At 67.4% G+C, this 54,009-nt stretch carries 58 protein-coding genes (1 of these 58 only partly in view); 35 read left to right on the top strand and 23 right to left on the bottom strand.

What is annotated here, in order from left to right:
- Together ACFPOB_RS19595 and ACFPOB_RS19590 are read left to right on the top strand one after the other, a co-directional pair.
- Positions 1–1,510, top strand: partial view of a phosphoenolpyruvate carboxykinase gene (locus ACFPOB_RS19595; RefSeq protein ID WP_377800054.1) — the 3' portion only. Its footprint begins 101 nt before the window's first position; only the last 1,510 of its 1,611 coding nucleotides appear in the window; its start codon lies beyond the left edge, outside the window; its stop codon occupies positions 1,508–1,510.
- Positions 1,511–1,545: 35 nt separating this feature from the next.
- Entirely contained in the window at positions 1,546–2,562 is a 1,017-nt protein-coding gene (locus ACFPOB_RS19590) for an Lnb N-terminal periplasmic domain-containing protein (protein ID WP_377800053.1), read from the top strand.
- On the opposite strand, the gene ACFPOB_RS19585 is transcribed toward ACFPOB_RS19590, so the two are convergent.
- Entirely contained in the window at positions 2,553–3,293 is a 741-nt protein-coding gene (locus ACFPOB_RS19585; RefSeq protein WP_377800052.1) for a M48 family metallopeptidase, read from the bottom strand. The two genes, ACFPOB_RS19590 and ACFPOB_RS19585, sit on opposite strands and share 10 nt — an antisense overlap.
- A gap of 50 nt (positions 3,294–3,343) precedes the next feature.
- Positions 3,344–4,645 (bottom strand): polyhydroxyalkanoate depolymerase, encoded by a 1,302-nt coding sequence (locus ACFPOB_RS19580; protein ID WP_377800051.1) that lies wholly within the window; start codon positions 4,643–4,645, stop codon positions 3,344–3,346.
- Positions 4,646–4,829: 184 nt separating this feature from the next.
- Between ACFPOB_RS19580 and ACFPOB_RS19575 the strand changes: the two genes are divergently transcribed.
- The 3 genes from ACFPOB_RS19575 to ACFPOB_RS19565 all read left to right on the top strand — a co-directional run bounded on the left by ACFPOB_RS19575 (position 4,830) and on the right by ACFPOB_RS19565 (position 7,250).
- Complete coding sequence (locus ACFPOB_RS19575) at positions 4,830–6,179, top strand: ActS/PrrB/RegB family redox-sensitive histidine kinase (RefSeq protein WP_377800073.1); 1,350 nt, start codon at positions 4,830–4,832, stop codon at positions 6,177–6,179.
- Positions 6,180–6,258: 79 nt separating this feature from the next.
- The gene (locus ACFPOB_RS19570) at positions 6,259–6,834 is read left to right on the top strand and encodes an ActR/PrrA/RegA family redox response regulator transcription factor (protein ID WP_175506890.1); all 576 of its coding nucleotides are present in this window, start codon (positions 6,259–6,261) and stop codon (positions 6,832–6,834) included.
- Positions 6,831–7,250, top strand: a complete 420-nt coding sequence (locus ACFPOB_RS19565) for a group III truncated hemoglobin (RefSeq protein ID WP_377800050.1) — start codon at positions 6,831–6,833, stop codon at positions 7,248–7,250. Before ACFPOB_RS19570 ends, ACFPOB_RS19565 begins: the two co-directional genes overlap by 4 nt.
- Before the next feature lie 4 nt (positions 7,251–7,254).
- Here ACFPOB_RS19565 and ACFPOB_RS19560 read toward each other — a convergent pair whose 3' ends face one another.
- Together ACFPOB_RS19560 and ACFPOB_RS19555 are read right to left on the bottom strand one after the other, a co-directional pair.
- On the bottom strand, positions 7,255–7,623 hold the full coding sequence (locus ACFPOB_RS19560) for a YqhG/Tai3 family protein (RefSeq protein WP_377800049.1): 369 nt from the start codon (positions 7,621–7,623) through the stop codon (positions 7,255–7,257).
- Between the two features lie 191 nt (positions 7,624–7,814).
- Positions 7,815–8,288, bottom strand: a complete 474-nt coding sequence (locus tag ACFPOB_RS19555; RefSeq protein ID WP_377800048.1) for an MmcB family DNA repair protein — start codon at positions 8,286–8,288, stop codon at positions 7,815–7,817.
- Positions 8,289–8,359: 71 nt separating this feature from the next.
- Here ACFPOB_RS19555 and ACFPOB_RS19550 point away from each other — a divergent pair, with 71 nt between their 5' ends.
- Both ACFPOB_RS19550 and ACFPOB_RS19545 read left to right on the top strand, forming a co-directional pair.
- Complete coding sequence (locus ACFPOB_RS19550; protein ID WP_377800047.1) at positions 8,360–9,379, top strand: MraY family glycosyltransferase; 1,020 nt, start codon at positions 8,360–8,362, stop codon at positions 9,377–9,379.
- Complete coding sequence (locus tag ACFPOB_RS19545; RefSeq protein WP_377800046.1) at positions 9,376–10,308, top strand: NAD-dependent epimerase/dehydratase family protein; 933 nt, start codon at positions 9,376–9,378, stop codon at positions 10,306–10,308. The genes ACFPOB_RS19550 and ACFPOB_RS19545 overlap by 4 nt, the downstream gene beginning before the upstream one ends.
- Here ACFPOB_RS19545 and ACFPOB_RS19540 read toward each other — a convergent pair.
- From ACFPOB_RS19540 to ACFPOB_RS19530, 3 genes are all read right to left on the bottom strand, one after another.
- Entirely contained in the window at positions 10,229–12,196 is a 1,968-nt protein-coding gene (locus ACFPOB_RS19540; protein ID WP_377800045.1) for an SDR family NAD(P)-dependent oxidoreductase, read from the bottom strand. The two genes, ACFPOB_RS19545 and ACFPOB_RS19540, sit on opposite strands and share 80 nt — an antisense overlap.
- Before the next feature lie 54 nt (positions 12,197–12,250).
- On the bottom strand, positions 12,251–12,847 hold the full coding sequence (locus ACFPOB_RS19535; RefSeq protein ID WP_377800044.1) for a TetR/AcrR family transcriptional regulator: 597 nt from the start codon (positions 12,845–12,847) through the stop codon (positions 12,251–12,253).
- Positions 12,848–13,002: 155 nt separating this feature from the next.
- Positions 13,003–14,481, bottom strand: coding sequence for a cobyric acid synthase (locus ACFPOB_RS19530; protein ID WP_377800043.1), 1,479 nt, complete (start codon positions 14,479–14,481; stop codon positions 13,003–13,005).
- A gap of 248 nt (positions 14,482–14,729) precedes the next feature.
- Between ACFPOB_RS19530 and ACFPOB_RS19525 the strand changes: the two genes are divergently transcribed.
- Positions 14,730–15,881: an aminotransferase gene (locus ACFPOB_RS19525; RefSeq protein ID WP_377800042.1), complete on the top strand. Its 1,152-nt coding sequence runs from the start codon at positions 14,730–14,732 to the stop codon at positions 15,879–15,881.
- Here the strand turns inward: ACFPOB_RS19525 and ACFPOB_RS19520 are convergent, their stop codons facing one another.
- From ACFPOB_RS19520 to ACFPOB_RS19465, 12 genes are read right to left on the bottom strand one after another with little or no spacing between them, the layout of a single operon-like run.
- Complete coding sequence (locus ACFPOB_RS19520) at positions 15,882–17,270, bottom strand: tetratricopeptide repeat protein (RefSeq protein WP_377800041.1); 1,389 nt, start codon at positions 17,268–17,270, stop codon at positions 15,882–15,884.
- A 33-nt stretch (positions 17,271–17,303) separates the two neighbouring features.
- The gene (locus ACFPOB_RS19515; protein WP_091835733.1) at positions 17,304–17,654 is read right to left on the bottom strand and encodes a RidA family protein; all 351 of its coding nucleotides are present in this window, start codon (positions 17,652–17,654) and stop codon (positions 17,304–17,306) included.
- Positions 17,655–17,714: 60 nt separating this feature from the next.
- Positions 17,715–18,164: a YqaA family protein gene (locus ACFPOB_RS19510; protein WP_377800040.1), complete on the bottom strand. Its 450-nt coding sequence runs from the start codon at positions 18,162–18,164 to the stop codon at positions 17,715–17,717.
- Positions 18,164–18,691: a DUF1697 domain-containing protein gene (locus ACFPOB_RS19505; RefSeq protein ID WP_377800038.1), complete on the bottom strand. Its 528-nt coding sequence runs from the start codon at positions 18,689–18,691 to the stop codon at positions 18,164–18,166. The genes ACFPOB_RS19510 and ACFPOB_RS19505 overlap by 1 nt, the downstream gene beginning before the upstream one ends.
- A 33-nt stretch (positions 18,692–18,724) precedes the next feature.
- Positions 18,725–19,699, bottom strand: a complete 975-nt coding sequence (coaA, locus tag ACFPOB_RS19500) for a type I pantothenate kinase (RefSeq protein WP_377800037.1) — start codon at positions 19,697–19,699, stop codon at positions 18,725–18,727.
- Between the two features lie 53 nt (positions 19,700–19,752).
- On the bottom strand, positions 19,753–20,073 hold the full coding sequence (locus ACFPOB_RS19495) for a phosphoribosyl-ATP diphosphatase (RefSeq protein ID WP_377800035.1): 321 nt from the start codon (positions 20,071–20,073) through the stop codon (positions 19,753–19,755).
- Between the two features lie 3 nt (positions 20,074–20,076).
- Positions 20,077–20,841 (bottom strand): imidazole glycerol phosphate synthase subunit HisF, encoded by a 765-nt coding sequence (gene hisF / locus ACFPOB_RS19490; RefSeq protein WP_377800034.1) that lies wholly within the window; start codon positions 20,839–20,841, stop codon positions 20,077–20,079.
- Entirely contained in the window at positions 20,838–21,584 is a 747-nt protein-coding gene (gene hisA, locus ACFPOB_RS19485) for a 1-(5-phosphoribosyl)-5-[(5-phosphoribosylamino)methylideneamino]imidazole-4-carboxamide isomerase (protein WP_377800033.1), read from the bottom strand. Before hisA ends, hisF begins: the two co-directional genes overlap by 4 nt.
- Positions 21,581–22,237 (bottom strand): imidazole glycerol phosphate synthase subunit HisH, encoded by a 657-nt coding sequence (gene hisH / locus ACFPOB_RS19480; RefSeq protein ID WP_377800031.1) that lies wholly within the window; start codon positions 22,235–22,237, stop codon positions 21,581–21,583. Before hisH ends, hisA begins: the two co-directional genes overlap by 4 nt.
- Complete coding sequence (locus ACFPOB_RS19475; RefSeq protein WP_377800030.1) at positions 22,234–22,719, bottom strand: DUF2628 domain-containing protein; 486 nt, start codon at positions 22,717–22,719, stop codon at positions 22,234–22,236. The genes hisH and ACFPOB_RS19475 overlap by 4 nt, the downstream gene beginning before the upstream one ends.
- A 12-nt stretch (positions 22,720–22,731) precedes the next feature.
- Complete coding sequence (gene hisB / locus ACFPOB_RS19470; RefSeq protein ID WP_377800029.1) at positions 22,732–23,319, bottom strand: imidazoleglycerol-phosphate dehydratase HisB; 588 nt, start codon at positions 23,317–23,319, stop codon at positions 22,732–22,734.
- A 58-nt stretch (positions 23,320–23,377) separates the two neighbouring features.
- The gene (locus tag ACFPOB_RS19465) at positions 23,378–23,824 is read right to left on the bottom strand and encodes a hypothetical protein (protein ID WP_377800028.1); all 447 of its coding nucleotides are present in this window, start codon (positions 23,822–23,824) and stop codon (positions 23,378–23,380) included.
- Between the two features lie 42 nt (positions 23,825–23,866).
- Between ACFPOB_RS19465 and hslV the strand changes: the two genes are divergently transcribed.
- The 16 genes from hslV to ACFPOB_RS19385 all read left to right on the top strand — a co-directional run bounded on the left by hslV (position 23,867) and on the right by ACFPOB_RS19385 (position 38,853).
- Positions 23,867–24,436, top strand: coding sequence for an ATP-dependent protease subunit HslV (gene hslV, locus ACFPOB_RS19460; protein WP_377800027.1), 570 nt, complete (start codon positions 23,867–23,869; stop codon positions 24,434–24,436).
- Complete coding sequence (locus ACFPOB_RS19455; RefSeq protein ID WP_377800026.1) at positions 24,433–24,933, top strand: GNAT family N-acetyltransferase; 501 nt, start codon at positions 24,433–24,435, stop codon at positions 24,931–24,933. Before hslV ends, ACFPOB_RS19455 begins: the two co-directional genes overlap by 4 nt.
- Entirely contained in the window at positions 24,933–26,240 is a 1,308-nt protein-coding gene (gene hslU / locus ACFPOB_RS19450) for an ATP-dependent protease ATPase subunit HslU (protein ID WP_377800025.1), read from the top strand. The genes ACFPOB_RS19455 and hslU overlap by 1 nt, the downstream gene beginning before the upstream one ends.
- Positions 26,237–27,841 (top strand): murein biosynthesis integral membrane protein MurJ, encoded by a 1,605-nt coding sequence (gene murJ, locus ACFPOB_RS19445; protein WP_377800024.1) that lies wholly within the window; start codon positions 26,237–26,239, stop codon positions 27,839–27,841. Before hslU ends, murJ begins: the two co-directional genes overlap by 4 nt.
- 52 nt (positions 27,842–27,893) lie before the next feature.
- Positions 27,894–28,955, top strand: coding sequence for a tryptophan--tRNA ligase (gene trpS / locus ACFPOB_RS19440; protein WP_377800023.1), 1,062 nt, complete (start codon positions 27,894–27,896; stop codon positions 28,953–28,955).
- Positions 28,956–29,039: 84 nt separating this feature from the next.
- A complete protein-coding gene (locus ACFPOB_RS19435; RefSeq protein WP_377800022.1) occupies positions 29,040–29,534 on the top strand; it encodes a universal stress protein in 495 nt (164 codons plus the stop codon).
- Between the two features lie 93 nt (positions 29,535–29,627).
- Positions 29,628–30,194 (top strand): NifU family protein, encoded by a 567-nt coding sequence (locus ACFPOB_RS19430; protein WP_092159791.1) that lies wholly within the window; start codon positions 29,628–29,630, stop codon positions 30,192–30,194.
- Between the two features lie 35 nt (positions 30,195–30,229).
- Positions 30,230–30,913 (top strand): tRNA (adenosine(37)-N6)-threonylcarbamoyltransferase complex dimerization subunit type 1 TsaB, encoded by a 684-nt coding sequence (gene tsaB, locus ACFPOB_RS19425; protein ID WP_377800021.1) that lies wholly within the window; start codon positions 30,230–30,232, stop codon positions 30,911–30,913.
- A gap of 120 nt (positions 30,914–31,033) precedes the next feature.
- On the top strand, positions 31,034–31,531 hold the full coding sequence (locus tag ACFPOB_RS19420) for a GNAT family N-acetyltransferase (RefSeq protein ID WP_377800020.1): 498 nt from the start codon (positions 31,034–31,036) through the stop codon (positions 31,529–31,531).
- An 87-nt stretch (positions 31,532–31,618) separates the two neighbouring features.
- Positions 31,619–32,416, top strand: a complete 798-nt coding sequence (locus tag ACFPOB_RS19415; protein WP_377800018.1) for a lysophospholipid acyltransferase family protein — start codon at positions 31,619–31,621, stop codon at positions 32,414–32,416.
- Between the two features lie 126 nt (positions 32,417–32,542).
- Positions 32,543–33,898, top strand: a complete 1,356-nt coding sequence (miaB, locus tag ACFPOB_RS19410; protein ID WP_377800017.1) for a tRNA (N6-isopentenyl adenosine(37)-C2)-methylthiotransferase MiaB — start codon at positions 32,543–32,545, stop codon at positions 33,896–33,898.
- Positions 33,899–33,989: 91 nt separating this feature from the next.
- Entirely contained in the window at positions 33,990–35,147 is a 1,158-nt protein-coding gene (locus tag ACFPOB_RS19405) for a PhoH family protein (RefSeq protein ID WP_377800016.1), read from the top strand.
- Positions 35,148–35,263: 116 nt separating this feature from the next.
- Positions 35,264–35,743, top strand: a complete 480-nt coding sequence (ybeY, locus tag ACFPOB_RS19400; protein ID WP_377800015.1) for an rRNA maturation RNase YbeY — start codon at positions 35,264–35,266, stop codon at positions 35,741–35,743.
- Positions 35,740–36,735, top strand: coding sequence for a hemolysin family protein (locus tag ACFPOB_RS19395; RefSeq protein ID WP_377800014.1), 996 nt, complete (start codon positions 35,740–35,742; stop codon positions 36,733–36,735). The genes ybeY and ACFPOB_RS19395 overlap by 4 nt, the downstream gene beginning before the upstream one ends.
- Entirely contained in the window at positions 36,732–38,330 is a 1,599-nt protein-coding gene (gene lnt / locus ACFPOB_RS19390) for an apolipoprotein N-acyltransferase (RefSeq protein WP_377800012.1), read from the top strand. The genes ACFPOB_RS19395 and lnt overlap by 4 nt, the downstream gene beginning before the upstream one ends.
- Before the next feature lie 103 nt (positions 38,331–38,433).
- Positions 38,434–38,853 carry a helix-turn-helix domain-containing protein gene (locus ACFPOB_RS19385; protein WP_377800011.1) on the top strand — a complete coding sequence of 140 codons (420 nt, stop codon included), beginning with the start codon at positions 38,434–38,436 and terminating at the stop codon, positions 38,851–38,853.
- 100 nt (positions 38,854–38,953) lie between these two features.
- Here ACFPOB_RS19385 and ACFPOB_RS19380 read toward each other — a convergent pair whose 3' ends face one another.
- The 3 genes from ACFPOB_RS19380 to ACFPOB_RS19370 form a co-directional block, all read right to left on the bottom strand.
- Positions 38,954–39,241 (bottom strand): hypothetical protein, encoded by a 288-nt coding sequence (locus tag ACFPOB_RS19380; RefSeq protein ID WP_377800010.1) that lies wholly within the window; start codon positions 39,239–39,241, stop codon positions 38,954–38,956.
- Positions 39,234–39,878, bottom strand: coding sequence for an acyl-homoserine-lactone synthase (locus tag ACFPOB_RS19375; protein WP_377800009.1), 645 nt, complete (start codon positions 39,876–39,878; stop codon positions 39,234–39,236). The genes ACFPOB_RS19380 and ACFPOB_RS19375 overlap by 8 nt, the downstream gene beginning before the upstream one ends.
- Before the next feature lie 344 nt (positions 39,879–40,222).
- Positions 40,223–40,954 (bottom strand): autoinducer binding domain-containing protein, encoded by a 732-nt coding sequence (locus ACFPOB_RS19370; protein ID WP_377800008.1) that lies wholly within the window; start codon positions 40,952–40,954, stop codon positions 40,223–40,225.
- Between the two features lie 144 nt (positions 40,955–41,098).
- On the opposite strand from ACFPOB_RS19370, the gene ACFPOB_RS19365 reads away from it, so the two are divergent.
- The 3 genes from ACFPOB_RS19365 (at position 41,099) to trmB (ending at position 43,651) form a co-directional block, all read left to right on the top strand.
- Positions 41,099–41,512 (top strand): helix-turn-helix domain-containing protein, encoded by a 414-nt coding sequence (locus ACFPOB_RS19365; protein ID WP_377800007.1) that lies wholly within the window; start codon positions 41,099–41,101, stop codon positions 41,510–41,512.
- Between the two features lie 158 nt (positions 41,513–41,670).
- On the top strand, positions 41,671–42,876 hold the full coding sequence (gene metK, locus ACFPOB_RS19360; RefSeq protein WP_377800006.1) for a methionine adenosyltransferase: 1,206 nt from the start codon (positions 41,671–41,673) through the stop codon (positions 42,874–42,876).
- Positions 42,877–42,958: 82 nt separating this feature from the next.
- Entirely contained in the window at positions 42,959–43,651 is a 693-nt protein-coding gene (trmB, locus tag ACFPOB_RS19355) for a tRNA (guanine(46)-N(7))-methyltransferase TrmB (RefSeq protein ID WP_377800005.1), read from the top strand.
- Here trmB and ACFPOB_RS19350 read toward each other — a convergent pair.
- Complete coding sequence (locus tag ACFPOB_RS19350) at positions 43,599–44,714, bottom strand: DUF2336 domain-containing protein (protein WP_377800004.1); 1,116 nt, start codon at positions 44,712–44,714, stop codon at positions 43,599–43,601. The genes trmB and ACFPOB_RS19350 overlap by 53 nt on opposite strands.
- A 240-nt stretch (positions 44,715–44,954) precedes the next feature.
- Here ACFPOB_RS19350 and rimP point away from each other — a divergent pair, with 240 nt between their 5' ends.
- The 8 genes from rimP to ACFPOB_RS19310 all read left to right on the top strand — a co-directional run.
- A complete protein-coding gene (rimP, locus tag ACFPOB_RS19345; protein WP_377800003.1) occupies positions 44,955–45,665 on the top strand; it encodes a ribosome maturation factor RimP in 711 nt (236 codons plus the stop codon).
- Positions 45,666–45,670: 5 nt separating this feature from the next.
- The gene (gene nusA, locus ACFPOB_RS19340; RefSeq protein WP_377800002.1) at positions 45,671–47,266 is read left to right on the top strand and encodes a transcription termination factor NusA; all 1,596 of its coding nucleotides are present in this window, start codon (positions 45,671–45,673) and stop codon (positions 47,264–47,266) included.
- Positions 47,267–47,283: 17 nt separating this feature from the next.
- Complete coding sequence (locus tag ACFPOB_RS19335) at positions 47,284–47,973, top strand: RNA-binding protein (RefSeq protein WP_377800001.1); 690 nt, start codon at positions 47,284–47,286, stop codon at positions 47,971–47,973.
- Entirely contained in the window at positions 47,970–50,807 is a 2,838-nt protein-coding gene (infB, locus tag ACFPOB_RS19330; RefSeq protein WP_377800000.1) for a translation initiation factor IF-2, read from the top strand. The genes ACFPOB_RS19335 and infB overlap by 4 nt, the downstream gene beginning before the upstream one ends.
- 100 nt (positions 50,808–50,907) lie before the next feature.
- Positions 50,908–51,354: a hypothetical protein gene (locus tag ACFPOB_RS19325; protein ID WP_377799999.1), complete on the top strand. Its 447-nt coding sequence runs from the start codon at positions 50,908–50,910 to the stop codon at positions 51,352–51,354.
- On the top strand, positions 51,347–51,793 hold the full coding sequence (rbfA, locus tag ACFPOB_RS19320) for a 30S ribosome-binding factor RbfA (protein ID WP_377799998.1): 447 nt from the start codon (positions 51,347–51,349) through the stop codon (positions 51,791–51,793). The genes ACFPOB_RS19325 and rbfA overlap by 8 nt, the downstream gene beginning before the upstream one ends.
- Positions 51,780–52,721, top strand: coding sequence for a tRNA pseudouridine(55) synthase TruB (gene truB / locus ACFPOB_RS19315; protein ID WP_377799997.1), 942 nt, complete (start codon positions 51,780–51,782; stop codon positions 52,719–52,721). Before rbfA ends, truB begins: the two co-directional genes overlap by 14 nt.
- 161 nt (positions 52,722–52,882) lie before the next feature.
- The coding region (locus ACFPOB_RS19310; protein ID WP_377799996.1) for a methyl-accepting chemotaxis protein at positions 52,883–54,009 on the top strand (1,127 nt) is incomplete at its 3' end.

Genomic DNA, 54,009 nt, shown 5'->3' with positions numbered 1-54,009 from the left:
TGAAGAGTCTCTGCGGCGCGGCGAATCCCAGCTGGCTCGCGGCGGCGCGCTTTGCGCCGATACCGGCACGCATACCGGCCGCTCGCCCAAGGACAAGTTCGTCGTCAAGGACGCGCAGACCGAGAAGACGGTCTGGTGGGAGAACAACGGCGCGATCTCCTCGGAGCAGTTCGAGACCCTGCTCGGCGACTTCATCAAGCATGCCGAAGGCAAGGAGCTGTTCGCGCAAGACCTCTATGGCGGCGCCGACCCGGCCCACCGCGTGAAGGCGCGGGTCTTCACGGAGATGGCCTGGCACTCCTTGTTCATCCGCAACCTCTTGATCCGGCCTGAGGCCGGCGAGATCGCGGGTTATGTGCCCGAGCTGACGATCGTCGACCTGCCGAGCTTCCGGGCCGATCCGAAGCGCCATGGCTGCCGCAGCGAGACGGTGATCGCGATCGATTTCTCGCGCAAGATCGTGCTGATCGGCGGCTCCGCCTATGCCGGCGAGATGAAGAAATCGGTCTTCACCTATCTGAACTACACGCTGCCGGCCAAGGGCGTGGTGCCGATGCATTGCTCGGCCAATGTCGGCTCCAAGGACGATCCGGCGATCTTCTTCGGCCTCTCCGGCACCGGCAAGACCACGCTCTCGGCCGATCCCGACCGCACCCTGATCGGCGATGACGAGCATGGCTGGTCGAAGGAGGGCATCTTCAATTTCGAGGGCGGCTGCTACGCCAAGACGATCCGGCTCTCGGCCGAGGCCGAGCCGCAGATCTATGCGGCCTCGCAGCGCTTCGGCACGGTGCTCGAGAACATCGTGATGGATCCGATCTCGCGCGAGGTCGATTTCGACGATGAGAGCAAGACCGAGAATACCCGCTCGGCCTATCCGCTCGACTTCATCCCGAACGCCTCGCGCTCGGGCCGCGCCGGCACCCCGAAGAACATCGTAATGCTGACCGCCGACGCCTTCGGCGTGATGCCGCCGATCGCCAAGCTGACCCCGGCCGAGGCGATGTACCACTTCCTCTCCGGCTATACCGCCAAGGTCGCCGGTACCGAGCGCGGGCTGGTCGGCGTGCAGCCGGAGTTCTCGACCTGCTTCGGCTCGCCCTTCCTGCCGCGCCACCCGTCGGAATACGCCAATCTGCTGCGCGACTTCATCGCCAAGCACCATGTCGATTGCTGGCTGGTGAACACCGGCTGGACCGGCGGCGGCTACGGCACCGGCCGGCGCATGCCGATCCGCGTCACCCGGCGCCTGCTGACGGCGGCGCTGGACGGCTCGCTCAACCGCGCCGATTTCCGCCGGGATCCTTATTTTGGTTTCGCCGTACCTACTTCGGTGCCCGGCGTCGAGCCGCACATCCTCTATCCGGTGAAGACCTGGCAGGATAAGGCCGCCTTCGCCGACACCGCGAAGAAGCTGATCGGCATGTTCGCCGAGAATTTCGCGAAGTTCGAGCCGCATGTCGACGATGCGGTGAAAGCCGCTGCGCCGACGAGCTCACTCGCGGCTTGAACGCAACGCCTGTCCGCGTGCTATGAGAGGCGGCGATGAGCCGCCTCTGTTTCGTTCTCCTGCAGATTCTGCTGACGCTCGTGGTCCTCGGCACGGCCGCCTGGGGCGTCGGGCTTCTGATCTTCCGCCTGCCCGGTGGGATCGGCATCGCCGGTGCGATCGGTTTCGGTATCGCGGGCCTTGCGGGAGCCGTCGGGATCTGGTCCGGCGCGCCGCGACTGCCGCTGTCCTTCGCCGTGCTCTTCATCGGCCTCATCGGCTGGTGGGCCAGTCTGCAACCTTCCCACAGCCGCGACTGGATTCCCGAACTCGCCCGGCTGCCGCAGATCGCGCGCGACGGCGATCGTCTGACCGTGACCAATCTGCGCGATTTCCGCTGGCGCTCCGAAACCGACTACGACCAGCGCTGGGAGACGCGCAGCTACGATCTGAGCAGGATCGAGGGCGTCGACCTGTTTCTGTCCTACTGGTCGGGCGAAGCGATCGCCCATCTGCTCGTCAGCTTCACCTTCGCGGACTCAAGCCCACTCACCTTCTCGATCGAGGTGCGGCGCGAGAAGGGCGAGGAGTGGTCCTCGCTCGCCGGTTTCTTCCGTGTCTACGAGATGGCCTATGTCGCGGCTGACGAGCGCGACGTCGTCGGCCTGCGGACTCATGCGCGCGGCGAGGATGTGCGGATGTTCCGGCTGCGCATCTCACCGGAGCGGGCGGGCGAGGTGCTGCTCGCCTATGTCGCGGATGTGAACCGGCTGGCGCGCGAGCCGCGCTGGTACAATACGATCACCACGAATTGCACGACGGTGGTCTATCGGCTGGTTGGCTCGCTCGCGCCGGGCTGGCAATTTTCGCTGCCGCTCGACCCGCGAGTCGTGCTGTCAGGCTATCTGCCGGGCTATCTGCGCGATATCGGCGCGGTCCGGCAGGACCTGTCGCTGGACCAGCTCGTCCAGCAGGGCAAGATCAGCGCGAGGGCGCGAAGCGTGACGCTCGACAGCCCGGAGTTCTCGCGGGTCATCCGCGAGGGCGTGCCCACAGGCAGGTCTCAGCCATAGCCGTGCAGGCTCGCGCCATGGCGCTTGAGCCAGGCTTCTGCCTCTTCGGTGCGCGGGCAGAGCTTGTGCGTCAGCGCCCAGAAGCGGTGCGAATGGTTCATCTCCTTGAGATGCGCGACCTCATGGGCGGCGAGATAGTCGAGCACCAGCGCCGGCGCGAGGATCAGGCGCCAGGAGAAGCTGAGATGGCCTTTTGAGGAGCATGAACCCCAGCGGCTGGTGGTGTCACGCAAGGTGATCTTGCGGGCGGGAATGCCGAGCACGGCGGTATGGGTGCGTACCGCCTTCTCGAGATCGGCGAGCGCCTCGCGACGCAGGAAGTCGCTGACCCGGCGCGCGACATGGGCCGCCTCGCCGCAGACCGCGATGATCGGCTCGCCTTCGGCAGAGAGGGTGGCGCGGGTCAATCCACGCACCTTGGTCCAATGCACGATGCGGTGCGGGACACCGCGCAACGGCACGACGGCGCCGGGCTCGAAGGCAACGCCCTGCGGGCGCTTGGCGAGGCGCGCGGCGATCCAGCCGCCATGCTTCTCCGCGAAGATACGGCCGGTGGCGAAATCGACACGTTCTGGCAGCGTCAGCGTGATCTCGCCGGTCGCCTGCGAGACGCGCAAGGTCAGCCGGCGCGCCGTCGCGCGCCGCTTGACGGCGACCGGGTAGAGCGTGCCGGCATGGGCGACCTCGATCCGGTCGGGATCGGGCTGGCGCCTGAACAGGGAGAACCGCATCCCGGCGATTGTGCGGGATTCGCAGCGGAAGCGGAAGGGGCGGGTTTAACTCAGCCCGCGACCTTCAGCGCCCTGCGGGCCGTCTCCGCGGTCTCGTTGCGGCGCTCCTTGGCTGCCTTCATGTCGAGGGTCAGCATGAAGTCGGCGATGCGTGGCGCGATCTCCGAGCGGAAGCGCGAGCCGTTGAAGACGCCGTAATGGCCCACGCCCTTCTGCAGGTATTCGACCCGCATGTCGTCGGGGATGTTGACGCACAGATCATGCGCCGCCTTGGTCTGGCCGACACCGGAGATGTCGTCGTTCTCGCCCTCGACCGTCATCAGCGCGACGCTGCGGATCGCGGTGAGATCGACCGGCTTGTCGCGGTGCATCATCTCGCCCTTGGGCAGAGCGTGCTTGACGAAGACGGTGTCGACCGTCTGCAGGTAGAACTCGGCGGTCAGGTCCATGACGGCGAGGTACTCGTCATAGAAATCGCGATGCTTCTCGGCCGAATCGCCGTCGCCGGCGATCAGGTGCTTGTACATGTCGTAATGCGCGGTGAGATGGCGATCGAAGTTCATCGCCATGAAGCCCGAGAGCTGCATGAAGCCGGGATAGACCTCGCGGAAGGCGCCAAGATGCGGGAACGGCACGCGGGTGATGCAGTTGCGGCGGAACCAGTCGGTGCCGCGCTCCATGGCGAGCTGGTTGACTGCGGTCGGCGAGCGGCGCGTGTCGATCGGCCCGCCCATCAGCGTCATCGAGCGCGGCGAGGAGGGATCGCCCTCCGCTTCCATGCGCGCGATCGCCGCGAGCACCGGCACGGAAGGCTGGCACACCGCCATGACATGGGTGTCGGGGCCGAGCTTCTGCAGCATGGCGATGACGTAGTCGATATAGTCGTCGAGATCGAAGCGGCCGGCCGAAAGCGGCACCAGGCGGGCATCGATCCAGTCGGTGATGTAGACCTCATGATCGGGCAGCAATGTCTCGACCGTGCCGCGCAGCAGCGTGGCGTAGTGGCCCGACATCGGCGCGACCAGCAGCACCTTGGGCTGCGGCTTGCGGCGGCCTTCGATCTTCCGGTCGAAATAGACCAGATTGCAGAAGGGGCGCTGCCAGACGACGCGCTCCTCGACATCGACCTTGACGCCGTTCATCGTGGTGGTGTCGAGGCCGAAGGCCGGCTTGCCATAGCGGCGCGTGGTGCGCTCGAACAATTCGCAGGAGGCGGCGATCGTGCGGCCGAGCGGGGTGTAGGTCAGTGGGTTCGCCGGATTCTTGAAGGCGAGCTGCATGGCGTCGGACATGGCCCGCGCCGGGCTGACCATCATATGAACCGCCTCATAGGCGTGGTAGGCGAACGACATGGCGGCCCTTTCGCTCTTTCGCAGCGCCGCATCCCACGATGCAGCGCAACAGGGGAACGGAGCCTAAGTCGTATTTGTTCTGATTCAATCGTCCAAAGGGCTAAGATTTCCTTGTGATGCCGATTAGCCACAGTTTCGTACTCCTCATTCGCCAGGTGCTTTGCGAAGATTGCGCGCCGTGACGATCGCCGACCTCGTTCCATCCGCTCCCCGAGGCGCGCCGCGCCATCTGCGACTCGACACGCTGGTGCGCCTGCGCTGGCTGGCGATCGCCGGCCAGAGCGTCGCCGTCGCCGGCGTGCATTTCGGGCTCGGCTTCTCCTTGCCCTTCGGCTGGTGCTTCCTCGCCATCGCCGTCTCGGCCTGGCTCAACATCGCCCTGCGCATCCGCTTCCCGCTCAGCCACCGGCTGCGCGAGGGCGCCGCGACGGCGCTGCTCGGCTTCGACATCCTCCAGCTTGCGGCGCTGCTTTACCTCACAGGCGGCTTGCAGAACCCGTTCGCGATCCTGTTCCTGGCGCCGGTCATGATCTCGGCGACGGCACTGCCGCCGCGGCACACGCTGGCGCTCGGCCTGCTCGCCGCCGGGCTGGCGACATTGCTCGTCTTCGTCCACTGGCCCCTGCCCTGGGCGGGAGCGGAGCGGCCGGTGCTCCCGTGGCAGTATCAGGTCGGCAACTGGATCGCGCTGCTGCTCGGCCTCGGCTTCACCGCCATCTATGCCTGGCGCGTCGCCAAGGAAGCGCGCGACCTCTCGGAGGCGCTGGCCGCGACCGAGCTGGTGCTGGCACGCGAGCAGCACCTCTCGCAGCTCGACGGGCTCGCCGCCGCCGCCGCGCACGAGCTCGGCACGCCGCTCGCGACGATCGCGCTGGTCGCCCGCGAACTCTCGCGCCTCGCCCCGCCCGAGGGCGAGATGGCCGAGGACATCACGCTGCTGCGCGAGCAGGTCGAGCGCTGCCGCGGCATCCTCGGCAAGCTCGCCTCGCTGCAGGACGACGACGCCGGCCCGCTCGACCAGCTCTCGCTCAGCCTGCTGATCGAGGAGGCGGCCGGGCCGCAGCGGCCTTTCGGCGTGCCCTTCGAGATCGCCCTCACCGGAGAGAAGCCCGAGCCGATCTGCCGGCGCAATCCCGGCATGATCTACGGGCTCGGCAACATCGTCGACAACGCCGTCGATTTCGCCCGCTCAAAGGTGACGATCACGGCGCAATGGACCGATGGGGCCGTCATGCTCACCATCGCCGATGACGGACCGGGTTTTCCGGCGGAGGTGTTGATGCGGGCGGGCGACCCCTATCTCTCGCGCTCGCATGCCAAGGAATCGCGCGCCGGCGGCGGCCTCGGCCTTGGCCTGTTCATCGCCAAGACACTTCTGGAGCGCAGCGGCGCGACGCTGGACTTCTCCAATCTGCCGCTGCCGGCGACCGGGGCCAACATCCGAATCACCTGGCCGCGCGCGGTCTTCGAGCGCGATGATCGCCCCGCCGGGCCTTCAAACCCGGAGCTTTTGGCCCCATATGCGACAGAATGAGGCGTTGCGGCGTTTCAGCGCGTCGCGCAATCGGTAGAGTGGATAGTGAGCCGGGCAGCCACCCACCCGGCAGGAGATGATGGCGATGGACACGGCGCCGACGACAGGCGAGCTCACCGATACGGCTGGCAGGGACATGTCCCTCCTGCTGGTCGACGACGACAAGCCGTTCCTGACCCGCCTCGCCCGCGCCATGGAAGGCCGCGGCTATTCGGTGCGGACCGCCGAGTCCGTGCAGGCGGGGATCGCTGCGGTCGAGGAGGCGGCGCCGGCCTATGCGGTGATCGACCTGCGTCTCGGCGACGGCAACGGGCTCGACGTGATCGCCCGCCTCAAGGAGAAGCGCCCGGATGCGCGCGGCGTCGTCCTAACCGGCTACGGCAATATCGCGACCGCGGTCAGCGCCGTGAAGCTCGGCGCCTATGACTTCCTCGCCAAGCCAGCCGATGCCGACGAGATCCACTCGGCGCTGGCCGCCGGTCCGAACGCCCGGCCGGTGCCGCCGGAGAACCCGATGTCGGCCGATCGCGTCCGCTGGGAGCACATCCAGCGCGTCTACGAGCTGTGCAGCCGTAATGTCTCGGAGACGGCGCGCCGGCTCGGCATGCACCGGCGCACCCTGCAGCGCATCCTGGCCAAGCGCGCGCCGCGATGAGCGGAGCTGCGCTCCCCCAGCGCATCACCGAAGAGCTGATCGCCGAGCTGGTCGATAGCTTCTACGCCCGGGTGCGCGAGGATCCGCTGATCGGCCCGGTCTTCCTTGACAAGCTCGGCGAGGATTGGGGGCCGCATCTTTCCAAGCTGCGCGACTTTTGGTCGTCGGTGACGCTGATGAGCGCGCGGTATCGCGGCAAGCCGCATAAGGTCCATATGCCGCTTCCGCTCGAGATGCAGCATTTCGAGCGCTGGATTGCGTTGTTCGAGGCGACGGTCACCGAACTCTGCACGGGCCCGGCCCGATTCCTGTTCATCGATCGCGCTCATCGTATCGCCGACAGCCTGCAGATCAGCCTGAACATCGGCCCGAAGGCGCTCAAGCTGCCGGAACGCCGCACGCCGGCTGAAGCGTAGCCGCTCAGCAGCGCAGCTTCGACAGCCGCCAGCGATGGCTCAGCGAAGCGATGTCGGCGATCTTCCAGCGTTCGCCCGCGCGGACGAAATCGTAGCGGATGTGATTTGTCTCGCCGAGATTCCGGAAACGGACGTCGACCGCAGCACGGTTGCCGCCCTCCTTGGTCGCGATCTGCAGCGTGCGCGCGATTTCCGTCTCGTCGTAGTCCTGGCCGCTGCTGGTGATGGCGAAGTCGATGCAGAGGTTCTCGGTCCGATCATCGGCGGCAAACAGCTTCACCAGATTCGGCTGGAAATACTGCGCCCGATTGACCGGCGAGCGGAGCCGCGAGAACGATCCTTGCGCCAGACCACCCGCGTAGATTCCGCGCACGATCGTTTCCGGCGTTTCCGCGGAAGCGGCTCCCGCAGCGAAAAGGCTGACGACAACGGCTGATAACCCGAGCATGCGCATCATCTGGACACCCGCAGAACAGCCGATCGACCGGACGACGGTAGCCCGCCCCCCTTACCATGGGTCACGCGGTCAGGCGCGGTAATCCCATCGCACACCGAACGGGCTTCTCACCCCAGTTCGGGATCTTCGATGGCTGCCAGTCTCCCCGCCGCCAGCCTGGCGAAGGCGATGGTGAGCATCTTGCGGCGCGCCGGCGCCAGCGGATGGCGCGGGGGCTCGCGCAGCAATTCGCCGCCGAAGGCGTCCGCGACGATCAGGCCGACATCCTCCGGCAGGATCTCCAGCGGGAATTCCGGGGCGACCGCGAAGAGGAAGCCGTCACAGTAGTCGCGGTAATCCGGCCATTTGCCGTCGACCCGGTAGTCCTCGATGCCCGACTTGACCTCGACGACCAGCAATTCGCCCGACGGCGAGAGGGCGACGATGTCGCCGCGCCGGCCATTGGCGAAGGTCATCTCCTTGACGATGGCGTAGCCGCGCTCGCGCAGATGGCGCGAGGCGCCGCGGCAGACGGCACGGGTGATGTCCGGCCGCGCGGGCGGCGGATTGAGAACGGAATCGGCGATGGCCATACCCGGCATGTTCTCTTTTTGTGCTCGCCGATGCAAGAGCTGCTTGCGACGCGGCCCGGGTTGGCTATGGTCCGCCCGCCTTGGAACGTTTCGCGCCCCTCCTGCTGATCGCCCTCGCCGCCGGCCTTGCTTTCGCGCTGTGCCTGGCCCTGCGACCGCTGATGATGCGCTATGCGCTGGCGCGGCCGAACGCGCGCTCCAGCCACCGGATACCGACGCCGCAGGGCGGCGGCATCGCCGTGCTCGCCGGCACCTTCCTGGCGCTCGAGGTCGCGCTGACCTTCATCCCCATCGATGCAGGCGCCCGGCAAGGCCTCACCCTAGTCATGCTCGCGTCCGCCCTGCTGGCCGTCGTCGGCGCCTGGGACGATATCCGCCCGCTCTCGCCAGCCCTGCGCCTGCCGCTGCAATTCCTCTGCGTCGGCATCGTCGTCTTCTACGCCGCACCGGACATAAGGCTGCTGCCGGAGACATTGCCGCTCTGGGCCGAGCGCGGCCTTGCGCTGGTCGCCGGCGCCTGGTTCGTCAACCTCGTCAACTTCATGGATGGGATCGACTGGATCACCCTCGCCGGGTTGGTCCCGCTCTCCGGTGCCATTGCGCTCGCCGCCGGCTATGGCATCGTCGACCCTGCCACCGGCCTCCTCGCCGCGGCGCTGCTCGGCGGCCTCCTCGGTTTCGCGCCGCTCAACAGACCGGTGGCGCGTATTTTCCTGGGTGATGTCGGGGCACTGCCGCTCGGATTGCTCGGTGCCTATCTGCTCTATCGCCTCGCCGGCACCGGCGCTCTGACCGCAGCGCTGATCCTGCCGCTCTATCACGTCATGGATTCAACGATCACGCTCTTCCGCCGTCTCATGCGCGGCGAAAAAATCTGGCAGGCGCACCGCTCGCATTTCTACCAGCAGGCGACCGACAACGGCTTCAAGGTCATCGAGATCGTCACGCGGGTCGCTCTGCTCAATCTTTGCCTGATCGGGCTCGCGGCGATCAGCATCGCCGTGCCGGCACTTCCCGCGCAGCTTGGCTGCCTGCTGGCGGCGCTCGTGCTGACAGGGCTGCTGCTCCGTCGCTTCTCGCGCAAGCGGACGCAGTCGTGAAGGGCGAGCGCATTCTGCTGACAGGCGCGAGTGGCTTCGTCGGCAGACACCTGCTGCACGACCTTATCACGCGTGGCTACCAGGTGCGGACGGCAGGTCGTGGCACGGCGCCGGCGATCCCTGGCATCGAGCATGCCGCGATCGGCGACCTCGGCGCGCCGATCGACTGGCAGCCGCTGCTCGATGGCGTCAATCACGTCGTGCACAGCGCCGGATTGGCTCATGCCGATGGCGGCATTCCCGAAGAGCGCTACCAACAGGTGAACGCGCAGGCGACGCTGGCGTTGGCCCGAGCCGCGCAAGCGGCCGGAATCCGGCGCTTCGTCTTCCTGTCCTCGATCCGGGCACAGAGCGGGCCGATCAGTGGCAAACCGCTCAGCGAGGCCGACACGCCCGCCCCGACCGATGCCTATGGGCGCTCCAAGCTAGCAGCCGAACGGGGGCTGGCCGGGCTCGACCTCGACTGGGTGGCACTGCGGCCGGTGCTGGTCTACGGCCCCGGCGTGAAAGCCAATATGGCGGCGCTGCTGAAGCTGGCGCGGCTGCCCGTGCCTCTGCCGCTCGGCGGGCTCGCTGCCAAACGCTCGCTGCTCGCGATCGAGAATCTCACTGACGCGGTCGGCTTCGCCTTGACGCAAGCCTGCCCGACGCGGCGCAGCTATATCGTTTCGGACCCGGAACCCCTGTCGGTTGCCGACATGCTCGCCGCAATGCGCGCGGGCTTGGGGCGGGGGCCGGGGCTGATCCCGATCCCGTCAGCGCTGCTGGCGCTGGCGGCGCGACTCGCCGGGCGCAGCGCTGCCTATGAGCGATTGGCGAACGGGCTCGTCGCCTCGCCGGCTGCGCTGATCAAGGCTGGCTGGCGGCCGCCCGCGGAGACGAAGACTGCATTGGCGCGGCTGGCGGCAAGCCGGGCCGACGTCGGCTGAAATCGGGGATCGCCGCCTCCAGCACCGCCTCGGCGCCGAGCCTGTCCTGCGCCGCCAGCGCCCGCTCGAGATCGCCGAGCCAACCCTGCATGCGGGCGCGGCCGGCGAAGATCGGCTTGGCCGCCATGACGCCGTCGAGCCCGGTCTCGGCCATCGGCTCGTCCTTGGCGAAGAGGATCTCGTTGAGGCGCTCGCCCGGCCGGACGCCGGTCACGGCAATCTCGATGTCGACGCCGGGCTCGTAGCCGGCGAGGCGAATCATGCGCTCGGCGAGGTCGATGATCTTGAGCGGCTGGCCCATCTTCAACACGTAGACGGCGGCGCGCTCGTCCTGAGCCTCATGCTCGGGCGCATGAGAGGCAGCGGTCAGCACAAGGTCGCAGGCCTCGCGGATGGTCATGAAATAGCGGATCATCTCCGGGCTGGTCACGGTGACCGGGCCGCCACGCTCGATCTGCGCCTTGAATTTCGGCACCACCGAGCCGACCGAGCCGAGGACATTGCCAAAGCGCACCGCGACCAGGCGCGTACCGCGATTGCCATTGGCGAATTCGGCGTCGCGCGCCTGGGCGTACATCTCGGCGAAGCGCTTGGTCGCGCCGAGCATCGAGACCGGCTCGATCGCCTTGTCGGTCGAGATCATCACGAAAATGCCGGCGCCGGCGGCGATCGCTGCCTCCATGGCGACGACCGAGCCGAAGATGTTGGTCTTGATGCCTTCGCCCCAGTCGGCTTCGAGATAAGGCACGTGCTTCAGCGCGGCGGCATGGATGACGATATCCGGCGCGAAAGCCCTGAACAGCGGATCGAGGCGGGCTGCGTCGCGAACATCGGCGAGCGCGCCGGTAACGCGGATCGGCAGCTCCTGGGCTGCCAAGGCCTCGGTGACATGGAACAGTGCCGGCTCGGAATTCTCGACGACCAGCAGCTCAGCCGCGCCGAAGGCGGCGCAACGCAGGCAAATCTCCGAGCCTATCGAACCGCCGCCGCCGGTGACGATGACGCGCTTGCCCTTGAGGAAGCTTTCGAGCCGCTCGCGATCGATCTTGACCGAGGGCCGCACCAGCAGGTCCTCGATCTCGAGCGGGGCGAGTTCGCTGCCGCGCAGCCCCTCGCCGAGCGTGTCGAGACGTGAGATCGGAATGGCGAGCTTGCGCGTCAGGGCGAGCCATTTGTCGGGCTCGGCCTCGGCCGTCAGGGCGCTCGGCGTCGCGACAATGCGGCGGAATGGTTCACCCCGCTCGCCGGCATCGGTCGCGACCGTCTCGATCTGCGAGAGCAGGCCGAGCACCGGCACGCCTCTGATGGACTGGCCGAGATCGTCGGACCGCGGCGAGAGGATGCCCGCCGGCCGCATTTTGCCCATCGCGCCCGATTCCATGGCGCGAATCACCATCTCGATGTCGACCGCGCGGCCGAGCAGCAGGGCCGGCAAGGTCGCCTCACGCGCCGCATGGTGCTTGGAACGCGAGTATCTGAGATAGCGATAGGCCAGCCGCGGGCCGCCGAGCAGCGCGATCTGCACCAGCCAATAGAGAACGAGGGTGATCTTGCCGAAGAAGAAATAGCCGTAAAGATTCGGTGCAACGAGGACATAGTCCACGACCAGCAAGGTCATGGTCAGCACCGTTACCGCCCGGACGATGTTCGAGAGGTCCGGCAGCGAGGCGAAGCGCCATTTAGAGCGGTAGAGCTGGAAGAACCAGTAGACCACCCCGGCATAGGCGACGAGGAAGGGCAGGATCGACGGCAATTGCCGCATCCGCTCCTCGAACAGCCAGCCGTCGAAGCGGACGGCGAAGACGAACACGATCGCGAGCGCCGTCATCGCCAGATCGTGGACGATGATGGCGAGCTTCTTGGTGCTCTGTTTGGAGAGGTTCAGCATGCGCCGCGGGGTATCCCGCTCCGCCAGCGCCTTGTCAACGCGAACCGGAGAGACTCAGACCGCGGCGCGGCCGGCACCCAGGCCGGCCAGCACGAAGTCGATCATCTCCTCGACATTCGGGCCCGGCAATTCGGCGCATTGGCCGAGCAGGAGCGGGTGATGGAAGCGCATCATCGCCATGCGGACGCAATGGGTCGCGGTGATCGGATCGCGGGCGGTGAACTCGCCCTTGGCGATGCCGTCGGCGACGACGGAGCGCAGGATCGCGTCATAGCGCTCGATATGGCCGCGGACCACGTCCCAGCTCTCCTCCATCGCGCAGGCGACCATCTCGTGCAGGCGGTGATTGTCGAGATAGCGGGCCGAATTGATCCGGCAGGTCGCGGCGAGGATGTCGCGCAAGCGCTCGGCCGCAGGGCGCTTCTCGGCGGCGATGGCAGCGACCGTCGACTCAAGCTCGCTCATCGAGCGTTCGGCGACTGCCTCGTTAATCGCCTTCTTGGAGTCGAAGAACCGATAGACATTCGCCGGGCTCATGCGCAGCGACTTGGCGATATCCGCGACAGTGGTCTTCTGGTAGCCGATCTGGCGGAAGAACCGCTCGGCGACGTCGATGATCTCGTGCCGTGTATCGCGCTCTACTGTGCTCATGCCAGGGCAACTTCCCGGTCTGACAACTTGTTCCCATAGGCCGTCTGCGGACGCCGTCGTTGACTATGACGAATTTCGTCAGTCGTCAACAAATTGATCCACAAAGCTTTATTTGCGCCGTCCTGACAGTTTTTCGCGTGACGCGGGCTCGATTGTCAGGATCGCGATCGCGCCAGCTCCAGAAGCGTTCCGATATCGAGGTAGCGCTCCAGATGCCCGGCCAGCCGGTCGAGCGTCGCTTCGAGAACGGGCTCGTAGGCTTCGCCTTCCGCGAGCGGCCCCTCGGCGAGATCGGCCAGAAAGGCGCGGCGCAACGGGTCCGAAGTCAGGACGCCATGGAGATAGGTCCCGACGACCTTTCCGTCGGGGCTACGGGCGCCTTCGGCCTGTCCGTCGACGCGGAAAGGCGCGCGTGCCCGGTCGCGCCCCTCGCTGACGCCGAGATGGATCTCATAGGCGCGGCCGGTCGTGCCGCTGGCCGGATGCTCGACCGCAACCTCCCTGACGGTCTTGTCGGGCGTGAGCTCGGTCTCGATGTCGAGCAGCCCGAGACCGGGCGCCGCTGCGGGAGGCCCTTCGAGGCCGAGCGGATCGCGCACGGTCTTGCCGAGCATCTGGTAGCCGCCGCACAGGCCGAGGACATGGCCGCCCCGCCGGCGATGGGCGAGGATGTCGATGTCCCAGCCCTCTTCCCGCAGCCTGGCGAGATCGCGCAATGTCGTCTTCGAGCCCGGCAGGATCACCAGGGCGGCGTCGCCGGGAAGCGGCGTGCCCGGCCCGACGAAGACAAGCTCGACGCCGGGTTCGAGCTTGAGCGGGTCGAGATCGTCGAAATTGGCGATGCCCGGCAGGACGGGAACGACGATCTTCAGCGCACCGGGGCGGGCCGGCAGGCCATGCGCCAGATCGAGAGCGTCCTCCGCGGGCAGGCGCGCGGCATCGGCGAACCAAGGCACGACGCCCAGGCTCGGCCAGCCCGTCGCCCGGGTGATCGTGTCGAGCGCCGGCGTGAACAGGCCGACATCGCCGCGGAAACGGTTGATGGCGAAGCCACGGATCATCGCGCGATCCTCGGCATCCAGCACGGCATGGCTGCCGACCAAGCTGGCGATGACGCCGCCGCGATCGATGTCGCCGATCAGCACGGCCGGAACACCCGCAGCGCGGGAAAAGCCGAGATTGGCGATGTCGCGGGCGCGCAGATTGGTCTCGGCCGGCGAACCCGCGCCCTCGACCAGGATTAGGTCGGCGCCATCGCTGAGACGCTCGAAGCTTTCCAGCACTTTGGGAAGGAAGTCGCCGCGGCGGCTGAAATCGCCGGAGGAGAGATGGCCGGCGACACGACCCTGCAGGATGATCTGGCTGCCGCGCTCGCTCTCGGGCTTGAGCAGTACCGGGTTCATGTCGACATGCGCCGCGATCCGCGCGGCGCGCGCCTGCAGTGCCTGGGCCCGGCCGATCTCGCCCTGCGCGGTCGCAGCGGCGTTGTTCGACATGTTCTGCGGCTTGAACGGCCGCACCTTCAGGCCGCGATCGGCAAAGAGGCGGCAGAGGCCGGCGACGATGAGCGACTTGCCGACATTGGAGCCGGTGCCGAGCAGCATTAGAGCGGGAGTGCGATGGGAAGGGCGCATGGAGCCTGCCTAGCCCGCTTCCAGCCCCAGAAAAAGCTCACCGATCCACGTCAGCGTCCCACGGCTCCAAAGGGGCGAAGAAACCGTGGAGTGCTGGCGTGAACCGGCTGAGGCATAGAGAATACTGACTGCTGACGAATGTCAATATTTATCAGTCCGCATAATCTGCCGCTTTTTCCGGCCGATGCGCGCCGGCGTTGCGCGTGTTATTTCCGACACCCCCGCCTTCCAGAGCGAAGCAAGCCGCGATGAATCCGATCTTCTCCGCCCTTCCGACGACCATCTTCGAGACCATGTCGAGGCTCGCGCGCGAGCACCAGGCCGTCAATCTCGGCCAGGGCTTTCCCGACGATCCCGGCCCGGAGGATGTCCGCCGCAAAGCTGCGGAGGCGGTGGTCGCCGGCTGGAACCAGTACCCGCCGATGATGGGCCTGCCGGAGCTGCGCCAGGCGACGGCGACGCATTTCCGGCATTGGCAGGGCCTGGAGCTCGATCCGGAGGCCGAGGTGATGATCACCTCCGGCGCGACCGAGGCGATCGCCGGCGCGCTGATGGCGATCGTCTCGCCCGGCGACGAGGTCGTGCTGTTCGAGCCGATGTACGACGCCTATCTGCCGCTGGTGCGCCGCGCCGGCGGCATCCCTAAGTTCGTGACGCTGACGCCGCCGCATTTCGGGCTGAGCGAGGAAGCGCTGGCGAAGGCCTTCTCGCCGAAGACCAAGGCGGTGCTGTTCAACAACCCGCTCAACCCGACCGCGACCAATTTCAGCGCGGCCGACCTCGACCTGCTGGCCTCGTTCTGCATCCGGCACGATGCCGTCGCGATCTGCGACGACGTCTGGGAGCATGTCGTCTTCGACGGGCACCGCCATAAGCCGCTGATGAGCCGGCCGGGCATGCGCGAGCGCACGGTCAAGATCTCCTCGGCCGGCAAGATCTTCTCGCTGACCGGCTGGAAGGTCGGCATGGTCATGGCGGCGCCGGAGCTGATGCGCGTGCTCGCCAAGGCGCACCAGTACATCACCTTCACCACGCCGCCGAACCTGCAGGCGGCGGTCGCGTACGGCCTCGGCAAGGACGACGCATATTTCGAGGGGATGCGGACCGACTTCCAGCGCTCGCGCGACCGCTTCGCTGGCGGCCTCAGCGATCTCGGGTTCAGCGTGCTGCCGAGCGCCGGCACCTATTTCCTCAATGTCGACATCGCCCCGCTCGGGCAGGGCGACGACGTCGCCTTCTGCCAACGGCTCGTCGTCGAGCACGGCGTCGCCGCGATACCGGTCAGTGCCTTCTATGCCGAAGGAGCGGTGCGCAATGTCGTGCGCTTCTGCTTCGCCAAGCATGATGCGACGCTGGACAAGGCTCTGGAGCGGCTCGCCGCCTTGCGCGTGAAAGGCTGATCAAGCCTTCCGAAGAGCCTCGACCAAGGTTGCGGCCCGCCGCAGCCTCGGCTCTCGCCGCTTGGCGTCGGCCGCGCGGCCGAGCTCGCGCAGCGTCTCGATCGCCATGACGAGCTCGGTGGTCGCCTTCTCGGCCTCGGTGCGCTCACGGATGCGTTCGGCTAGCTCCAGCCGCGCCTCGGCTCGGTTCGCGGCGCTCTCAGCCCAGAGCGAGGGCACGATCTCACGACGCCTGACCTCCAGCGCCGCGTCGAAGGCGGCGATCGCCTCCTCCAGCACGACCGGCTCGTTGTAATAGCGGGCGAGGCCGACCAGCGCAGCGCCGATCCGGTCCTGCACCTCGGCCCAGTCGAGCGGGACGCTCTCCCGCGGCCGGTCTTCAAGCACCAGCTTGAAGCAGTTCACCGCGGCTTCGAAGGCGGAGACACCGCTGGCGCGCTGGCCGAGCGCGACATGGGTCTTGCCGAGCTCCCATTGCAGCCGGCCCCATTCGCGCGGCATGTCGGCCCGCGTCATCCCTGACAGCCCGGCGCGGAAAGCGGCGACGCCCTCCTCGAGCAGGCCGGCATCATCCTCGACCTCGCCGAGACGGGCGAGCGCCTCGCCGAGCCTGGTCTGCACCGCCGTCCAGAGGCGCGGCGCCTTGGCGCGAGTCAGATCCTCAAGGGTGGTGCGGTAGATTTCGACCGCCTGACGCAGGAGCGCGCCGCCGCCGTCGAAATGCGACAAACCGGTGAGCGAACGCGCCAGCCTGAGCTGCGTTTCGGCCCAGAGCACGGTCTGGTCGAAATTGTCGAGCTTGGCGAGCAGGCCCTGCAACTGGCCGATCGAGGCGACGAAGGCCGACTTGTCGGCGAAATCGGCACCGCGCCGGGCCAGCGCATCGGCCTGCATCCAGGCATAGGTGAGCCCGCTGCCAGCTGCGGCCGAATCGGCGATCAGCGCCGCTTCTGCATAGCGCTCGGCGGCATCGCGATAGGCTTGCGGATTGAGGTGCAGCATCGCCACCGCGCCACGATCGGCGCGGCCGGCGGCGGCGGCGAGCAAGCGGTCGCGCGACAACTTGTCAGGAGCGACCGCGCCATCGAGATTGCGCTGTTCGGCCAAGGCGAGCAGGCGGTCGGCTTCGGCGAGTTTGCCATCGGCCAGCGCCTGCACCGCCTGTCCCTGAAGCCGATCGCGCTCGGGATCCTCGCCGGACGGCTTGGAGAGCCGGGCCTTCAGGCTGCGGAAATCGCCCGCGCGGCGCGCCAGCTTGTTCTCGATGCGGGTGAAATCGGGCTTGCCGGAGGCTTCGCCCATCGAGGCGAGCACGCCGAGCAGCAGCGCGCGGGGAACACCCTCGCGCTGCGAGACACGGGCCAGGATGGTGGCGAGTTCCGGATTCACGTTTGTAAGCCCGCCACCCCTTAGTGAACGCGATCAGACCGCGGCGATGACCGCGATCTCGACAGTGTATTGTGGGCCGGCGAGCTTGGCCTCGACGGTGGCGCGGCCGGGCGTGTTGCCAGCCGAGACCCAGCCATCCCAGACAGCGTTCATCTCGGCGAAGGTCGACATGTCCGAGAGCCAGATGTTGACCATCAGCAACTTCGACTTGTCGGTGCCGGCCTCGGCCAGGAGCCCGTCGATGATCGAGAGGATGTCCTTGGTCTGCTCGGCAACGCTCTTGCCGGCCGCCTTGTCGGCCACCTGACCGGCGAGATAGACCGTGTTGCCATGCACGACGGCCTTGGACATGCGCGGGCCGGGGGCGATGCGCTTGATGCTCATGATCTGGTCTCCATCAGAAGGGCCTCGCTGGTAGCCCGAGACCAGAATCCGCGCAAATGCTTATGCAGCGACCGCCCAGCCCGCCCAGAGCAAGGCATAACGTGCCGTCTTGCCGATGAACACCAGCACAACGAAGCGCAAAAGGGGATAGTTCAGCGACCCTGCGACGAAAGTCAGGGGATCGCCGCCGATCGGCAGCCAGGCGAAGAGCAGCGAGGGCCAGCCGAATCGGGCGAACCAGCCCTTCGCCTTGGCGAAGCGCACGGGATCAGGCCGCAGCCGGGCCGGCAGCCGCTCGACGCCGCCGGTCGCGATCAAGCGGCCGAGCCACCAGTTGACCACCGAGCCTGCCGTGTTGGCGAGCGAGGCGACGATGAAGAGAATGGTCGGATCGACGGTCTTGGCCGCCAGCAAGCCGACGAAGACGGCCTCCGACTGGGCGGGCAGCAGCGTCGCGGCGACGAAGGCCGCGCCGGCCATCAGGCCGAGGGAGGCGAAATCGAGCGGCATCAGTCCAGCATCGCGGCGAGCGCCTTGACGGTGTTGGCGTTGCGTAGCGTGCCGATGCCGAGTTTTTTCGTCGTCAGATGCGAGAGCAGCCTCGTCTCGCTCGGCTCACCGCCGAAATCGATCCAGAGATCGCCATCAGCGAGGGCAAGCGCAATACCGGGCGCGGCGAGGGCGCGGAGCATGGCCAGGGCGTCCGGGCCAAGCGGCTTTCGCATGACACGGATGCCGACATCGGCGCCACCCCGTTTGGAGAAAGGGTTTTGGGCGGCAAGCCGCCGCCAGTCGCCAGCCTTGCGCGCGATGATATCGACATGCTTGCCGAAATGGGCGCGGAAGCCGGCTTCCAACCGCTCCTCGACTGCAGCGAGCGGCGCATCCTCGCCCTCGAAGACCAGATTGCCGGTGGCGACCCAGCTGCGGACCTCGCGAAAGCCCGCCTTCGCCGCCATCGCCTTCAGATCCGCCATCACCACGCGCTTGCCGGGGCCGAGCACGATCGAGTGCAGCAGGGCGACATAAGTCGTCATCGCGGTTGGCACCCGGCCCGCTTCAAGCCCGCGCTAGAGCCGCCGCAGCGAGACCTGCTGGATGCGGTGGCTGGCGCCCTTGGTCAGGATCAGGCTGGCGCGCTGGCGGGTCGGCACGATGTTCTCGCGCAGATTGGGCAGGTTGATGCCGGTCCAGAGCTTCTCGGCGATCGAGAGCGCCTCGTCTTCGCCGATCTCGGCGTATTTGCGGAAGAAGGAGCGCGGATCGCGGAAGGCGGTCTGGCGCAGCGTCATGAAGCGGTTGACGTACCAGCGGTGCAGGTCGTTCTCATCGGCGTCGAGATAGACCGAGAAGTCGAAGAAATCGGAGACGAAGGGAATGATCGTTCCGTCCCTGGGCAGGCGGCTCGCCTGCAGTACGTTCAAGCCTTCGAGGATCAGGATGTCCGGCCGCTCGACCGTGACCTGCTCGCCTGGCACGACGTCGTAGACCAGATGCGAATAGACGGGAGCGCTCACGGCGCGCTTGCCCGCCTTCACATCGGAGAGGAAGCGCAGGATCGCGGCGCTGTCATAGCTCTCCGGGAAGCCCTTGCGCTGCATCAGGCCGCGGCGTTCGAGCTCGGCGTTCGGCAACAGGAAGCCGTCGGTGGTGACGAGCTCGACCTTCGGCGTGTTCGGCCAGCGCGAGAGCAGGGCCTGGAGCACGCGCGCCGTGGTCGACTTGCCGACCGCGACCGAGCCGGCGACACCGATGACATAGGGGACCTTGACCTCTGCCTCAGCCATCAGGAAGCGCTGCGTCGCCTTGAACAGACCCTGCGTCGCCGCGACATACAGCGAGAGCAGGCGCGAGAGCGGCAGATAGATCGCGACGATCTCGTCGAGCGAGATCGGGTCGTTGATCGACTGCAGCCTGGTAAGGTCGTCGACCGACAGGGTCAGCGGCGTGTCGGCGCGCAGATGCGCCCACTCGTCACGCGAGAACGTGCGATAGGGCGAGACCAGATCGGGGGCGGATGGCGCCGCGATCGGACGCTGGTCCATGATGCCCCCCGTCTTCCAGGCTTCGAGGTTCAACGCGACACTCGCCTCGACTTCTAACGGGGCCGCGCTGCCTTCTCGGCCAGGCCGGAGCGCGCAGTACGGGCCTCAAGCTGGCTCAAGACGTCCCGCAATGCAACATCGCGGGACCTGAGCACGACCAAAAGATGATAAAGCAGATCGGCGCTCTCGGCGATCAGTTCGTCGCGATCGCCCTTCACCGCGGCGATCACGGCCTCGACCGCCTCCTCGCCCAACTTCTTGGCGGCGCGCCCGGGACCGGCGGCCAAAAGCTTGGCCGTCCAGGATTCCTCCGGCGGGGCACTCGCCCGCTCGGCGACGATGCGTTCGAGATCGGCGAGGGTGAAATCGGTCATCGCTCAGTCCAGCCGCATCGCCAGCCCGGCAGCGGCCATATGCGCCTTGGCCTGCGGGATGCTGTAGGTGCCGAAATGGAAGATCGAGGCGGCGAGCACCGCCGAGGCGTGGCCGTCACGCACGCCGGCGACGAGGTCGTCGAGATCGCCGACCCCGCCCGAGGCGATCACCGGCACCGAGACCGCGTCGGCGATGCGCTGGGTCAGGCCGATGTCGTAGCCCGACTTGGTGCCGTCGCGGTCCATCGAGGTCACCAGCAATTCGCCGGCGCCGAGCGAGACCACCTCGCGGGCGAAGGCGATGGCGTCGATGCCGGTGGCGTTGCGCCCGCCATGAGTGAAGATTTCCCAGCGGCCGGGCGTGACCTGCTTGGCGTCGATGGCGACGACGATGCACTGGTCGCCGAATTTTTCTGCCGCTTCCTTGACGAAGGGGCGGTTTGTCACCGCAGCGGTGTTGATCGCGACCTTGTCGGCGCCGGCCAGCAGCAGCGCCCGGATGTCCTCGACCTTGCGCACGCCGCCGCCGACGGTCAGCGGCATGAAGCAGGCCTCGGCCGTGCGGGTGACGACGTCGAGCAGGGTGCCGCGCGCCTCGTGGCTCGCGGTGATGTCGAGGAAGCAGAGTTCGTCGGCCCCCGCGGCGTCATAGGCCTTGGCCGCCTCGACGGGATCGCCGGCATCGACAAGATCGACGAACTGCACGCCCTTGACGACGCGGCCGTCCTTGACGTCGAGGCAGGGGATGATGCGCGTCTTCAGGGTCATGCCGCCGCTCCCTTGTCCGCCTCGGCCAAGCGCGCCAGCGCCGCAGCCGGATCGATCCGGCCATCATAGAGCGCGCGGCCGGTGATCGCGCCTTCGAGGATTGCAGCGTCGGGCGCGCAGAGCCGCTCGATATCGGCCATGGAGGCGAGGCCGCCGGAAGCGATCACCGGGATCGAGAGCGCATGGGCGAGCGCGATCGTGCCGTCCCAGTTGATACCCTGGAGCATGCCGTCGCGGGCGATGTCGGTGTAGACGATGGCGGCGACGCCGGCATCCTCGAAGCGGCGCCCGAGATCGTCGGCGGCCAGCGCCGAGGTCTCGGCCCAGCCCTCGACCGCGACGAAGCCGTCGCGTGCGTCGATGCCGACCGCGACCTTGCCCGGAAACGCCTTCGCGGCCTCGCGGACGAAACCGGGATCGCGCACCGCCGCCGTGCCGATGATGACGCGGGCAATGCCCTTGGCGAGCCAGCCCTCGACCGTCTTCATGTCGCGGATACCGCCGCCGAGCTGCACGGGGAAGCCGACACGCTCAAGGATCGCCTCGACGGCGGCCGCATTCATCGGCTTGCCGGCGAAAGCGCCGTCGAGATCGACGACGTGCAGCCACTGGAAGCCCTGGGACTCGAAGGTCGCGGCCTGGGCGGCGGGATCGTCGTTGAAGATCGTCGCCTGATCCATGTCGCCCTGCTTCAGGCGCACGCAGCGGCCCTCTTTCAGGTCGATGGCGGGATACAGGATCACGGCGCCCACCTCAGGAAATTGCCGATCAGCTTGAGGCCGAGCTTCTGGCTCTTCTCGGGATGGAACTGGGTGCCGGCGATGTTGTCCTTTGCCACGATCGCGGTGACCGGGCCACCGTAATCGGTCAGCGCCAGAACCTCCTGCGGCTTTGCGGCCGTCAGCGCGTAGGAATGGACGAAATAGGCATGCCAGCCGGAGGGGCCGGTCTCGATGCCGGCGAGCAGCGGGTGTTCGTCCTGCGGATGCAGCGTGTTCCAGCCCATATGCGGAATCTTCAGGGCATCATCCTGCGGGCGGATCAGCGCGACGTCGCCGGCGATCCAGCCAAGGCCCTCGGTGGTGACGTATTCGAGGCCGCGGCTCGCCATCAGCTGCATACCGACGCAGATGCCGAGGAAGGGCCGGCCCTTGCCGCGCACGGTCTCCTCCAGCGCCTCGACCATGCCGGAAACGGCGTCGAGCCCGCGCCGGCAATCGGCGAAGGCGCCGACGCCGGGCAGGACGATGCGATCGGCAGCACGGACCTCGGCGGGATCGCTGGTGACGCGGATGGTCGCTGGCGTGCCGGCCTCATTGGCGGCGCGCTCGAAGGCCTTGGCGGCCGAGTGCAGATTGCCCGAGCCGTAATCGACGATGGTGATTATCTGGCTCATCGCCCGTTCGCCTCGGGGAAGAGACCGATCACCGGCGCGGAACTCGGCGCAAAGCGCGTGGGAGCCGGCGTCGTCTCGACGACGCGCGGCGGCGCGCCGGCCGGCAGGGCCCGTTCGAAGAAGCGGCGCTCGGCGCTGGAGAGGTCGGGTGCCTCGACGACATCGACGAGCCGCCAGCCCTGCCGCAGCAGCTTGCGCGCGATCAGGTTCTGGCCCTCAAAGCCGAGGAAGACCGCAAGCGCGGTATGCGACAGCATCACCGCGAGGAAGGAGAAGCCGATCTGACGCTGCAGATAAACCAGCCCGCCCCAGACCAGCGCGTAGACGATGAAGGCGAGCCAAAGCCGTTTGAACAGCAGCCAGACGCCGCCGAAGACCAGCGCCGAAAAGGTGAAGCTCTCGGGCAGGAGCCTGGCCTGCTCGACCTCTTCGCGCAACCCGCCGGCGCCCGGCGGCGGGATCAGAGCCTGATAAAACGCCATGGCAGCGATCCCTTACAGAGCGCCCTTGGTCGAGGGCACGCGGCCGCCCTCGCGCGGATCGACTTCCAGCGCCTGGCGCAATGCCCGTGCCAGGCCCTTGAAGCAGCTTTCGGCGATATGATGGGCATTGTCGCCATAGAGCGTCTCGACATGCAGGGTCAGCCCGGCATTGATCGCGAAGGCCTGGAAGAACTCGCGCACCAGCTCTGTGTCGAAGCTGCCGATCTTCTCCGCCCTGAACTGCGTCCGGAAGACCAAGAAGGGCCGGCCGGAGACGTCGACCGCGACGCGGGTCAGCGTCTCGTCCATCGGCAGGTGGACATCGGCATAGCGGCGGATGCCCTTCTTGTCGCCGAGCGCCTGCTTCAGCGCCTCGCCGAGCGCGATGCCGGCATCCTCGACCGAGTGATGGTCGTCGATATGGGTGTCGCCCTTCACCTTGACCGTGGTGTCGATCAGGGAATGGCGGGCGAACAGGTCGAGCATATGGTCGAAAAAGCCGACGCCGGTCGAAATCTCGGCCTTGCCCGTGCCGTCGAGCACGAGCTTGACCGCAATGTCGGTCTCGTTGGTGCGGCGCTTCACTTCGCCCGAACGCATGCTGACCTCTGTGCCCTCGCAAAACCGTGCCCGCTTTAGCAGGCGCCGGAGCGGATCGCTATCCCGGCGGCGGACCAAAGCGGCGCAGGAAAGCCCGCGCCCGCGGCAAGGCATCGTGCAGGAACTGGCCGGGCTCGCGCAGCCAGAGGCCGTCATAGGCCTTCGATTTCGCTTCGCTGATCAGCACATCCTGGGGCAGGGACACGAGCGTTCCGTCCCAGCCCGGCCACCAGAGCCGGCCTTTGGCCCAGTGATGGGCGACCAGGGCCTCTTCGCAGCGATAGCCGTGAAAATCGAAGGCAACCCTGCCATCGCTGACAAAGACGTGGTTGCCGGTGAAGCCTTCGGCCGGTCTGATCCAAACGGCGTGGAAACCGTGCTCCGGATAGGTTTCCAGGAAGGCGTAGGCGAGGATGTGGCAGGCGCCGCAGGCGAAGAAGACCCGCTCGGGCAGATTCCAGCGTTTGGCCGGCTCGCTCTTGATACCGGGCTTCAGCCTGAACATCTTGGCGGTTCCCGTTGACCGTTTGCCCGAGACCGAATCGCAATGTCAGAGACTAGCAACGCCCCCGTCATGCACGCGACCACCATCCTGATGGTGCGCAAGGGCGGCCGGGTCGTGATCGGCGGCGACGGCCAGGTCTCGCTCGGCCAGACGATCATGAAGGGCAACGCCAAGAAGGTGCGCCGCCTCGCCAAGGGTGCGGTGATCGCGGGCTTCGCCGGCGCGACCGCCGACGCCTTCACCCTGTTCGAGCGGCTGGAGGCCAAGCTGGAGCAGTTTCCGACACAATTGCTGCGCGCCTGCGTCGAGCTCGCCAAGGACTGGCGCACCGATCGCTATCTGCGCCGGCTGGAAGCCATGCTGCTCGTCGCCGACAAGGAGGTCTCGCTGCTGATCTCGGGCACTGGCGACGTGCTGGAGCCGGAGCCCTCCGAGCATGGCTCGGTGATGGCGATCGGCTCCGGCGGCAATTATGCGCTTGCCGCAGCCCGCGCGCTGGTCGACGGCGAGGCCGATGCCGAGACGATCGTGCGCAAGGCGATGAAGATCGCCGGCGACATCTGCGTTTATACCAACCATTCCCTCGTCATCGAGAGCCTCGAGACCCCATGAACTTCGTCGCCGACGGCTACGCCTTCGCCCCCGCGACGCCTGACGATTTCCCGATGCTGGCGCGCTGGCTCGAACAGGACCATGTCCGACGCTGGTGGGGCGATCCCGACGAGGAACTCGCCGAGATCGCGCGCATCTTCGGCGATCCCAGCATGGAGGCACTGATCGTCAGCCATGACGGGCGGCCCTTTGCCCATCAGCAGAGCTGGGATCCGTCGCTCTGGCCGGATTACCCGCTGCAGGACCAGCCGGCCGGCACGCGCGGCATCGACCAGTTCATCGGCGAGGCCGACATGCTCGGCCAGGGCCATGGCACGCGCTTCATCGGCGCCTTCGCCCGGCATCTCTTGGCGAAGGGTGCGCCGCGGGTGGTGATCGACCCCGATCCGGCGAATCTCGCCGCGATCCGCGCCTATGAGAAGGCCGGCTTCACCGCCCTAGATGTTCGCGAGACCGGCGACGGCCCCGCGCTGATCATGTTCCAGGAACCTGTTTGATGACGTCGTTTTCCCCTCGCGAGATCGTCTCCGAGCTCGACCGCTATATCGTCGGCCAGAAGGACGCCAAGCGCGCCGTCGCGATCGCCCTGCGCAATCGCTGGCGCCGGCAGCAATTGGAAGGGCCGCTGCGCGAGGAGGTCGCGCCCAAGAACATCCTGATGATCGGGCCGACCGGCTGCGGCAAGACCGAGATCGCCCGCCGCCTCGCCAAGCTGGCGAACGCGCCCTTCCTCAAGGTCGAAGCGACCAAGTTCACCGAGGTCGGCTATGTCGGCCGCGACGTCGAATCGATCGTGCGCGACCTGGTCGAGGTCGCGATCGGCCTCGTCCGCGAGAGTCGGCGCAAGGATGTCGAGGCCAAGGCGCATGTCGCGGCCGAGGAGCGCGTCCTCGATGCCCTCGTCGGACCGACGGCGAGCGCGACCACGCGCGACAGCTTCCGCCGCAAGCTGCGCAACAACGAGCTCGACGACAAGGAAATCGAGGTCGAGATCGCCTCGGCGGCGTCTAGTGCGCCGATGTTCGAGGTGCCCGGCATGCCCGGCGCCTCGATCGGTGCGATCAACCTCTCCGACATGCTCGGCAAGGCCTTCGGGCAGCGCGGCAAGCCCAAGCGCGTGCTGGTCAAGGACGCCTACGCACCGCTGCTCGCCGAGGAGAGCGACAAGCTGATCGACCAGGACGCGATCGTCCAGGCGGCGATCCGCGAGGTCGAGAATAACGGCATCGTCTTCCTCGACGAGATCGACAAGATCTGCGCCCGCGAGGGCCGCGGCGGCGCCGATGTCTCGCGCGAGGGCGTGCAGCGCGACCTGCTGCCGCTGATCGAGGGCACCACCGTCGCGACCAAGCACGGGCCGGTGAAGAGCGACCACATCCTGTTCATCGCGTCCGGCGCCTTCCACGTCTCGAAGCCATCGGACCTCTTGCCGGAGCTGCAGGGGCGCCTGCCGATCCGGGTCGAGCTCTCGCCGCTCGACGTCGAGGACTTCAAGCGCATCCTGACCGAGACCGAGGCCAGCCTGATCAAGCAGTCGGTGGCGATGCTGGCGACCGAGCAGGTGACGATCGACTTCACGCCGGACGCGGTCGCAGCGATCGCGCGCATCGCGGTCGAGGTCAATTCGACGGTCGAGAACATCGGCGCCCGCCGGCTCCAGACGGTGATCGAGCGCATCCTCGACGAGATCTCCTTCACCGCGACCGACCGCGGCGGCGAGAGCGTGACGATCGACGCGGCCTATGTCGAAGCGCGCATCGGCGACCTCGCGAAGAATGCCGATCTGAGCCGGTTCATTCTGTGAACACTCCGGGCGAGGCAGAGCCCCCTTCCTCCCGCCTCGCCCGCGATTCCCTGATCGTCGGCGCGGCGACGATCCTGTCGCGCCTGCTCGGCTTCGCCCGGGACGTGCTGATCGCGCGCCTGCTCGGCGCCGGTCCGGTGGCGGACGCCTTCCTGGCGGCGCTGCGCCTGCCCAATCTGGTCCGGCGCGTGCTCGGTGAAGGCGGACTTAACGCACCCTTCGTGCCGCTCTACCTCGCGATCAAGGCCGAGCGCGGCGATGAGGCTGCCAAGCGCTTCGCCGGCGAAGCGGCGAGCCGGCTCGGGCTGTTGCTGCTCGGCTTCGTCGTTCTGGCCGAAATCTTCGCGGCTTGGGTCGTGCTCGGGCTGGCCGGCGGCTTCGCCGACGAACCGCAGACGCTAGCGCTCGCCGCCTTCTATACAAGGCTGATGCTGCCTTTCGTGCTGCTGACCACGCTCGCCGCTTTGCTGGCGGCGCTGCTCAATGCCGAGGGACGCTTCACCGTAGCGGCGTTGGCGCCGGCCCTGATGAACGCGATCCTGCTCGCGGCCTTGCTGTTCGCACTGTTCCGCGGCGGTGACAGCCATGCCAACGCGACATTGCTCGCCGCCTGCCTCAGCCTCACCGGCCTGGCGCATCTCGCCATGATCCTATGGCGGCTGCTTGGCATCGGCCTGCCGCGCCCCGGCCTGCGCTGGTCACCGGACATGAGCCGGCTGGTCAGGACAGGCGGGGCGACATTGCTCGCTGCCTCCGCCGCGCAACTCGTCCTCCTGATCTCGACGCAGATCGCCTCGACCGAGCCCGGCTCGGTCTCGGCGCTGTATTATGCCGACCGTGTCTTCCAGCTGCCGCTCTCCTTCTTCGGCGTCGCCATGGGCACGGTCGTGCTCTCAGCCATGGCTGGCGAACGCTCGCAGGCGGACCACGACGCCCTGCTCGGCCGGGCGCTGGCGCTCGGGCTGGCGCTTGCGATCCCAGCCGCGGCGGCCCTCTATGTGCTGGCCGAGCCGATCGTCTCGGTGCTGTTCGAGAACGGGCAGTTCAACGCCGCCGACCGCGAGCGTACCGCCGCCGCGCTGGCCGCCTTCGCCTGCGGCCTGCCCTTCGCACTCGCCGCCAAAGTCTTCGGACAGGTCTATTTCGTGCGCCGCCTGCCGCGCCTGCCGCTGATCGCCGGATTCGCCGCGGTCGCCGTGGCGGCGGTCGCGGGCTTTTTCCTGCTCGGCTGGCGTGATGCGGCGATGATCGGCGCGCTGGCGGCAAGCCTCGCCTTCATCGTTCAGGCGGCACTGCTCGGCCTCAATCTGCTGCAATCCGGCTTGTGGCGGCCGCGCTGGGCCGATGCCAGGACCATCCTCGCCATCGTCATCGCCGCGGTGCTCATGGTGGCTGCGCTCGAGGCCATGATCAGGCCACTCCTCTCTGCGCTGAACCCGAGCCAGCCGGGGCTGTGGCGCGCCGGCGCCCTGGCCTTGCTGTGCTGCACAGGTGCTGCTGTTTACGCCGTCGCGGGCTTCCTGCTCGGCGCCTTCGATGCGGTTCTGCCGCCGCGGCTCTTGCGCCTTCGCGGCGCTTCCGTCAGAACGCCGCGTTCCTGAGCGGATCGACCCCCGACTCACGACTTTTTTCGCCCTGACGACGGAGCGCCCCATGGCCGCTTTCTCTCCCCGCGTCTTCTCCGGCATGCAGCCGACCTCGACGCTCCATCTCGGCAATTATCTCGGCGCGCTGGTGAACTGGGTCGCGATGCAGAAGACCCATGACTGCATCTATTGCGTCGTCGACATGCACGCGATCACGCAGGGGCTCGACGTCTGGGGCGGGCCGGCGGAGCTGACCCGCGCCACGCGCGAGGTCGCGGCCGCCTATATCGCCGCCGGCGTCGATCCCAAGAAGAGCATCATCTTCAACCAGAGCCAGGTCTCCGGCCATGCCGAGCTCGCCTGGGTGTTCAACACGATCGCCCGGCTCGGCTGGCTCAACCGCATGACCCAGTTCAAGGAGAAGGCCGGCAAGGACCGCGAGAACGCCTCGGTCGGGCTCTACGACTATCCCGTGCTGATGGCGGCCGACATCCTGCTCTACAAGGCGACGCATGTCCCGGTCGGCGAGGACCAGAAGCAGCATCTCGAATTGACCCGCGACATCGCCCAGAAGTTCAACAACGATTTCGCCGAACGCATCGCCGAGCTTAACCTCGGCACTGGCGATCTCGGCTATTTCCCGCTGCCCGAGCCGATGATCCAGGGCCCGGCGCCGCGGGTGATGAGCCTGCGCGACGGCACCAAGAAGATGTCGAAGTCGGATCCGTCGGATTATTCGCGCATCAACCTGACCGACGATGCCGACATGATCGCGCAGAAAATCCGCAAGGCGAAGACCGACCCGGAGGCGCTGCCCTCCGAAGAGAAGGGTCTGGAGGGCCGGCCGGAGGCCGAGAACCTGGTCGGGATCTATGCCGGGCTCTCCGGCGAGAGCAAGGCGCAGGTGCTCGGCCAGTTCGGCGGCAGCCAGTTCTCCGGCTTCAAGGCGGCGCTGGTCGAGCTCGCGGTCGGCAAGCTCGCGCCGATTGCCGACGAGATGCGCCGCCTGCTCGCCGACCCCAGCCATATCGACGCCATCCTCAGCGACGGCGCCGACCGCGCCGCCGCGATCGCTGCGCCGATCATGCTGGATGTCAAGGACATCACCGGCTTCGTGCGCCGGCGCTGATCCAACGGCCGTCGCGAGAGAGGCTTGCGCTGACCTTGCGACGCCTGTCACCATGACACGTCCTCGAAGCGGCGAGAGGCAGCAATGGTCAAGAGACGGCGGTCCTATGAGACGGGCCATCGCCCGAAATTCCTCGCTGTCGTCGATGATAGCGAGGAGTGCGCGAAGGCGGTGCGCTTCGCGGCGCGGCGCTGCGCCCGCCTCGGCGCCTCGATCGTGCTGCTCGGCGTGGTCACTCCGCCCCCCGACGAGACCTGGCTCGGCGTCGGCGACATGGTGCAGGCCGATGCCGAGGCCGAGGCGCAGGAGCTGATCGACGCGGCGGCCGCCGCCGTTCGCTCGCTCGCCGGGCTCGAACCCGAGAAGGTTGTGCGCACCGGCGTCAAGGCCGACGAGATGGTCAAATTGATCGAAGCCGACGAGGACATCTCCTTGCTGGTCCTCGCCGCCGGCACCGGCCGCGACGGGCCGGGTCCGCTGGTCAGCGCGCTCGCCGGCAAGGGGGCCGGCAGCTTCCCGATCCCGGTCGCGATCGTGCCCGGCCACCTCGACGACGAGGAAATCGACGCGCTGGCCTGATCGCGCATAGCTGCGGCTGGAATGATTCCAGCGTCCGGCCTATATCGGGACCAGGAACGGCGGCCTTGACCCGCCGGCGCCGGAGACAAAGCCATGTTCATCCAGACCGAAGCCACGCCCAACCCCGCCACCCTGAAGTTCCTGCCCGGACGCAGCGTCTCGCCGCAAGGACCGATCGAATTGCGCGACCCCGCTCTGGCCGAGCGCTCGCCGCTCGCCACCCGCCTGTTCGGCGTCAAGGGCGTCTCGGCCGTGTTCTTCGGCTCGGACTTCATCACCGTGACCAAGGCCGAGGGCGAATGGCCGCACCTCAAGCCCGCCATCCTCGGCGCGATCATGGAACATTACATGTCGGGTGCGCCGCTGATGAGCGATGGCGCCCCGGTCGACGAGCTCGCCGAGAGCGAGGACGAGTTCTTCGCTGAGGAAGACGCCGCGACGGTCGACACGATCAAGGAGCTGCTCGAGACCCGCATCCGCCCGGCGGTGGCCGGCGATGGCGGCGACATCACCTTCCGCGGCTACAAGGACGGCACGGTCTATCTCGCGATGAAGGGTTCCTGCTCGGGCTGCCCGTCCTCGACCGCGACGCTGAAGCACGGCATCCAGAACCTTCTGCGCCATTTCCTGCCGCAGGTGCGCGAGGTCGAGGCGGTTTGATCGCCGCCCGCATCGCAGACCGGACCTAAGCCCCGATGCGCATTCTCGCGATAGACACCGCGCTCGGCGCCTGCTCGGCTTGCGTGCTCGACAGCAGCGAGCCCATTCCCTTCGCGATCGAGCAGACCGCGATGGAGCGCGGCCATGCCGAGGCGCTGATGCCGATGATCGAGCGCGTCATGGCCAAGGTCGAGGGCGGCTTCTCCTCGCTTGACCGCGTCGCCGTGACCATCGGCCCCGGCAGCTATACCGGCCTGCGCGTCGGCATCAGCGCGGCCCGGGCGATCGCGCTCGCCGCCGGCATTCCCGCCATCGGCGTCTCGACGCTGGCCGCCAGCGCCGCGCCCTTCATCGGCCGCGAGGGCGGGCGCGTCGTCGCCGCCGCGGTCGATGCCAAGCATGGCCAGGTCTGGTTCCAGGCCCTGAACGCGCAGGGCAAGCAGCTCGTCTCGGTCCGCCAGGTCAACCATCGCGACGCTGCCCGCGCCATCGGCGCCGGCCCGGTCTCGCTGGTTGGTTCGGCCGCGCTCGCCGTCGCCAACGAGGCCTGGTCGATCGGCCTCGACGCGCTCGTCGTCGACGACGCCAAGGCGCCGGACGTGGTCTGGGTGGCGCGGCTCGGCATGATCGCCGACCCCGACAGCGCGCCGCCGCGCCCGCTCTATCTCAAGGCGCCGGAAACGACGCCGCAGGACCGCGCCCGGCTGCCGCGCCGCTAGAGCAGGATGCGAAAAGTGGGAACCGGTTTTTCGCAGATATCCTGCTCTAAACTCTTAGAAGCGATCACGTTTTATGATTTTGGATCGAACCGATCCAAAATCATCGTGATCTAACCGGCGATGGACTGGTTCCGATCCCTGTTCCAGCGCCGGCCGAAGACGGGCCGCGCCGGCCCGCTCGACGTCCGCCATGCCCGCCAGGTCGCGGCCCTGCATCACCAGGGCGGCTTCGCGCGGCTATGGGAGCCCGGCGAATGCGCGGCCCTACTCGCCGACCGGGCCGTCGTGGCCGAGGGTGTGTTCATCGGCAGCGCCAGCGAGCCCTGCGGCTTCGTGATGTCGCGACTGGCTGCCGACGAGGCGGAAATCCTGAGCATCGTTGTCGCCGGCGGGAAGCGCCGGTCCGGGCTCGGGCAGACGCTGCTGTCAGCCCATCTCGCGCAATTGGCGGCGCGCGGCACGGCACGGCTCTTCCTCGAGGTCGAGGAGGGCAATGCGCCGGCAATCGCGCTCTACCGGCGGCTCGGCTTCGAGACCGTCGGGCGGCGCGAGGGCTACTATCCGAAGCCCGACGGAACCCGAGCCGCAGCGCTGGTGATGCGGCGCGATCTCGCTTGAACCGAGCGACGTAGACGCCTGCGACAAGCCCGATTATAGCCGGGATCGCAAAACCGGGGCGCCAACTCAGAGAATGAACGGCCCAGCATGAAAGGCCTCCGTCCCGGCGCCATGGCGCGGCTCGCGCTGCTCGTCCTCGGCACGCTCGTCCTGATCCCGCCTCAGCTCGTCGCGATGCGTTTCGGGCGGCCGTTCTATTTCACACGGCTGTTCCAGAAGCTGGTCTGCCGCAGCTTCGGCGTGCGAATCACCGCTCGGGGCGAGGCTCCCCGGCGGGGAGAGGGCGGGCTGATCGTCGCCAACCACATCTCCTGGCTCGACATCCCCGTCATCGGCACGACGGGGCCGCTCTCCTTCGTCGCCAAGGCCGAGGTCGCGACCTGGCCAGTGATCGGCTGGCTCTCGACGCTGCAGCGCACCGTCTTCATCGATCGGATGCGGCGCGGCGCCACCGCGGGCGTCGCCAGCGAGATGGGCAAGCGTCTGCAGAACGGGCAATCGGTGGTGCTCTTCGCCGAAGGCACGACCGGCGACGGCACGCGTATCGTGCCGCTGCGCTCTTCCTTGCTCGGCGCCGCTCACGAAGCCGTGCGCGGCGCGGACGAGTCCGAGACAACGGTCTATCCGCTCTGCATCACCTATACCGGCTTCCACGGCCTGCGCGGCGGGCGGGCCGAGCGCTCGGCGCTGGCCTGGTATGGCGACACCGAACTCGCGCCGCATTTGCAGGCGATGATCAATTCCGGCGCCATCGACGTCGAGCTCGCCTGGGGCGAGCCGATCCGGATGGGCCGCAAACTCTCGCGCAAGGAGGCGACGCGCCTCGCCGAGATCTCGATCCGGCGCGCAAGGCAGGAGGCCGTCACCGGCCGGTCACGCGGCTGAGCCAGATTCGCGTCGGCTGCGGAGTGTTGCGGCCCGGATATTGCGTGGCGACTGCTGGCGGCGATATGATTCCCATCCATGGGGCGTTTGGGATAAGGAGACGCGGTTGAGGCCGGATCAGCGTTGATGAAGAAAGTCCACATCAAGTCCTATGGCTGCCAGATGAACGTCTATGACGGCCAGCGCATGGCCGACGTCCTCGGCCAGCAGGGCTATGTCGAGACTGCGACGCCTGACGACGCCGACCTCATCCTGCTCAACACCTGCCATATCCGCGAGCGTGCAGCGCACAAGGTCTATACCGAGCTCGGCAAGCTGCGGGACCTGAAGCGCGAGCGCCAGGCGGACGGGCGCGAGACCACGCTGGTCGTCGCCGGCTGCGTCGCTCAGGCGGAGGGCGCCGAGATCCAGCGGCGCCAGCCGGCCGTCGACCTCGTCATCGGCCCGCAGACCTATCACCGCCTGCCGGAACTGCTCGCCCAGACGAAGCGCGGCCGCGTCGTCGACACCGAATTGCCGCCCGAGGACAAGTTCGGCCATCTGCCGGCACCGAAGCCCGCGGCGATCCTCGCCCGCGGCGTCTCGGCCTTCGTTACCGTGCAGGAGGGCTGCGACAAGTTCTGCGCCTTCTGCGTCGTGCCCTATACGCGCGGCGCCGAATTCTCGCGCTCGGTCGCGCAGGTGATCGCCGAGGTCGAGCGGCTGGCCGAAGCCGGCGTGCAGGACGTCTCGCTGCTCGGCCAGAACGTCAACGCCTATCACGGCGAGGGGCCGGATGGCCGGGTCTGGACCCTGGCGCAATTGATGCACCGGATCGCCGAGGTGCCGGGCATAGCCCGCATCCGCTACACCACGAGTCACCCGCGCGACATGGACGATGAGCTGATCGCAGCCCATCGCGACCTGCCGCAGGTGATGCCGTTCCTGCATCTGCCGGTGCAGGCCGGATCGGATCGCATCCTCTCGGCGATGAACCGCAAGCACACTGGCGACGAATATCGCCGGCTGATCGACCGGATCCGCGCCGCGCGACCCGACATCGCGTTGTCCTCGGACTTCATCGTCGGCTTCCCAGGCGAGAGCGATGCCGATTTCGAGGAGACGCTGCGGCTGATCGCCGATATCCGCTTCGCCTCGGCCTATTCGTTCAAATATTCGCCGCGCCCCGGCACGCCGGCCGCCGAGCTCTCCGAGCAGGTCCCGCTCGCGGTGATGGACGAGCGGCTCCATCGGCTGCAGGCCCTGGTCGAGCAGCACCGGCAGGAGTTCAATCACGCCATGGTGGGGCGCACCGTCGAGGTGCTGCTCGAGCGGACCGGCCGGCATCCCGGCCAGCTCGCCGGCAAGACGCCCTATATGCAGGCGGTCCAGATCGAGAGCGCGACGCACCGGATCGGCGATCGCGTCCTGGCCCTGATCGAGCGCGCCGGCTCGAATTCGCTGTTCGGCCGCGCGGTGGAGCAGCCGGATCTGGCCGCCTGAAGGCGGTTGGGGTGCGTAGCGTCAAGATGGCGTCGGCGTTGTGGTGAAGGTTTTTTGACTGCGCCTGTCCGACTCATTCCCAGTGGAGACAATGGCATTGGCCCAGGCCGATCAATTCAATCCGAGAGCCGAGCGCGGCGGCCGCCGCGACGAGGCGCTGACGCGCGACGGCCTGCCCGGCGCGGAAGTCGAACTCACCTTCGACAACAACCAGACCGCCAGCCTGGTCTTCGGTCATTACGACCAGAACCTGGCGCATCTGGAGCGGCGTCTCGGCGTCGTCGTCGCCCCGAACGGCAACCATGTCACCATCAAGGGCCCGCGCGAGACCGCCGAGCAGGCGAGCCGCGTCTTGCGCACGCTCTATGCCCGCGCCAAGACCGGCGCCGCCGTCAATCTCGGCGAGGTCGACGGCGCGATCGAAGAGAGCAATGCGCAGCGCTCGCTCTTCCCCTCCGACAATGCCGGCAAGGCCGCCTTCGACGCGATCGTCACACGCAAGCGCGGCCCGGTCCGGGCCCGCAATGCAGCGCAGGACGCATACCTCCGCCAGCTCAAGCGCCATGAACTCGTCCTTGCCGAAGGCCCGGCCGGCACCGGCAAGACCTGGCTCGCGGTCGGCCATGCCGTCTCGCTGATCGAGCAGGGCGTGGTCGAGCGCATGGTGCTGTCGCGCCCGGCGGTCGAGGCCGGCGAGCGCCTGGGCTTCCTGCCCGGCGACATGCGCGAGAAGGTCGATCCGTATCTGCGGCCGATCTACGACGCGCTCAACGACTTCATGGAGGCGCGCCATGTCGAGCGCGCTTTGCAGACCGGCATGATCGAGATCGCGCCGCTCGCCTTCATGCGCGGGCGAACGCTGAGCAATGCCGTGGTCCTGCTCGACGAAGCGCAGAACGCCACCTCCGTGCAGATGAAGATGTTCCTCACTCGCCTGGGCGAGGGCTCGCGCATGATCATTACCGGCGACCCCTCGCAGATCGACCTGCCGCCGGGCCAGCGCTCCGGCCTAGTCGAGGCGGTCCGGCTGCTCTCGGGCGTCGAGGGCGTCGGCCATGCCCGCTTCGAGGAGGGCGACGTCGTCCGCCACGCGCTCGTGCGCCGCATCGTCATGGCCTATGAGGACGCCTCGCGAAAGGAGCGCGACGAGCGCGAGGCGCGGCTTGCCGCCCTGCCGGCGCCGGATCAGCCGGTCGAGGGCGATGCCGACGGGCTAAAGCGCATGCTGTCGCGGGAGCGGCCGCGATGACCGACCGACCTCGTTCGCGGCGCCCAGCGCCGCGAACCGAAACTCCGGAGCCCGACCCAAGCGGGCCCACGCTCGATATCCGCATACAATCGCGGAAATGGCGCGAGATCGAGGATTTGCGACCGCGCATCCTCGCCGCCGTCGACGCCGGACTGGCGCTGGCGCCTGTCAAGCCGCTGCCCGGCGCCGAGCTCAGCCTGCTGCTCACCGACGACAAGCGCATTCGCATCGTCAACCGCGACTGGCGCGGCTTCGACAAGGCGACCAATGTCCTGTCCTTCCCGGCCGCGCCGCCCGAGAAGATCGGCTTGAGCCCGGTCGTCGGCGATATCGTGCTCGCCTTCGAGACAATCGTCCGGGAGGCGCAGGCCGAAGAGAAATCCGTCGGCGATCATCTCAGCCATCTCGTGATCCACGGCCTGCTGCACCTCGTCGGCGAGGATCACGAGACCGAGGACCAGGCGCAGCGCATGGAAGCGCTGGAGACCGCGGCGCTCGCCCGGCTCGGCATCGCCGATCCCTATGCCGGCTCGGAGCCGGAACCCATGCAGCCCCGCCCCGCGGCCAAGACCAAGAAGCCCCAGCCAGCGTCATGAGCGACGACACACGAGCTACCTCATCGTCGGAACCATCAGGCCGCGGCCTGTCGCACTGGCTCGGCCAGTTCCTCGACCGGCTCGGCCTGCGCCATGGCGGCTCGATCCGCGAGGACATCACCGAGGCGCTGGCGCAGGATGGCGGCGGGGTCACCGACCTTTCCCCGCAAGAGCGGGCGATGCTCTCAAACGTATTGAGCCTGCGCGAGCGCCGCGTCGCCGACGTGATGGTGCCGCGCGCCGACGTCATCGCGGTCTCCTCGGAGGCGACGCTCGGCGACCTGCTCGCCCTGTTTCGCACCGCCGGCCATTCGCGCCTGCCTGTTTATGGCGAATCGCTCGACGATCCCCGCGGCATGATCCACATCCGCGACTTCCTCGACTTCATCGCCGCCCGGGCCAAGCCGGGCCGGAAGCTGCGCGGCGAAAGCGAGGCTGGTGCCGGGCCGAGCCTTGGCGCCATCGACCTCTCGATGACGCTGGCCCAATCCAAGATTCTGCGGCCGGTGCTCTATGTGCCGCCCTCCATGCCGGCGGTCGACCTTCTCGTCCGGATGCAGGCGACGCGCACCCATATCGCCCTGGTGATCGACGAATATGGCGGCACCGATGGGCTGATCTCAATCGAGGACCTGGTCGAGATCGTCGTCGGCGACATCGAGGACGAGCATGATCTCGACGAAGCCCCTGCGATCGCTCCAGCCGGCGAGAACCGCTATATCGCCGATGCCCGCGCCACGCTCGACGAGTTGAAGGAAGCCACGGGAATCGACCTGTCGAGCGCCGAGGTCGCCGAGGAGGTCGATACGCTCGGCGGGCTGATCGTGACGCTGGCCGGCCGGGTGCCGGTGCGCGGCGAATTGATCAAGGGGCCGGAGGACCTCGAATTCGAGGTGCTCGACGCCGATCCGCGCCGGGTGAAGCGCCTGCGCATCCATCGCCGCGTTCCCGCAGTGGCCGAGCAGCCGCCAGCCGCGCCGGACGCCGCATGACCAAGCTGTCGGTGCTGGCCGACCGCGTCATCCTCGCTTGGGGCTGGCCGCGCCGGCTGATCGCTCTCTTGTGTGGCGCGAGCGGGGCGCTGGCGCTGGCGCCGCTCGACCTGTGGCCTCTGATGATCGTGCCGATGACCGTCGCGGTCTGGCTGATCGACGGCTCGGTCGCGGAAACCCGGCGCGGGCGCCTCTGGGCGGCTGCGAGCGCCGGCTGGTGGTGGGGCTTCGGCTATCATCTCGCCGGTTTGTGGTGGCTCGGCGCCGCCTTCCTGGTCGAGGCCGACAAGTTCGCCTGGGCGATGCCGCTCGGCGTCGTCGCGCTGCCCGCCTTCCTCGCCGTTTTCCCGGCCGCAGGCTTTGCCCTGGCGCGGGCGATCTGGCCCATGGGAGCAGGGCGCATTCTCGTCCTGGCCGCGGCGCTGGCACTGAGCGAATGGCTGCGCGGCCATGTCCTCACCGGCTTTCCCTGGAACATCTACGGCATGATGCTGGCCGCACCGAGCTGGCTGGCCCAGAGCGCCAGCCTGATCGGGCTCTATGGGCTGACCGCACTCGCGGTCGCGATCGGCGCCGCACCGGCCGTGCTATGCACTGGCGAAACCGATGCGGAACGCTGGCGGACACCCGTGTTCGCCGCCCTTCTGCTGGCGGGCATGGCCGGCTTCGGCGCCTGGCGCGTGCCGGCCGATCCGGTTCCGGCGGTGAATGGGGTCAAATTGCGGCTGATGCAGCCGAACCTGCCGCAGGACGCCAAGTTCAGCCCACGCAACAGCGAGATGATCCTGTCGCACTACCTGACGCTGAGCGATCGGGCGACCGGCCCGGCGACCTCAGGCGTGCAGGATGTGACCCATCTGATCTGGCCGGAATCAGCCTTCCCCTTCCTGCTCGGGCGCACGCCGCAGGCGCTGGCGCGGATCGCCGCCCTGCTGCCGCCAAACACGACGCTGATCACCGGCGCCGCACGCGCCGGCGAGACGCTGCCCGGCGAGAGCCGGCCGCCGATCTACAATTCGGTCCAAGTCGTCAACGACGAGGGCGTGATCACCGGCAGCTACGACAAGGTCCATCTCGTTCCCTTCGGCGAATACCTGCCGCCCTTTCTCGATCGGCTGATCCGCGCCGTCGGCCTGTCGGAGTTCGTCTCGGTTCCCGGCGGTTTCGATTCGGGCAATCGACGTACCCCCCTGCCGATCCGCGGCCTGCCGCCCGCGGCGGCGCTGATCTGCTACGAGGTGATCTTCCCGGGTGCGGCGATCCCGAGCGGCCCTCGGCCGGGCTTCATGCTGAACCTCACCAATGACGGCTGGTTCGGCCAGACCAGCGGTCCCTACCAGCACCTCGCCCAAGCGCGCCTGCGTGCGATCGAGGAAGGCCTGCCGCTGGTGCGCGTCGCCAATACCGGCATCTCGGGGGTCGTCGACCATTACGGTCGAATCCGTGCGGCGCTGCCGCTCGGCGAAACGGGCGTGCTCGACACGACGCTCCCCCGCGCCGGTGCGGAGACGCCCTATTCCCGCTTCGGCGACCTTTTCTTTGCGGGTGTAGTTGCCAGCCTATTGCTCGCTGGAGTAATGATGCGACAACGGTGATCCCATTTGGAACTTTCTTACGGGGCGACCGCCAAACAGCCGGTTGGACCGGGCCTTCGGGCCGTCGACGGTCTGAACGGAAAGAAAAAGGGGACCGGCCAACATGCTGAAAAAAGTACCAAACCCGATAGATCGTCATGTCGGCAGCCGTGTCCGCATGCGCCGCATGCTCGCCGGCGTCAGCCAGGAGAAACTGGGCGAGGCACTCGGCCTCACCTTCCAGCAGGTCCAGAAATACGAGAAGGGCACCAATCGGATCAGCGCGAGCCGCCTGCAGCAGATTTCCAAGATGCTGGGCGTGCCCGTCGCCTTCTTCTTCGACGGCGCCCCGACCGACGACACGCTCGGGAACGGCTTCGCCGAAGCACCGGCCACGACCTATGTCGCCGACTTCCTCGCCACGAGCGAAGGCGTGCAACTGACCAAGGCATTCGTCCGGATCAAGAGCCCGCGCGTGCGCCGCCGCATCGTCGATCTCGTCGAGTCGCTCGGCGACGCCCCGATCGATACCATCGAGCAGTGATTTACTGAATCGCCGGCCTCGCGCGCGGGCCATCGTCTTTCCGGGACTTCGCGCGGCGAAGGGTCCGGAAAGACAGTGCGATTCCCTGGATGGCGTTGGCTCAGTGCAGAGCCGGCGCCACGTCCTGGGTCAGCACGAGCGTGCTCCGGTTGAGCCGCTGCAACTGCGGGCTGGGATTCACCAACAGGAAGTCCCTGAGCTTCACCTGGTCAGGCTCCGACATGGAGAGAATCTGGATCGCGAGCCAGAGTTCATCCGGCAGGTCCATGCGATAGGCGACATCCACCAATTCCTGGTGCACCGGCTGGTTGCGCAAGAGGTTGGTGAGCAGGCCCAGCGCATATTCGATCTTGTCCCGGCTGCTGCCGGTATCATGCTGGCTAGCCATGCGAGATCCTCCGCTCGCCCGGGGCCCTGCTTGCAGCGCGGCGCGGCAGGATGACGGGCCCTTCGATATCCTTGAAGGCGAGAGTGCGGCGATAAGCTCTCTCACTCACGGTGATGATCGTGCCAACGCAGTTCATGCCGTCGATCATCGTCGGCAGGCCGAGCGGACGGACCTCCCAGCCCAGCTCCAGAAAGCGCGGCATCCACCAGGTTTCCATCACGACGGTGATCGCCGCGATGTTCTGGGCCAGACAATGCTCGAACATGCCGGCCAGGACCGTATGCAGGACTTTGCTGTCGCTGCCACGCCGCTCCGGAACGACGAAGATCCGCGTCCATTCGACAATGTCGCTGCCGCGCTGGATGCCGCGAACATCGGCCAGGAACGGGAAAACGTCCGACATCAAATGGGGAGATGTCGTCGGAACAAGCCGCGTGCCGCCGATCACACGCCCGTTTTCGAGCGCCAGCAGATAGCTTGCATCCTCATTGTCGAACTGATCGACCTCGCGACCATCGGGTCGCTCGAGTGCCATCCATTTTCGCTCGCCGACATAGATCTGGTGCCGGATCCGGAAATGCTGCTCCAGTTCGGCGCCGTAGAGGTGCCGGTTTTCGGCATCGATAACATGAATCATCGCCGCTTCCCCCCTCGCTCAACGGAGGAAAGCTGGCTCCTTTCGGGTTTCATGGATATTCCGGAATTCCGGAAGATGCGGTCGATTTCGGTCGCCTTCGAACGGCTGTTCCTAGCGCAGAAGGATCCGGCCTCGACGGGACACGCACGGAGAGGTTGGCACGCGATGCGATGCCGCAGTCGGTGGTTTCACTCACCGCAACCGGCATGGCGGCCCTTGTTCCAAGGCCGCTGACATCTCTTCTAGAGCCATTTCGCAATTCCTCGAATCGCGTAAATGTCCTAGGTCCTTGTTTTATCGGATTCGCTCCAAGCGAACCGGCATCCACTTCGCTCGAAAATGCTCTAGATGCTGATCTCGCCGCGGCGATAGGCCTCGATGACCGTCCGCGTGCGGCCTCTGACGCCGAGCTTCCTGGCGGCGTTCTCGAAATGCGCCTCCGCCGTCCCAGCCGCTACGCCCAGGCGCTCCGCCACGCCTTCGGTCGTCTTGCCGATCGCGAACCAGGTCAGAACTTCGCGCTCGCGCACAGTGAGGACATGTTCACGGCGAACCGGCCGCAAACAATCGGCCGCCTTGCCATGGGCATAGATCGACATGAGGTGGATGGCCGAGCGGGCCTGGCGCGACAGGTCCGGCCGGTCGCCGGCCATGGTGACCACCGCCTGGAAACCCGACTCGCCATGAATCGGCACGCAGAAGCCGTCGATCATGGCGAAATCGCGGGCCCGGTGCATCACCTCGCGCTGTCGGGCGGAGGCATTGTCGTCGCTGTAGACATCGGCCCAGGCGAAAGGATCGATCGTCGTCTTGCAGTGAGCCGCGATCGGATCCCAGTCCGAGAACGACTTCTCCAGATAAAGTTCGAACCAGCCCGGCGGCCAGCCGTTCAGGAGCACGAGCGGGTCGATCCGATCACCGATCTCCGGCAGCCCGGTAACCAGGAAGGCATGGAAGCCGTAACTCGCGAGCTGGTCGCGCAGGGCAGTGATAATGGCGGTCGGATCGGAGAGCGCGCTCAGCCGATCGATGAACTCGAGCGCGTCGCGTCCCGCATTGAAATGTCGTCCCGACATGTCGCCTTCCCTGACCGCGCCAGTTTCGACGCGGAGCGGTCAAGAATCAACGCATACCAATGCACACTAATCCATTCTTCCTTGCCGCCGCAGGTAGACGAAAGACTCGAAGTGCGGTTCAGTGCGACGCGAGGTGAGCGGCCCATGCTGAAGAAACTCCCGAATCCGATCGATCGCCACGTCGGCAGCCGCGTACGAATGCAGCGCATGCTGGCTGGTATCAGTCAGGAGAAACTCGGCGAAGCGCTCGGACTGACCTTCCAGCAGGTTCAGAAATACGAGAAGGGCACCAATAGAATCAGTGCCAGCCGCCTGCAGCAGATCGCCAAGATGCTGGGCGTCCCCGTTGCCTTCTTCTTCGAAGGCGCGCCGGCTGGCGAAGCCGTCACCGGCGGCTTCACCGACGCGACAGCGACGGCCTATGTCGCCGACTTTCTCGCAACCAGCGAGGGTGTGCAGTTATCGAAGGCATTCGTGCGGATCAAGAGCTCGCGGGTGCGTCGACGGGTCATCGATCTCGTTGAAGCCCTAGCCGACGAACCCAGCGAAACCGCCTGATTTCCGCTCGCAAACGTTCGAATTAACGAACGATCTATCGGCGGAACGGATTTCTGGCCTTGACGGCGAACGTTTCCGCTGCAAAAGACGCTGCGCTTTTTTCCGCGCGCAGGCGACCTGCCCGCGCCGCTTTCGCAGCCTGGGAAGGATCCCCGACCGTGTCCCGCCAGAACTATCTCTTCACCAGCGAATCCGTTTCCGAAGGCCATCCCGACAAGGTCTGCGACCGGATTTCGGACGAGATCGTCGATCTGTTCTTCAAGGAGGCGATCAAGGCCGGCCATGACCCGGCGCAGGTGCGCGTCGCCGCCGAGACGCTCGCGACCACCAACCGCATCGTCGTCGCCGGCGAGGTCCGCACCCATCTCGACGAGAAGCAGATCAAGTCGAAGGTGAAGTCGGCGGCGCGCAAGGCGGTCCGCGCCATCGGCTACGAGCAGGACGGCTTCCACTGGAAGAAGGCCAAGATCGACGTGCTGCTGCATCCGCAGTCGGCCGACATCGCGATGGGCGTCGACGAAGGCAGCAACAAGGATGTCGGCGCAGGCGATCAGGGCATCATGTTCGGCTATGCCTGCCGCGAGACGCCGGAGCTGATGGCGGCGCCGATCTATTATGCCCACAAGATCCTGGAAGTCCTGGCCAAGGCCCGCCATGCCGGCGAAGGCGCCGCCGCCAAGCTCGGCCCCGACGCCAAGAGCCAGGTCACGGTCAAGTACGAGAACGGCAAGCCGGTCGGCGTCACCCAGATCGTGCTCTCGACCCAGCATCTCGACGAGACGCTGTCTTCGGCCGATGTCCGCAAGATCGTCGAGCCTTATATCCGTCAGACCCTGCCCGATGGCTGGATCTCGAAGGACACCGTCTGGCACGTCAACCCGACCGGCAAGTTCGTGATCGGCGGCCCCGATGGCGACGCCGGCCTGACCGGCCGCAAGATCATCGTCGACACCTATGGCGGCGCGGCGCCCCATGGCGGCGGCGCCTTCTCGGGCAAGGACCCGACCAAGGTCGACCGCTCGGCCGCCTATGCGGCGCGCTATCTCGCGAAGAACGTCGTCGCCGCCAAGCTGGCCGACCGCTGCACGATCCAGCTCTCCTACGCCATCGGCGTCGCCAAGCCGCTGTCGATCTATGTCGATCTGCACGGCACCGGCAAGGTCGACGAGGCCAAGCTCGAGGGCGTGCTCGGCGAGGTCATGGACCTGACGCCGCGCGGCATCCGCACGCATCTGGGCCTTAACAAGCCGATCTACGCCAAGTCGGCGGCCTATGGCCATTTCGGCCGCAAGGCCGGCCGGGACGGCAGCTTCTCCTGGGAGAAGACCGATCTGGTCGATGCCCTGAAGAAGGCGGTCGCCTGATCAGCGTCATGATCATCTGAACGAAGGCCGGGGCGCTGCCCCGGCCTTTTTCTTTTCGGGCGCGCGCCGTAAAGGCATCCCCATGACCGACCAGCACGATTCCGAACGGGCCTTCTTCGGCCGCCGCAAGGGCAAGGGCCTGCGCCAGGGCCAGGCCGAGCGCATCGCCGAGACCTTGCCGGCGCTGCGCCTGCCCGAGGGCGCGATCGCGGATCTGAAAACGCTTTTCCCCATCCCGGTCGAGGCGGTCAGGCTCGAAATCGGCTTCGGCGGCGGCGAGCATCTGCTGGCGCGCATGCGCGAGAGCCCGCAGATCGGCTTCATCGGCGTCGAGCCCTTCATCAACGGCATGGCCAAGTTCCTGGCCGTGATCGAGCAGGAAGGCCTGCGCAATATCAGGCTCTGGGACGGCGATGCCGCGCTGCTCCTGCCACAGCTCCCCGCGGGCAGCATCGACGCGGCCGATCTGCTCTATCCGGATCCGTGGCCAAAACGCCGCCAGCGCAAGCGCCGCTTCGTCTCGGAACGGACGCTCGCCCTGCTCGCCAGGGTGCTGCGGCCGGGCGGGCGCTTCCGCTTCGCCAGCGATATCGACGACTATGTCGGCTGGACGTTGGCGCGCCTTCTCGCCTCGCCCGATTTCGACTGGGTCGACGAGAACGCGGACGACTGGCGCCAGCCCTATCCGGGTTGGGTCCGCACCCGCTACGAGGCCAAGGCCGTCAAAGCCGGGCGGGTGCCGAGCTATCTGACTGCGCGCCGTCGCGCATCCTGAGGAAGCCGAGCACGCGCTGCGCCGTCATCGGCGTCAGGTTGCGGAAGCTCTGCTTCGCCCGCTCCAGCACCGGTGCCGACTTGCCATCGCCCTTGCGCAGGCCGATCAGCGCCCTCGCCGTCTCCCACGACCAGCCCATGCCGCGCGCGACCAGCAGGACCGCATCGCGATCGGGCCCGAAGACGATCTGCTCGGTCGCCGGCAGGGTCAGGCGCGCCAAAGTGGCGACGCCGCAGATGGCATGCTCGACCGCGCCGGAGACCGCGTATTGCGCGACCACGGATTCGTCGAGCTTGCCGGCCTCGTCCAGGGCCTTGACGTCCGCCAGCGCCTTGCCGAACCGGCCGAGCTCGTCGCCGATGGTCGTCTGGGCCGAGACGGCTTCGGCACCCCGCTCGACCGCGCCGGCGACGGCACCCATCAGGGACGGCTCCAGCGAGGCTTCGAGCCGGCGGCGAGCCGAGCTCTTGGCGGCGGCGAGCAATTGCTCGGCGAGATCGGCCGGAATGTCGGCGCGGGTGCCGAGCGTCGCCTGCAGGGCGTCGTCCTGGGCGGCACGCATGACGAGCACGCCCATGCCATGGCGGGAGAAGCGCGCGGTCTGGTTGGCCGCGACGGCATGGGTCACGACGCGCCCGCCGCGCAGGATCAGGAAATCGGTGACCGGCTCGCCGAGGCCCGGCCGCTCGGTGATGGCGAGCATGTGATCGCGCCCCTTGGCGGCGGCGATGGCGACGAGGTCATGATCGCCGAGACGGGGCGAAGCGATGAGGACCGGCCGCGCGACCGCGATCTCGTCGAGGGCGAGCTGGCGGACGACGCCGCTCGGCGCATTCGGGACGGGGGCGAGCCGCTCGGCCAGCTCGATGCGCGCCCGCATCTCGATCGCACGAGCCAGGCGCCCGATCACCACGTCGAAAACGCCGACCTGGTCCTCGCCCATATCGTTTGCCGTGGCGAGGAAGAGATCGGTCAGCCGCGACAGGATGACGGCGCGTTCGTCGATCGAGCCGCGTGCCATCGTCGTCTCGAGATCGCGCAGCAGCGCACCGACAGGACTCATCACGCAACCTCACACACAACCATCTCCCCATCCTAGCAACGAAGAATGACCAGCGCGTTAGCGTGATCGTCGAAATCGAGGACAGGCTTGCAAGATCGCGGAAACGGGACTAGATAGCGGCCAACAGCTCTGGTTTCGGTGTATGCCGCCGATCAAGAGCGGGCCCGCCGGCCCGCTCTTTTTTGTTGGCCGAACCCTCCACGAGCCCAAGTCACGCCGGGAGACGGGCGAGCCACACGGATGGTCGAGCAGAACAATCACGATCAGGAGGCGCGGCAAGAAGCGCGGATCGTCGTCGAGAGCGGCGTTGCGGCGCGCGTCGCGGCGATCATCGAGCCCGCGATCGTCGATCTCGGCTACCGGCTGGTGCGCGTGCGCGTCACCGGCCAGAACGGCTGTACCGTCCAGATCATGGCAGAGCTCCCGGACGGCACCATGACCGTCGAGGGCTGCGAGGCGGTGAGCCAGGCGGTGTCGCCGGCGCTAGACGTCGACGATCCGATCCAGGCGGCGTATCATCTTGAGGTGTCGTCGCCGGGCATCGACCGGCCGCTGGTCCGACCCAGCGATTTCGCGCGCTGGGCCGGTCACCTGACCAAGATCGAGACCAGCGAGCCCTTCGCCGGGCGCAAGCGGTTCCGCGGCATCTTGCGTGGCGCCGATGGGACCGACGCTCTGCTGTCGCGTGACGACGCAAAGGCGGACGAGGATCGCGACGTCGCGATCCCGATGCGCCTGATCGCCGAGGCGCGGCTGGTGCTGACCGATGCGCTGGTCACCGAATCGCTCCGGCGCGGCAAGTCCGGTCTGCCGCCGGAAATGCCGCCCGCCGACGAGATCGCCCAGCCCGCGCCCGGGCGCGGCAAGTCGCTCGGCCCCCGTGATCCCAAGGCCCGCAAGCCGGGCAAGGGTCATAAGGGGCCGGTGCAGAACACAGAAGAAGAGGAGTGAGCGCCATGGCCGTCAGCGCCAACCGGCTCGAGCTGTTGCAGATCGCCGACGCCGTCGCCCGCGAAAAGTCGATCGACCGGCAGATCGTGATCGACGCGATGCAGGACGCGATCGCCAAGGCGGCGCGCTCGCGCTACGGCGCCGAGACCGACGTCCATGCCGAGATCAACCCGAAATCGGGTGAGCTTCGGCTGGCGCGCCATCTCCAGGTGGTCGACCTCGTCGAGAACGGCGCCGTCGAGATCACCGTCGACGAGGCCAAGCGCCACAACCCGGCCGCTCAGGTCGGCGACGTCATCGCCGATCCGCTGCCGCCCTTCGATTTCGGCCGTATCGCGGCCCAGTCGGCCAAGCAGGTCATCGTGCAGAAGGTGCGCGAGGCCGAGCGCGACCGGCAATATGACGAATACAAGGACCGCATCGGCGAGATCGTCAACGGCGCGGTCAAACGCGTCGAATACGGCAACGTCTTCGTCGACCTCGGCCGCGGCGAGGCGATCATCCGCCGCGACGAGATGATCCCGCGCGAGACCTTCAAGGTCGGCGACCGCGCCCGCGCCTATGTCTACGACGTGCGCCGCGAGCCGCGCGGCCCGCAGATCTTCCTGTCGCGCACCCATCCCCAGTTCATGGCCAAGCTGTTCGGTCAGGAAGTGCCGGAGATCTATGACGGGATCGTCGAGGTGAAGGCCGTCGCCCGCGATCCGGGCTCGCGCGCCAAGATCGCGGTGATCTCGCGCGATTCCTCGATCGATCCGGTCGGTGCCTGCGTCGGCATGCGCGGCTCGCGCGTGCAGGCCGTGGTCGGCGAGCTCCAGGGCGAGAAGATCGACATTATCCCGTGGTCGCCGGATGTCGCGACCTTCGTCGTCAACGCCCTGCAGCCGGCCGAGGTCGCCAAGGTCGTGCTCGACGAGGAAGCCGACAAGATCGAGGTCGTGGTGCCGGACGAGCAGCTCTCGCTCGCCATCGGCCGCCGCGGCCAGAATGTCCGTCTGGCCTCGCAGCTCACCGGCTGGGACATCGACATCCTGACCGAGCAGGAAGAATCGGAGCGCCGCCAGAAGGAGTTCGTGCAGCGCACCGAGCTGTTCATGAACGCCCTCAACGTCGACGAGACCGTCGGCCAGCTCCTCGCCTCGGAAGGCTTCCGCTCGGTCGAGGAGGTCGCCTATGTCGAGCCGAGCGAGCTCTCGTCGATCGAGGGCTTCGACGAGGACACCGCCGCCGAGATTCAGAGCCGCGCCCAGGAGCATCTGGCCGCGGTCGAGGCCGAGCTCGACGACAAGCGCAAGGCGCTCGGCGTCGAGGACGAGCTGCGCGAGGTCGAAGGCGTCACCACCGCGATGATGGTCGCGCTCGGCGAAAACGACGTGAAGAGCGTCGAGGACCTCGCCGGCTGCGCCACCGACGACCTGGTCGGCTGGACCGAGCGCAAGGATGGCGAGACCACCCGTCATTCCGGCTATCTCGACGGCTTCGACCTGTCGCGCCAGGATGCCGAGGCGATCGTGATGGCGGCCCGCGTCAAGGCGGGCTGGATCGAGGCGCCGGAGCCGGAAGCCGAGGCCGAGGCCGAAGCCGAGGAGTCGCAGGCCTGAGTTCGGAGCCGCGCAAGATGAGCCGGCGCGCCGAGCGCGAGGGTCCCGAGCGGACCTGCGTGGTGACGCGCCAGGGCCGGGCGCCGGAGGACCTGGTCCGCTTCGTGGTCGGCCCCGGCGAGGTGCTGGTGCCGGACATCCGGCGCAAGCTGCCGGGGCGCGGGGTCTGGGTTTCGCTCAGTGCTGACGCGGTCCGCGAGGCGGTGAAGCGGCGCGCTTTCGAGCGCTCGCTGAAGACGAAGGTCACGGTGTCGCCGGAGCTTCCGGCCGAGGTCGACGCCCTGCTGGCGCGGGACGCGGTCCAGGCGCTGGCGATGGCGAACAAGGCCGGACTGGTCGTCAGCGGCTTCGCCAAGGTCGAGGCGCTTGCACAGGCCGGGCGCGCGGCGGCGGTGATCGCCGCCAGCGACGGCGCCGAGGACGGCAAACGCAAGATCGGCCAGGCGCTGCGGCGGGCGCCTATGCCGAAAGAGATACCGGTCGTGACGAATTTCGCCGCGGCTGAACTGGAACTGGCGCTGGGGCGTGAGCATGTGATACATGCAGCGCTTGCTCCGGGTCCGGCGACTGAGGGTTTCCTCGCGCGCTGGCGTCGGCTCATCCGTTTTCGGATGAACGATGCTGGCGAGACGGCGTTCATCGACCCGGCTGAATCCGACTTACGCGACCAGACGAAGACCGAACCGGCAGGACCGACAGCGGAATGAGTGATACCAAGACCCCCGGCGACAAGACCTTGAGCGTGACGCCTCCCAAGACGTTGTCGCTGAAGCGCCCTGTCGAACAGAGCACGGTTCGGCAGAGCTTCTCGCATGGGCGTTCGAAGCAGGTCGTCGTCGAGGTCAAGCGCCGCGTCGCCCACGAACCCGCCGCGGCGCCCGTAGCGCCCCGCCCGCCCCAGGCACCGCAAGCCCCTGCAGCGCCGCAGGCTCCCCGGCCGCCGCAGCCAGCGCCAGCGGCCAACCGGCCGTCGGGCGGCATGCTCTTGCGGACGCTCTCGGATGACGAGAAGGATGCGCGCCAGCGCGCCCTCTCCGACGCCCGCGCGACCGAGGCCGAGGCTCGCGCCCGCGCCGAGGAGGAGGCACGCCAGCGCGCCGCCCGCGAAGCTCGCGAGCGGGCGGAGCGCGAGGCTGCCCAGGCCCGCCAGCGCGAAGAGGAAGACCGTCGCCGTCAGGAGGACGAGCATAAGCGCCGCGCCGAGAGCGCCGCACGCCAGCGCATGAGCGAGGAGACCGCCCCGCCGCGTCCGGCCGCGCCGCCGCGCGAGGCCGCGCCGACAGGCTCGACGCAGCAGCAACCTTACGCCCAGCAGCCGCGCCCAACGCCGTCAGGCCCGCGCGATTCGCGCGATTATGGTTCGCCGCGCCCTCCGGCGCGCGATGTCGGCGCCCGTCCGCCGCGGCTCGATTTCCGTCCACCGCGCTCGGATGCGCCACGCGGCCCCCGCCCTGACCCGAATGCGACCGCCGAGCCAGTCGTCGCCCGGCCGACCCGCCAGGCGCCATCCGCCGGCGCCCCGCGCAGCCGTCCCGATGATGGCGATGCGCGTCCCGCCTTCCGCCGTCCCGGCGGAGCGCCTGGCGCTCCCCGCGGCGCACCGGCTCCGGCTCCGAAAACTCCGAAGGTCGGCGAGAAGCCGCGTGGCCGCCTGACGCTGTCGACCGCCACCGGCGGAGACGACGAGCGGACCCGCTCGCTCGCCTCCTTCCGCCGCCGCGTGCAGCGCATGACCGGTCATCGCGCCTCGGATGTCGCCAAGGAGCGCGTGATGCGCGAGGTGATCATCCCGGAGACGATTACCATCCAGGAACTCGCCAACCGCATGACCGAGCGCGGCGTCGACGTCATCCGCCTGCTGATGAAGCAGGGCGCGATGCACAAGATCACCGACGTGATCGACGCCGACACCGCCCAGCTCGTCGCCGAGGAAATGGGCCATACCGTCAAGCGCGTCGCCGAATCGGACGTCGAGGAGGGCCTGTTCGACACGCCGGACACCGACGAGACCCTGGTCTCGCGGCCCCCGGTCGTGACGATCATGGGCCATGTCGACCACGGCAAGACCTCGCTGCTCGACGCGATCCGCAAGACCCATGTCGTTTCCGGCGAAGCCGGTGGCATCACCCAGCATATCGGCGCCTATCAGGTGACGACGCCGGCGGGCGCCAAGGTGACCTTCATCGACACGCCCGGCCACGCCGCCTTCACGGCGATGCGTGCCCGCGGCGCCAAGGTGACGGACATTGTCGTGCTGGTGGTGGCGGCCGATGACGGCGTGATGCCGCAGACGGTCGAGGCCATCAACCACGCCAAGGCGGCGAAGGTGCCGCTGATCGTGGCGATCAACAAGATCGACAAGTCCGACGCCAATCCGGACCGGGTCCGCTCCGAGCTGCTGCAATATGAGATCCAGGTCGAGTCGCTCGGTGGCGAGACGCTGGAAATCGAGGTCTCGGCCAAGACCGGGCAGGGTCTGGACACGCTGCTCGACGCCATCGCGCTGCAGGCCGAAGTGCTCGACCTCAAGGCCAACCCCGACCGTGCCGCCGAAGGCACCGTGATCGAGGCCAAGCTCGACCGTGGCCGTGGGCCGGTTGCGACCGTCCTCGTCCAGCGCGGCACCCTGCGCACTGGCGACATCGTCGTCGCCGGCGCCGAATGGGGCCGCGTCCGCGCGCTGATCTCCGACACCGGCGCCCAGATCAAGGAAGCGGCGCCGTCGCTTCCGGTCGAGGTGCTCGGCTTCAACGGTACGCCAGAAGCCGGCGACCGCGTCGCGGTCGTCGAGTCGGAAGCGCGCGCGAGAGAGATCACCGACTACCGCGAGCGCCAGAAGCGCGACCGTCTCGCTGCCCGTGGCGCAGGCTCGGGCGCCGGCCGCTCGCTGGCCGAGATGATGCGCGAGCTCAAGGAAGGCGCCGGCCGCAAGGAATTCCCGCTCGTCGTCAAGGGCGACGTGCAGGGCTCGGTCGAGGCCATCGTCGGGTCGCTCGAGAAGGTTGGCAACGACGAGGTGCGCGCCCGCGTGCTCTCGTCCGGCGTCGGCGCGATCACCGAATCCGACGTCACCTTGGCTCAGGCCTCTGGCGCTGTGGTGATCGGCTTCAACGTCCGCGCCCACAAGGAAGCGCGCGAGGCGGCCGAACGGGCCGGCGTCGAGATCCGCTATTACAGCATCATCTACAACTTGATGGATGATGTGAAGGATGCGATGTCGGGCCTGCTGGCGCCGACCTTGCGCGAGACCATGCTCGGCAACGCGCAGATCCTCGAGATCTTCAACGTCTCGAAGGTCGGCAAGATCGCCGGCTGCCGCGTCACCGACGGCACGATCGAGCGCGGCGCCAATGTCCGCCTGATCCGGGACGGCGTCGTGGTCCACGAGGGCAAGCTCGCCCAGCTCAAGCGCTTCAAGGACGACGCCAAGGAAGTGGTCGCCGGCCAGGAATGCGGCATGTCCTTCGAGAACTACCAGGACATGCGCCAGGGCGATGTGATCGAGTGCTTCCGCGTCGAGGAGATCAAGCGCAGCCTCTGACCGGCGCGCTTCCTCCCGGATACCAACAAATGGCCGGGCTTTCGCCCGGCCATGACGTTTCAAACCCGTCCGTCCGGTCCGATCCCGGAGAACGAGAACCATGGCGAAGCGCGTCCCTATCCCGTTTTCAGCAGGCTCGGTCTTGCTCGTCGGCTTATGGCTGGTCGCGCAGATCACGCCCGTGCTGGCTGAAGTTTGCGACAAGGTCGTCGGCGAGGGATGGACACCAGACCAGGGTCCGGCAGGATTTTCGCTGCAAGCCAAGCTGTTTTGGTTTGCTGGACTGGGTGTAATCGCGATCTTGGCGAAACGCTCTTGGCTTTCAGGGGTTCTTTGCTGCCTCGCGATGCTTGGTCTGGTGCTTCTTTGGTTTGAAGATCCGGGAGAACCGATCTGGCAAGCCGCGATGCGAGAAGGCTGTGTTCGCCCGACCACGCTAGCGGATGTGATTCTGCAATCCATTGCTGTTGCTACTTTTGCCGCCCTTACGCTGTTCCAAGAGCGATTGGGGTCGGCTCCGACAAACAAGGCTGACGCCAATGGCTAAGGCAGTAAAATCAACCGGCCCCTCGCAGCGCCAACTCCGCGTCGGCGAACTGATCCGGCATGCGCTGGCTGAGATGCTGGCGCGCGGCGACATCCATGACGATGTGCTGGCTAAGCACGTGATCACCGTGCCGGAGGTCCGGCTCTCGCCCGATCTCAAGCTCGCGACCTGCTACATCATGCCGCTCGGCGGGCAGGACATCGCGCCGGTGCTGAAGGCGCTCGACGCCAACAAGCGCCATATCCGCGGCGAGATCGCCCATCGGGTGAACCTGAAATACGCCCCGGATGTCCGCTTCCGCCAGGATGAGAGCTTCGACGAGGCCGCCAGGATCGACGCCCTGCTCGATTCCGACGCCGTGCGCCGCGATACCGACCGCAAGCCGCTGCGCATCGACCAGGACTTTGACGAGCAAGACAAGACCCATGACGACGACTGACGATAACCGCCCGGCAGAGGCGGATGGCGGCCGGCCGCCGCGCCCGAAGAAGCGCGATGTGCATGGCTGGGTCGTACTCGACAAGCCGGTCGGAATGACCTCGACGCATGCGGTCGCCGTGGTGAAGCGCGCCTATGCCGCCAAGAAGGCCGGCCATGCCGGCACGCTCGATCCGCTCGCCTCCGGCCTGCTGCCGATCGCGCTCGGCGAGGCGACCAAGACGGTCCCTTTCGTGATGGACGGCCGCAAGGCCTATGAGTTCACCGTCGCCTGGGGTTCGCAGACCGATACCGACGACACCGAGGGCAAGGTCGTCGCGACCTCTGAAAAGCGGCCAGACGAAGCTTCGATCGCAGCGCTGCTGCCGCGCTTCACCGGCACGATCCAGCAGGTGCCGCCAAAATTCTCGGCGATCAAGATCGCTGGCGAGCGCGCGTATGATCTCGCGCGCGATGGCGAGGAGGTGACGCTGGAGGCGCGCCCGGTCGAGATCACCGCGCTGCGCATCGTCAGGCATGACGGCCCGACCACGACCTTCGAGGCCGAATGCGGCAAAGGCACCTATGTCCGCGCCATCGCCAGGGATCTCGGCCTGGCGCTCGGCTGCCTCGGCCATGTCGCGCATCTCAGGCGCACCCGCGTCGGTCCGTTCGCAGTGGCGGATGCGGCGACGGTGGAGCAGCTACGCAAAGCCGACGGCGCGGCGGAGGCGCTCCTGCCGGTCTCGGCGGCACTACAGCTGATCCCGGAGATCGTGGTGCATCGCGACGCCGCGCTCCGGCTTAAGCGCGGGCAGAGCGTGCTGCTGCGTGGCCGCGACGCCCCCTTGGAGGCCGATGCCGTCTATGCGGTGAGCGGCGGCGTGCTGATCGCCACCGGCTCGATCATGCAGGGCGAGTTCGTCCCACATCGGGTCTTCAACCTGTAGACGATCCGAAGCCGATAGTGCACGCAAAGGTTTGGGATTGGTTCAGAGTTTGCCCTGAAGCAGCCGAAAACGAGCGGTTTTCAGCTCGTTTAAAATGAAATTTACCAGTTTGCCGACCTCCTTGGCTGCCAGCCTGTCCCGGCAAATCCAAGGAGCCGCTCGTGAAGAAGCTCGCCTCGCTCTGGCTACCCATTTCGAACCGGCTCGCCATTCTCGGAGTCGTCATCGTCGCCGCTGCAGTGGCTGCTTCGATCATCCTGTCGATCCGCGCCGCCGACAGCGCTATGCGCGAGCGGGCGCAGGCCAGCCTTATCGTCAACAGCAACCTGCTGCGTGACGTCCTGACATCGAAGGGCGAACCGCGGCTCGACGGCGACAAGCTCTATTTCGGCTCCGAGCTGGTGAACGGCAACTTCGCCGCGGTCGACAAGGTCAAGGCGCTCTCCGGCGGCACCGCCACCGTGTTCATGGGCGACACCCGCGTCTCGACCAATGTGCAGAAGCCGGATGGCTCGCGCGCGGTCGGAACCAAGCTCGCGCAAGGCCCCGCCTATGATGCCGTCTTCAAGGAGCGCAGGACCTATTCCGGCGCCGCCGACATTCTCGGCGTGCCCTATTTCACGATCTATGAGCCGATCATTCAGAAGTCGAACAATGCGGTGATCGGCATCCTTTATGTCGGGATCAAGCAGGCGGATTTCCTCACCGTCATCGACGAGATGATCCGCAACAACGTCATCGCCGGCCTCTTGATCGCCCTGGTCGGCGGGGCGCTGCTGTTCTGGCTGACGCGCCGGATGCTGAAGCCGCTCGGCCAGCTCAAGGTCTCGATGCTGAAGCTCGCCGCCGGCGATCTCGCGAGCGAACCGCCCAAGATGCGCAGCGGCGACGAGGTCGCGGCGATGGCCGAGGCCGTCGCTGTCCTGCGCGAAGCTGCGATCGAGAAGGCGCGGCTGGAGACCGAGGCGGCCGAGCAGTCCGAGCGTAGCGACGCCGAACGCCGCAGCAACCAGGCCGAGCGCGAACGCACGGCCGAGCAACAGCGCGAGCACGCGCGCCAGCAGGAAGCGATCGTCCGCGCCCTCGCCGCTGGTCTGGAGCGTCTCGCCCAGGCCGATCTTACCTGTCGGCTCGAAGACGCTTTTCCGGCGGAGTACGAGCAGCTCCGGGCCGATTTCAACGAAGCTGTCGACCGTCTCTCCGCCACGGTCTCGACCATCCAGCTGACCGCTTCGGAGGTCGGCATCGCCGCCCGAGAAATCAACACGGGCGCGGACGACCTTTCGAA

The sequence above is a fragment of the Allobosea eneae genome (assembly GCF_042657265.1).
GTDB lineage: Bacteria > Pseudomonadota > Alphaproteobacteria > Rhizobiales > Beijerinckiaceae > Allobosea > Allobosea eneae.
This window is presented reverse-complemented; position numbering and strand designations above follow the sequence as displayed.

What these genes read in the sequence shown, in the direction of transcription:
- ACFPOB_RS19590 (WP_377800053.1), top strand. Translation starts at nt 1,546, where the DNA reads ATGAGCCGCCTCTGTTTCGTTCTCCTGCAGATTCTGCTGACGCTCGTG.
- ACFPOB_RS19585 (WP_377800052.1), bottom strand. Translation starts at nt 3,293, where the DNA reads ATGCGGTTCTCCCTGTTCAGGCGCCAGCCCGATCCCGACCGGATCGAG.
- ACFPOB_RS19580 (WP_377800051.1), bottom strand. Translation starts at nt 4,645, where the DNA reads ATGTCGTTCGCCTACCACGCCTATGAGGCGGTTCATATGATGGTCAGC.
- ACFPOB_RS19570 (WP_175506890.1), top strand. Translation starts at nt 6,259, where the DNA reads ATGGCGATGGACACGGCGCCGACGACAGGCGAGCTCACCGATACGGCT.
- ACFPOB_RS19565 (WP_377800050.1), top strand. Translation starts at nt 6,831, where the DNA reads ATGAGCGGAGCTGCGCTCCCCCAGCGCATCACCGAAGAGCTGATCGCC.
- ACFPOB_RS19555 (WP_377800048.1), bottom strand. Translation starts at nt 8,288, where the DNA reads ATGCCGGGTATGGCCATCGCCGATTCCGTTCTCAATCCGCCGCCCGCG.
- ACFPOB_RS19540 (WP_377800045.1), bottom strand. Translation starts at nt 12,196, where the DNA reads ATGCTGAACCTCTCCAAACAGAGCACCAAGAAGCTCGCCATCATCGTC.
- ACFPOB_RS19535 (WP_377800044.1), bottom strand. Translation starts at nt 12,847, where the DNA reads ATGAGCACAGTAGAGCGCGATACACGGCACGAGATCATCGACGTCGCC.
- ACFPOB_RS19530 (WP_377800043.1), bottom strand. Translation starts at nt 14,481, where the DNA reads ATGCGCCCTTCCCATCGCACTCCCGCTCTAATGCTGCTCGGCACCGGC.
- ACFPOB_RS19525 (WP_377800042.1), top strand. Translation starts at nt 14,730, where the DNA reads ATGAATCCGATCTTCTCCGCCCTTCCGACGACCATCTTCGAGACCATG.
- ACFPOB_RS19515 (WP_091835733.1), bottom strand. Translation starts at nt 17,654, where the DNA reads ATGAGCATCAAGCGCATCGCCCCCGGCCCGCGCATGTCCAAGGCCGTC.
- ACFPOB_RS19510 (WP_377800040.1), bottom strand. Translation starts at nt 18,164, where the DNA reads ATGCCGCTCGATTTCGCCTCCCTCGGCCTGATGGCCGGCGCGGCCTTC.
- ACFPOB_RS19505 (WP_377800038.1), bottom strand. Translation starts at nt 18,691, where the DNA reads ATGACGACTTATGTCGCCCTGCTGCACTCGATCGTGCTCGGCCCCGGC.
- coaA (WP_377800037.1), bottom strand. Translation starts at nt 19,699, where the DNA reads ATGGACCAGCGTCCGATCGCGGCGCCATCCGCCCCCGATCTGGTCTCG.
- ACFPOB_RS19495 (WP_377800035.1), bottom strand. Translation starts at nt 20,073, where the DNA reads ATGACCGATTTCACCCTCGCCGATCTCGAACGCATCGTCGCCGAGCGG.
- hisF (WP_377800034.1), bottom strand. Translation starts at nt 20,841, where the DNA reads ATGACCCTGAAGACGCGCATCATCCCCTGCCTCGACGTCAAGGACGGC.
- hisH (WP_377800031.1), bottom strand. Translation starts at nt 22,237, where the DNA reads ATGAGCCAGATAATCACCATCGTCGATTACGGCTCGGGCAATCTGCAC.
- ACFPOB_RS19475 (WP_377800030.1), bottom strand. Translation starts at nt 22,719, where the DNA reads ATGGCGTTTTATCAGGCTCTGATCCCGCCGCCGGGCGCCGGCGGGTTG.
- hisB (WP_377800029.1), bottom strand. Translation starts at nt 23,319, where the DNA reads ATGCGTTCGGGCGAAGTGAAGCGCCGCACCAACGAGACCGACATTGCG.
- ACFPOB_RS19465 (WP_377800028.1), bottom strand. Translation starts at nt 23,824, where the DNA reads ATGTTCAGGCTGAAGCCCGGTATCAAGAGCGAGCCGGCCAAACGCTGG.
- hslV (WP_377800027.1), top strand. Translation starts at nt 23,867, where the DNA reads ATGTCAGAGACTAGCAACGCCCCCGTCATGCACGCGACCACCATCCTG.
- ACFPOB_RS19455 (WP_377800026.1), top strand. Translation starts at nt 24,433, where the DNA reads ATGAACTTCGTCGCCGACGGCTACGCCTTCGCCCCCGCGACGCCTGAC.
- hslU (WP_377800025.1), top strand. Translation starts at nt 24,933, where the DNA reads ATGACGTCGTTTTCCCCTCGCGAGATCGTCTCCGAGCTCGACCGCTAT.
- trpS (WP_377800023.1), top strand. Translation starts at nt 27,894, where the DNA reads ATGGCCGCTTTCTCTCCCCGCGTCTTCTCCGGCATGCAGCCGACCTCG.
- ACFPOB_RS19435 (WP_377800022.1), top strand. Translation starts at nt 29,040, where the DNA reads ATGGTCAAGAGACGGCGGTCCTATGAGACGGGCCATCGCCCGAAATTC.
- ACFPOB_RS19430 (WP_092159791.1), top strand. Translation starts at nt 29,628, where the DNA reads ATGTTCATCCAGACCGAAGCCACGCCCAACCCCGCCACCCTGAAGTTC.
- tsaB (WP_377800021.1), top strand. Translation starts at nt 30,230, where the DNA reads ATGCGCATTCTCGCGATAGACACCGCGCTCGGCGCCTGCTCGGCTTGC.
- ACFPOB_RS19420 (WP_377800020.1), top strand. Translation starts at nt 31,034, where the DNA reads ATGGACTGGTTCCGATCCCTGTTCCAGCGCCGGCCGAAGACGGGCCGC.
- ACFPOB_RS19415 (WP_377800018.1), top strand. Translation starts at nt 31,619, where the DNA reads ATGAAAGGCCTCCGTCCCGGCGCCATGGCGCGGCTCGCGCTGCTCGTC.
- miaB (WP_377800017.1), top strand. Translation starts at nt 32,543, where the DNA reads ATGAAGAAAGTCCACATCAAGTCCTATGGCTGCCAGATGAACGTCTAT.
- ACFPOB_RS19405 (WP_377800016.1), top strand. Translation starts at nt 33,990, where the DNA reads ATGGCATTGGCCCAGGCCGATCAATTCAATCCGAGAGCCGAGCGCGGC.
- ACFPOB_RS19395 (WP_377800014.1), top strand. Translation starts at nt 35,740, where the DNA reads ATGAGCGACGACACACGAGCTACCTCATCGTCGGAACCATCAGGCCGC.
- lnt (WP_377800012.1), top strand. Translation starts at nt 36,732, where the DNA reads ATGACCAAGCTGTCGGTGCTGGCCGACCGCGTCATCCTCGCTTGGGGC.
- ACFPOB_RS19385 (WP_377800011.1), top strand. Translation starts at nt 38,434, where the DNA reads ATGCTGAAAAAAGTACCAAACCCGATAGATCGTCATGTCGGCAGCCGT.
- ACFPOB_RS19380 (WP_377800010.1), bottom strand. Translation starts at nt 39,241, where the DNA reads ATGGCTAGCCAGCATGATACCGGCAGCAGCCGGGACAAGATCGAATAT.
- ACFPOB_RS19375 (WP_377800009.1), bottom strand. Translation starts at nt 39,878, where the DNA reads ATGATTCATGTTATCGATGCCGAAAACCGGCACCTCTACGGCGCCGAA.
- ACFPOB_RS19370 (WP_377800008.1), bottom strand. Translation starts at nt 40,954, where the DNA reads ATGTCGGGACGACATTTCAATGCGGGACGCGACGCGCTCGAGTTCATC.
- ACFPOB_RS19365 (WP_377800007.1), top strand. Translation starts at nt 41,099, where the DNA reads ATGCTGAAGAAACTCCCGAATCCGATCGATCGCCACGTCGGCAGCCGC.
- trmB (WP_377800005.1), top strand. Translation starts at nt 42,959, where the DNA reads ATGACCGACCAGCACGATTCCGAACGGGCCTTCTTCGGCCGCCGCAAG.
- ACFPOB_RS19350 (WP_377800004.1), bottom strand. Translation starts at nt 44,714, where the DNA reads ATGAGTCCTGTCGGTGCGCTGCTGCGCGATCTCGAGACGACGATGGCA.
- rimP (WP_377800003.1), top strand. Translation starts at nt 44,955, where the DNA reads ATGGTCGAGCAGAACAATCACGATCAGGAGGCGCGGCAAGAAGCGCGG.
- nusA (WP_377800002.1), top strand. Translation starts at nt 45,671, where the DNA reads ATGGCCGTCAGCGCCAACCGGCTCGAGCTGTTGCAGATCGCCGACGCC.
- ACFPOB_RS19335 (WP_377800001.1), top strand. Translation starts at nt 47,284, where the DNA reads ATGAGCCGGCGCGCCGAGCGCGAGGGTCCCGAGCGGACCTGCGTGGTG.
- infB (WP_377800000.1), top strand. Translation starts at nt 47,970, where the DNA reads ATGAGTGATACCAAGACCCCCGGCGACAAGACCTTGAGCGTGACGCCT.
- ACFPOB_RS19325 (WP_377799999.1), top strand. Translation starts at nt 50,908, where the DNA reads ATGGCGAAGCGCGTCCCTATCCCGTTTTCAGCAGGCTCGGTCTTGCTC.
- rbfA (WP_377799998.1), top strand. Translation starts at nt 51,347, where the DNA reads ATGGCTAAGGCAGTAAAATCAACCGGCCCCTCGCAGCGCCAACTCCGC.
- truB (WP_377799997.1), top strand. Translation starts at nt 51,780, where the DNA reads ATGACGACGACTGACGATAACCGCCCGGCAGAGGCGGATGGCGGCCGG.